Annotated in this window: 42 protein-coding genes and 1 pseudogene; 5 read left to right on the top strand and 38 right to left on the bottom strand. The window is 48.3% G+C overall.

What is annotated here, in order from left to right:
- Positions 1–67: 67 nt before the first annotated feature.
- The 8 genes from WMO65_RS03815 to WMO65_RS03780 all read right to left on the bottom strand — a co-directional run bounded on the left by WMO65_RS03815 (position 68) and on the right by WMO65_RS03780 (position 10,273).
- Entirely contained in the window at positions 68–2,089 is a 2,022-nt protein-coding gene (locus WMO65_RS03815) for an FtsX-like permease family protein (protein WP_148392655.1), read from the bottom strand.
- Positions 2,079–2,846 carry an ABC transporter ATP-binding protein gene (locus WMO65_RS03810; protein WP_033142333.1) on the bottom strand — a complete coding sequence of 256 codons (768 nt, stop codon included), beginning with the start codon at positions 2,844–2,846 and terminating at the stop codon, positions 2,079–2,081. Before WMO65_RS03810 ends, WMO65_RS03815 begins: the two co-directional genes overlap by 11 nt.
- A 139-nt stretch (positions 2,847–2,985) precedes the next feature.
- Positions 2,986–4,002: a sensor histidine kinase gene (locus tag WMO65_RS03805; RefSeq protein ID WP_148392656.1), complete on the bottom strand. Its 1,017-nt coding sequence runs from the start codon at positions 4,000–4,002 to the stop codon at positions 2,986–2,988.
- Positions 3,999–4,664, bottom strand: a complete 666-nt coding sequence (locus tag WMO65_RS03800) for a response regulator transcription factor (protein ID WP_033142331.1) — start codon at positions 4,662–4,664, stop codon at positions 3,999–4,001. Before WMO65_RS03800 ends, WMO65_RS03805 begins: the two co-directional genes overlap by 4 nt.
- A 66-nt stretch (positions 4,665–4,730) precedes the next feature.
- Entirely contained in the window at positions 4,731–5,660 is a 930-nt protein-coding gene (locus tag WMO65_RS03795) for a hypothetical protein (protein ID WP_148392657.1), read from the bottom strand.
- 251 nt (positions 5,661–5,911) lie between these two features.
- Complete coding sequence (locus WMO65_RS03790) at positions 5,912–6,865, bottom strand: calcium/sodium antiporter (protein ID WP_033142330.1); 954 nt, start codon at positions 6,863–6,865, stop codon at positions 5,912–5,914.
- Positions 6,866–6,953: 88 nt separating this feature from the next.
- Positions 6,954–9,179: a thiamine pyrophosphate-dependent enzyme gene (locus WMO65_RS03785; RefSeq protein WP_207708209.1), complete on the bottom strand. Its 2,226-nt coding sequence runs from the start codon at positions 9,177–9,179 to the stop codon at positions 6,954–6,956.
- On the bottom strand, positions 9,179–10,273 hold the full coding sequence (locus WMO65_RS03780) for a 2-oxoacid:acceptor oxidoreductase family protein (protein ID WP_103731693.1): 1,095 nt from the start codon (positions 10,271–10,273) through the stop codon (positions 9,179–9,181). The genes WMO65_RS03785 and WMO65_RS03780 overlap by 1 nt, the downstream gene beginning before the upstream one ends.
- Positions 10,274–10,490: 217 nt before the next feature.
- On the opposite strand from WMO65_RS03780, the gene WMO65_RS03775 reads away from it, so the two are divergent.
- On the top strand, positions 10,491–10,880 hold the full coding sequence (locus WMO65_RS03775) for a desulfoferrodoxin family protein (RefSeq protein ID WP_033142327.1): 390 nt from the start codon (positions 10,491–10,493) through the stop codon (positions 10,878–10,880).
- Positions 10,881–10,990: 110 nt separating this feature from the next.
- Here the strand turns inward: WMO65_RS03775 and WMO65_RS03770 are convergent, their stop codons facing one another.
- From WMO65_RS03770 to rhaB, 7 genes are all read right to left on the bottom strand, one after another.
- The gene (locus WMO65_RS03770; RefSeq protein WP_148392659.1) at positions 10,991–12,046 is read right to left on the bottom strand and encodes a GNAT family N-acetyltransferase; all 1,056 of its coding nucleotides are present in this window, start codon (positions 12,044–12,046) and stop codon (positions 10,991–10,993) included.
- A gap of 8 nt (positions 12,047–12,054) precedes the next feature.
- Positions 12,055–12,984 (bottom strand): DUF2156 domain-containing protein, encoded by a 930-nt coding sequence (locus tag WMO65_RS03765; protein WP_033142325.1) that lies wholly within the window; start codon positions 12,982–12,984, stop codon positions 12,055–12,057.
- Positions 12,985–13,124: 140 nt separating this feature from the next.
- A complete protein-coding gene (locus WMO65_RS03760) occupies positions 13,125–14,159 on the bottom strand; it encodes a Gfo/Idh/MocA family protein (protein ID WP_033142324.1) in 1,035 nt (344 codons plus the stop codon).
- 31 nt (positions 14,160–14,190) lie between these two features.
- Positions 14,191–17,469, bottom strand: a complete 3,279-nt coding sequence (locus WMO65_RS03755) for a response regulator (RefSeq protein WP_148392660.1) — start codon at positions 17,467–17,469, stop codon at positions 14,191–14,193.
- A 252-nt stretch (positions 17,470–17,721) separates the two neighbouring features.
- Positions 17,722–18,549 carry a rhamnulose-1-phosphate aldolase gene (gene rhaD, locus WMO65_RS03750; RefSeq protein WP_033142391.1) on the bottom strand — a complete coding sequence of 276 codons (828 nt, stop codon included), beginning with the start codon at positions 18,547–18,549 and terminating at the stop codon, positions 17,722–17,724.
- A 79-nt stretch (positions 18,550–18,628) separates the two neighbouring features.
- Entirely contained in the window at positions 18,629–19,882 is a 1,254-nt protein-coding gene (locus WMO65_RS03745) for an L-rhamnose isomerase (protein WP_033142322.1), read from the bottom strand.
- 44 nt (positions 19,883–19,926) lie between these two features.
- A complete protein-coding gene (rhaB, locus tag WMO65_RS03740; protein ID WP_148392661.1) occupies positions 19,927–21,327 on the bottom strand; it encodes a rhamnulokinase in 1,401 nt (466 codons plus the stop codon).
- Between the two features lie 162 nt (positions 21,328–21,489).
- On the opposite strand from rhaB, the gene WMO65_RS03735 reads away from it, so the two are divergent.
- Positions 21,490–22,464 carry an AraC family transcriptional regulator gene (locus tag WMO65_RS03735; protein WP_103732494.1) on the top strand — a complete coding sequence of 325 codons (975 nt, stop codon included), beginning with the start codon at positions 21,490–21,492 and terminating at the stop codon, positions 22,462–22,464.
- A 78-nt stretch (positions 22,465–22,542) separates the two neighbouring features.
- Here WMO65_RS03735 and WMO65_RS03730 read toward each other — a convergent pair whose 3' ends face one another.
- The 9 genes from WMO65_RS03730 to WMO65_RS03690 form a co-directional block, all read right to left on the bottom strand.
- Positions 22,543–23,595, bottom strand: coding sequence for an HD-GYP domain-containing protein (locus tag WMO65_RS03730; RefSeq protein WP_349063681.1), 1,053 nt, complete (start codon positions 23,593–23,595; stop codon positions 22,543–22,545).
- A gap of 233 nt (positions 23,596–23,828) precedes the next feature.
- Positions 23,829–24,698 carry a DegV family protein gene (locus WMO65_RS03725; protein ID WP_148392662.1) on the bottom strand — a complete coding sequence of 290 codons (870 nt, stop codon included), beginning with the start codon at positions 24,696–24,698 and terminating at the stop codon, positions 23,829–23,831.
- Positions 24,699–24,768: 70 nt separating this feature from the next.
- Positions 24,769–25,950 (bottom strand): S41 family peptidase, encoded by a 1,182-nt coding sequence (locus tag WMO65_RS03720; RefSeq protein ID WP_148392663.1) that lies wholly within the window; start codon positions 25,948–25,950, stop codon positions 24,769–24,771.
- 118 nt (positions 25,951–26,068) lie between these two features.
- The gene (ftsX, locus tag WMO65_RS03715; protein ID WP_033142317.1) at positions 26,069–26,980 is read right to left on the bottom strand and encodes a permease-like cell division protein FtsX; all 912 of its coding nucleotides are present in this window, start codon (positions 26,978–26,980) and stop codon (positions 26,069–26,071) included.
- Positions 26,970–27,656 carry a cell division ATP-binding protein FtsE gene (gene ftsE / locus WMO65_RS03710; RefSeq protein ID WP_033142316.1) on the bottom strand — a complete coding sequence of 229 codons (687 nt, stop codon included), beginning with the start codon at positions 27,654–27,656 and terminating at the stop codon, positions 26,970–26,972. The genes ftsX and ftsE overlap by 11 nt, the downstream gene beginning before the upstream one ends.
- Positions 27,657–27,696: 40 nt before the next feature.
- Positions 27,697–28,785, bottom strand: coding sequence for a PucR family transcriptional regulator (locus WMO65_RS03705; protein WP_103732495.1), 1,089 nt, complete (start codon positions 28,783–28,785; stop codon positions 27,697–27,699).
- 193 nt (positions 28,786–28,978) lie between these two features.
- The gene (locus tag WMO65_RS03700) at positions 28,979–29,851 is read right to left on the bottom strand and encodes a YitT family protein (protein ID WP_103731770.1); all 873 of its coding nucleotides are present in this window, start codon (positions 29,849–29,851) and stop codon (positions 28,979–28,981) included.
- 1 nt (position 29,852) lies between these two features.
- On the bottom strand, positions 29,853–30,554 hold the full coding sequence (locus tag WMO65_RS03695) for a WecB/TagA/CpsF family glycosyltransferase (RefSeq protein WP_033142388.1): 702 nt from the start codon (positions 30,552–30,554) through the stop codon (positions 29,853–29,855).
- A 141-nt stretch (positions 30,555–30,695) separates the two neighbouring features.
- Positions 30,696–31,688: an alpha/beta hydrolase gene (locus WMO65_RS03690; protein ID WP_103731769.1), complete on the bottom strand. Its 993-nt coding sequence runs from the start codon at positions 31,686–31,688 to the stop codon at positions 30,696–30,698.
- A 160-nt stretch (positions 31,689–31,848) separates the two neighbouring features.
- Between WMO65_RS03690 and WMO65_RS03685 the strand changes: the two genes are divergently transcribed.
- From WMO65_RS03685 to WMO65_RS03675, 3 genes are read left to right on the top strand one after another with little or no spacing between them, the layout of a single operon-like run.
- Positions 31,849–32,787: an AAA family ATPase gene (locus WMO65_RS03685; RefSeq protein ID WP_054351909.1), complete on the top strand. Its 939-nt coding sequence runs from the start codon at positions 31,849–31,851 to the stop codon at positions 32,785–32,787.
- The gene (locus tag WMO65_RS03680) at positions 32,784–33,872 is read left to right on the top strand and encodes a DUF58 domain-containing protein (protein ID WP_033142313.1); all 1,089 of its coding nucleotides are present in this window, start codon (positions 32,784–32,786) and stop codon (positions 33,870–33,872) included. The genes WMO65_RS03685 and WMO65_RS03680 overlap by 4 nt, the downstream gene beginning before the upstream one ends.
- A complete protein-coding gene (locus tag WMO65_RS03675; RefSeq protein WP_349063676.1) occupies positions 33,869–36,070 on the top strand; it encodes a DUF4129 domain-containing transglutaminase family protein in 2,202 nt (733 codons plus the stop codon). The genes WMO65_RS03680 and WMO65_RS03675 overlap by 4 nt, the downstream gene beginning before the upstream one ends.
- Positions 36,071–36,088: 18 nt before the next feature.
- Here WMO65_RS03675 and WMO65_RS03670 read toward each other — a convergent pair whose 3' ends face one another.
- From WMO65_RS03670 to WMO65_RS03605, 14 genes and pseudogenes are all read right to left on the bottom strand, one after another.
- Complete coding sequence (locus tag WMO65_RS03670) at positions 36,089–38,590, bottom strand: HD domain-containing phosphohydrolase (protein ID WP_148393943.1); 2,502 nt, start codon at positions 38,588–38,590, stop codon at positions 36,089–36,091.
- Between the two features lie 123 nt (positions 38,591–38,713).
- Complete coding sequence (locus WMO65_RS03665; RefSeq protein ID WP_033142310.1) at positions 38,714–39,349, bottom strand: endonuclease III domain-containing protein; 636 nt, start codon at positions 39,347–39,349, stop codon at positions 38,714–38,716.
- A 27-nt stretch (positions 39,350–39,376) separates the two neighbouring features.
- Positions 39,377–42,196 carry an ATP-binding protein gene (locus WMO65_RS03660; RefSeq protein WP_148393942.1) on the bottom strand — a complete coding sequence of 940 codons (2,820 nt, stop codon included), beginning with the start codon at positions 42,194–42,196 and terminating at the stop codon, positions 39,377–39,379.
- Between the two features lie 29 nt (positions 42,197–42,225).
- Positions 42,226–43,368 (bottom strand): aldo/keto reductase, encoded by a 1,143-nt coding sequence (locus WMO65_RS03655; protein ID WP_033142309.1) that lies wholly within the window; start codon positions 43,366–43,368, stop codon positions 42,226–42,228.
- 32 nt (positions 43,369–43,400) lie between these two features.
- Entirely contained in the window at positions 43,401–44,645 is a 1,245-nt protein-coding gene (locus WMO65_RS03650) for a GGDEF domain-containing protein (RefSeq protein ID WP_103731764.1), read from the bottom strand.
- 12 nt (positions 44,646–44,657) lie between these two features.
- Positions 44,658–45,194 (bottom strand): V4R domain-containing protein, encoded by a 537-nt coding sequence (locus WMO65_RS03645; protein ID WP_148393941.1) that lies wholly within the window; start codon positions 45,192–45,194, stop codon positions 44,658–44,660.
- A 100-nt stretch (positions 45,195–45,294) separates the two neighbouring features.
- On the bottom strand, positions 45,295–46,173 hold the full coding sequence (locus WMO65_RS03640; RefSeq protein WP_103732837.1) for an AraC family transcriptional regulator: 879 nt from the start codon (positions 46,171–46,173) through the stop codon (positions 45,295–45,297).
- A gap of 121 nt (positions 46,174–46,294) precedes the next feature.
- Positions 46,295–48,706 (bottom strand): ATP-binding protein, encoded by a 2,412-nt coding sequence (locus tag WMO65_RS03635; protein ID WP_349063670.1) that lies wholly within the window; start codon positions 48,704–48,706, stop codon positions 46,295–46,297.
- A 122-nt stretch (positions 48,707–48,828) separates the two neighbouring features.
- Positions 48,829–50,853, bottom strand: coding sequence for a methyl-accepting chemotaxis protein (locus WMO65_RS03630; protein ID WP_148393939.1), 2,025 nt, complete (start codon positions 50,851–50,853; stop codon positions 48,829–48,831).
- Positions 50,854–51,139: 286 nt separating this feature from the next.
- Positions 51,140–51,930 (bottom strand): annotated as a pseudogene (locus tag WMO65_RS03625) (HAD family hydrolase).
- 417 nt (positions 51,931–52,347) lie between these two features.
- Positions 52,348–53,397 (bottom strand): virulence RhuM family protein, encoded by a 1,050-nt coding sequence (locus WMO65_RS03620; RefSeq protein ID WP_148393938.1) that lies wholly within the window; start codon positions 53,395–53,397, stop codon positions 52,348–52,350.
- Positions 53,398–54,576: 1,179 nt separating this feature from the next.
- A complete protein-coding gene (locus WMO65_RS03615; protein ID WP_148393937.1) occupies positions 54,577–55,422 on the bottom strand; it encodes a hypothetical protein in 846 nt (281 codons plus the stop codon).
- Positions 55,423–55,644: 222 nt separating this feature from the next.
- A complete protein-coding gene (rlmD, locus tag WMO65_RS03610; RefSeq protein ID WP_148393935.1) occupies positions 55,645–56,805 on the bottom strand; it encodes a 23S rRNA (uracil(1939)-C(5))-methyltransferase RlmD in 1,161 nt (386 codons plus the stop codon).
- A gap of 229 nt (positions 56,806–57,034) precedes the next feature.
- On the bottom strand, positions 57,035–57,671 hold a 637-nt coding region (locus tag WMO65_RS03605; RefSeq protein WP_349063667.1), incomplete at its 5' end, for an IS3 family transposase.

Below are 57,671 nucleotides of genomic sequence, written 5' to 3'. Positions count from 1 at the left end.
TATTCGGTTCTTTTATTTATTATAGCATGGCAGCAGATATTTGAACACCGTTTTCGGCCCCCCTTCTTTATAATTTTAAAATCCGTTTGCTGCCTGAATACGTTGTCATGAAATAAACCGCATATATGACAATCGAAAGTCCTGCTGCAAAAAAGATATTCTGAAATACTTCTCCTTTTGTCAGATATGGAATATTTCTATATGCTCCTGCCATAGTAAATGCCGCGTTGAGGGCCGCCAGGCTAAAGGGCAGACCAAAGTACACTTTCATCTGGGTCATAAGGGATTTTCTCATCAGCTTCTCTCCTGCGCCCATTTTAGACAGAAGAGCATAACGCTTTTCATTTTCCGCTGACTGGGTAAGCTGCTGCAGCGCCAGCACGGCTCCGGCGGTCACCAGAAATATAATACCCAGATAAATTCCCACATAGGAAGAGGTCAACTGGTCTGACATGATCTCCACATTGATGTCTTTCTGACTTATATAGATAAAGTTCTTCGCCTTATTCAGGTCCGCGGTTGCCTCCTCATATGCGATATCCGCATTTCCCTTAAACATGCCATTATTTACTTTCAAATACGGTGTACCTGTTTCAGCCGTCTTCTGCGGCACCACCAGAGTCCCTATATCGCCGAAGATATTACTGTTGTACAGTGTTGTTTCATATATGCCGCCTTCCTTCAGGGTAAGCTCTTTGCCTCCTATCTCAAGCGGCTCCTTCTGCTTCCCGGCATATTCTGACAGGAGGTCTTTCGCATCCGGTTCATTGTAGGTAAATGCATATTCATTTTCTCCTAAAGTGATCGGCTCCAGCTTAAGCAGTTCTCTTACCTTATTGTAATCATCAGCACCTAGCAGCAAAACAGGAGGATCCTCAAAATTTCTTCTTACTTTTGTATTCTCTGTACAGATGGCAAACAGGCTGCTTTCTGTCAGGTTTTCCTGTTCATACATGGTCAGATCCGCAGAACTTTCCAGATACTGCGGAAGTGCTGCCCCCTGCTGCTCCAGCTTCTCCAAAACAGACATCCCGTTCATCTCATCATCCGTGGAATCCCCAAAGTAATAGTACTCAACACTGATGTCATAAGGCGCTGTCTTATCCTTTTTGATGATGGCACTCTGCCCCAGCCCCATGCCTATCCCCATAACGGAAACAGACAAATACATAAGGATACTGACAACTGCAATGGATATCCCGGCTGTTTTTATACGGCTTCCAAGCTGGTTCACGTCAAAGATATGCAGCTTTCTGTAGTAAAACCCCTTTCTCTTCTTCATGATATCTGCGGCAATGCCGGCTGCTGATATAAAAAACAGGACTGTGCCGGCTGCCGCCAGGGCAGCACCTGCTGTCAGGGCTTCCAGAAATTTTGTTTCTGACAGGCAGAATATGAGCAGAAAGGCCGAGACAAAAAGCAGAATGGAGAGGATTCCCAAAAGCACATCTCTTTTCTTTGACTCCGGCACTTCCTCATTCTTTCTGTCCGCATAGAGCAGATCGATCAGCTCCATCTTCTTTAATTCCCGAACATTGAAAAAATGGACGAACGCAAAGGTAAGGCCAAAGAAAATGACAGCAGCCACAGCCGCACCGAAAGAAAATATAAAACTGTAACTGCCTAGCCCCGCCCCTGAGATTCTGGCAGTAATCATGGACAGCACCTGAGATGTGCCGATTCCCAGCAGAAGTCCGGATAGAAGAGCCGCACTGCCAATCTTCATGGTCTCTTTCATCAATAGCCTGCCCACATCTCTTCTGTCCATTCCCAAAGTAAAGTAGACACCAAACTCCTTTTTCCTTCGCTTCATCAAAAAACGGTTGGCATAGGAAACCAGAAATCCAATGATCATACAGGACACAACGGAAACCGCTGCGATCGCCCCCTGGGATGCTGCCAGATAATTGAAAGTGTCCGGGATTCCCAGAATCTCAAACTGGTCTTTGATGGAGTTAAAGGTGTAAAAAAGACATACGGCAAAGGTAAGGGTAAAGAAATAGATAAAGTAATCCTTTGCACTTTTCTTCACATTTTTAGCTGCCAGCTCTTTAAATACTTTTTTTGATATTCTTTTCTTAGAACGCATGACCCTTGTCACCTCCCAGCAGGGAAACTACCTGCATGATCTTGTCAAAAAACTCTCTCCTGGAATCAGCCCCCCGGACCAGCTCATTGAATATCCTGCCGTCCTTCATAAAGAGAATGCGTTTGCAGTGGCTTGCTGTAAAAGCATCATGGGTGACCATCAGGATCGTGGCATGTCTTTCTTCATTTAAAAGTCCCAGGCTGTCCAGAAACATGCCTGCGGATCTGGAATCCAGTGCGCCTGTGGGTTCATCTGCCAGGATCAAGGAGGGGTTGGTAACAATGGCTCTGGCACAGGCAACTCTCTGCTGCTGCCCTCCCGACATCTCATAGGGATACTTCTCCAGGATCTCTCCGATCCCCAGTTCCTGGGCAATTTTGTTGATCTTACCGTCTATTTTCTTCGGATGTTCTCCCAGGATTGCCAGGGCAAGCGCAATATTGTCACGGCCTGTCAGTGTGTCCAGCAGATTAAAGCTCTGGAAAATAAATCCCAGCTCCTCTCTGCGGAATCTGGCAAGGGCGGTTTCCTTCATATCCGTGACGTCCTTTCCATTTACATAAATATGGCCTGCTGTTGCATGGTCAACGGTTGATATACAGTTTAATAGAGTGGTTTTGCCGCTGCCGGAGGCACCCATGATTCCCAGGTATTCTCCTTCCTGTACCTCAAAGCTGATATGATTCACTGCCTTTGTAAGACTGCCTTTATTTTTATAAAATTTTTCAAGATTATCTACTTTTAAAATTGTTTTCATTTCTTCCTGTCTCCTTTCCTGTTCCCTTCTTTATGCACACAGTGTACCATTATTTTTCTGCCGGTAAAACGTGTTTTCATAACATTAAAATTACATTTTTGTAATATAAGAGCACAGTCAAAAAAGCTTCCCAATTCCCTTACTCAGGTATTGAGAAGCTTTTTTTTAATTGAAAGATTAGTTTTGTCCCTTCCCCCTGCTTTGACCGGATCGCCAGAGGAATGTCCATCTTGTCACAGAGTTTTTTACAGAGATACAGCCCCATTCCGGTGGACTTTTGGACCACCCTTCCATTTTCTCCGGTGAATCCTTTTTGAAATACACGGGACAGATCACATGCCGGGATGCCGATTCCGTTGTCTTCCACGGTAAATTCCACCATATCCCCCGCTGTCTCTTCGGCTCTGAAAAAAATGCAGGATTTTTTGCTGCTGTCACTGTATTTTACCGCGTTTGTGACGATCTGGCCCAGAATGAAGACCATCCATTTTGTATCGGTGAGGATTTCGTGATCCAGATTCTCCAGTCTGGGGAGTATCCCTGCCGCCACCATCATTTTCGTGTTCTTTCGGATCACTTCCATCACCATATGTTTCAGACTGACAGGCTGAATGATGTAATCAGACTCCAGACTGCCGCTTTTTGTATAGTATAGCATCTGCTCCACATAGGACTCTATTTTTTCCACCTCTTCCTCCAGGCTAGACGTCAGAGGCCCTCTGTGGTTGTCTATGATCAGGTGTTCCACCGCGATCGGCGTTTTTATTTCATGTGCCCAGGTCTGCACATAGTTTTTGTATTCCATCATCTCAAGCTGCTGGTCCGCGATCACATCGTTTAAGTATTTGCCGTTCCTCTTAATGATCCTGTATAAAAGTCTGCCGTCATAAAAATCAGGCTCCTCTATGATCTCAGACAGATAGGATTTCTCCTCCAGTTCCTGCCAGGTACTTTCCAGATGGTCATAATACTGCTTCTTGCGGAAACAGTCATAACAGGCTGTACAGAAAAGGCCAAGAAAATACAGAACTGCCACAACAGCGATCACCAATTTATCCGTACCCATGATCCAGAGAAACTGGGCCGCTAAAAAGCAGGTTAGAAATCCTGTGCTGATGGCAAACCATTTATCCCTGACATACTCTGAAAATTTCATACCATATACCCCTGTCCCCGTTTTGTGACCAGGTAATGATCCAGGCCCAAATCAGCCAGTTTCTTTCTGAGGCGGTTGATATTAACATTCAGGGTGCTGTCCTCCACAAATTCTTCCATTGCCCACAGACTGCAGATCAAATCTGTGCGGGAAATAATACTCCCTGCATGTTCCATCAGCATTTTCAAAATGCCCATCTCATTTTTTGTCAGATCCGCCTCTCTGCCCTGGAAAGAGATTCTGCTTTTCATAAGGTCAAGGGACAGGCCGTTGTGGGTCAGGACCATGGATGGTTTCCTTCCGTAAGCCCTGTGCAGCACGGTAGCGATATGGGCCAGAAGCACATGCATATTGTAGGGTTTGGTGACAAAATCATCAGCCCCCGCGTGGAGACTCATAAGCTCATCCATATCACTGTCTGAGCTGGTGACAACGATCACAGGCACATCTGTCTGTTTTCTTACCTCCTGGCAGATATAAAATCCGTCCTGTACCGGCAGATTCAAATCCAGCAGCACCAGGTCAGGTGCTTCCCGGAGTATCTGTCCTGCCACATCTTCGAACTGCTCAAGCAGAATACAGGCATACCCCTTTTTCTCCAGGGCACTGCAAAGCTCTTCCCTTATTTTCCTGTCATCCTCCACAATCAGTATTTTTTCCATTTTGTGCCTCCCATGCATGGCCTGCCGGTCTCCGGCTGCAGAATAGGACCTATGTTCTATCGCTTCTTATAAGCCATATTCCTTTAACAGTTCTTCCTGATACGCCGAGTCCTGAACTGCCCTCAGCATATCCTCTTTCTTGTCATCCAGAAGCAGCCGGCGGTTCAGTTCGTTGATACGGTTAATACCTTCACACCGTCCTTCTTCTCGACCTTCTTCTCGACCTTCTTCCCGACCTTCCTCCCGCAGGGTTCTGTTATGCTGTTTTCTATTATAGGTTGTCAGCAACACATTCATCACCTCCGCCCGATTCTGACTCAGGATATCTGCCAGAATATCCTGTTCGATACAAAACTGTACTGCCTGGTCAACGGCAATTTCCAAAGAGAATCCCTGATTCAGCTTATCACGCACTGCCTGAATAAAATATGCATAATCTGACAAACGTTTGCATTTATCCATAATTTCCTGATTATGTCCTTTATTGATATTCAGCACCACAGCCCTGCACTCCAGTGCGGGAGCCTCACCGGTCGTATCGTCAAAAGCATCAGACAGCAAAAGCTCTGATCTATCCGGCACATCCCGGGTTCCGTTATAAAAGATAATATACCTTGGAACAGGAAGGCTTATACGGGTGGAAGAATAGATATCCAGATCCTGCTTTTCAATATATCCCCGAAGCATATCCGCAAAGTATAACAACCCCCTCAAAGGCATATTCGGATTCCAGGTGCTCTGATGTTCATACAGGTTCAAATCACATCCGATCAAAAAAGCCACATCGTTTTTCATTCCCAGATAAATCACATCTTTCAGTGTCATAACAATCAATGCATTGGCGTCTGTATATTCCGTTCCATTCACCGCATTATACAGTGAAAGCAGCTCTTCCCTGTCATGAAAAATCATGCGGAAAAGCCGGTCCTTATATTGCCGGTAAACATGGATCCTGCGGAAAACCGTCTGTATCCCACGTACTAATTTTAATTTCATTTATCCTCCTTCATTGTAACATACACCTGCCAAATGGTACAAGAAAGATTTCAGCCCATAGGCATCACCTGCTTCTTTTCAATTATTTTTCAAGTGGAACTTTTGCAGAACTGCAAAGAACTTTCATTGGCATAGACTGCCATCAGAATAAAAACAGTATAACACAAAGCCTCTCTTATGTCTACACATAAAACAGCAGCAGAACCATTTTCATGACTCCGCTGCTGCCGACTCAAACGAATCCCTTTTTATCACCGCATGATGATATAAGCCGTATATCCCCCATAGAGCACCAGAAGCAGTACTGCTTCTTTTCTGCTGATCTCTTCTCCCTTTTTTGCCAGGAAAAAAAGAAGGATGCTCATAACCAGCAGCACGGCTCCGTCATAGATGGACTCCATACTTATAGTCATCGGGGAGATTGCTGCTGACGCACCAAGGATCAGCAGAATATTAAATATATTGGACCCTATGACATTGCCCATAGCCAGATCATTCTCCCCCTTTGTGGAGGCAACCACAGAAGTTACAAGCTCCGGAAGGGAGGTACCGATCGCCACGATGGTCAGACCAATGAGTGTCTGGCTCATGCCGAAGGCTGCGGCAATCTCACTTGCACTGTCAACCACCAGCTCTCCGCCTATGATGATCATGGCAATACCCAGAACCGCATATACAACACTCCTTACAGGACTGAGCTTTTTGCCGATATTCTCCTCCTCAGGCCGGATGGTGCGGGTCTTCAGTGCTGACTTGATCTGCATATACAGAAATCCCGCGAACAACAGAAGCAGAACCAGCCCCTCCAGGCGTCCGATCTGCAGAACTCCCTTTCCTCCGCCAATGGAAAACATGCAGAATAAAAGCAGCAATCCTGTGACCAGAATAGAAAAGGGCATCTCCTTTTTCAGCAGGCCGCCCTGTATTTTCATGGGGAGGACCACACCGCACACGCCGATCACGGCCAGGCTGTTGAACAGGTTGGAACCAATGACATTACTGATGGCAATATCATTATTTCCTGACAGGGATGCCATGATACTGACCGATGCTTCCGGCGCGCTGGTGCCGAATGCTACAATCGTCAGACCGATGATAATGGACGGAACCCGCAGCGTCTTCGCTATGGAAGAACAGCCGTCCACAAATAAATCCGCTCCCTTTACCAGAAAGACAAAGCCGAGCAGCAGCCAAAGATACATCATATTATTTCCCTCTCTTTTTAAGTTGTAAAATTATGACACAAATTTCCATCATTTCCTATAATATGATGAATACCGCCTCCAGTCAAGTCTAAAGAAGGGGATGTTCCGCCCTGGCCTTCAGGCGTTCCCAGCGTCTGTCCACCTCTGTCTGGATTTCTTCTGCTACCCGGCTGTAGGATTCCTCCGCCAGATGACGTGTCCTGCCCATAAGCTGCAGCCAGTCTGTGACCGGAATCTTCTTCTTCCGTTTCTCCGGATCGTAGTTCAGTGTGGTAATGCCGTTCTCTATCTCATAGAGGGGGAAATAACAGCAGTTCACAGCAGCTTCAATGACCCTTCTCTCCGTGTTCGGTTTATCTCCCCAGTTCAGAGGACAGGCGGACAGTGTCTTTATATATGCTGTGCCGAAACGGGACGCATACTCCCTGGCCTTTGCCGCTTTTTTGATAAAGTCTGCCGGATTGGATTCTGCTGCCGTAGCTGCGTAAGGCAGATTGGCGGCAGCCATGATCATGGGCATATCCTTGTGGAAAAATGTCTTTCCGTACTGCTCTTTTCCAATATGGGACGTGGAACTTTTTGCGCCTTTGGGTGTTGAATAGGACAATTGGTATCCGGTATTCATATACCCCCCGTTGTCATACTCGAAAATGATCAGATGATCATTTCTGAGAGCAGTTCCAAGTGCTGACCCCATGCCGATATCCATACCGCCGTCACCGCTGACCATAACAAAGGTGATCTCCTCATCCGGCAGTTCTCCCCGCTTCCGCCTCTGCCGGAAAGCCTCCACAACTCCTGCCAGCGTGGCGGCGCCGTTCTGGAACAGATTGTGGATATAGGGAACACGGAAAGCGGTCTTTGGATAAGAGGTTGTGACTACCATACCGCAGCCTGTCTGAAACAAAAGCACCACATTTCCCTCAATGCCCTTTAAGAGCAGATTTACATTGACCGGAATGCCGCAGCCGGGGCAGGCGCCGTGTCCGGGAGCCAGACGTTTCGGCATGGCTGTGCTCTCGTTTACTCTTCCTCCCGTCACTTTTATGGTTCCATTCTCCTCCATCCGGCTGGATATATATCCCGGTGATGCATCCTCTTTGCTGATCGGGGCAAAATACTGCTGCACCTGCAGATCTTCCTCTCCGGGATAGACCCCCAGGTAATCAAAAGCTGCTGCCTGTCCGTCCAGACACTGCCGGAAGAGCTCCAGGGCGTCCTGCACATAGAAATCCCTTCCGCCCAGCCCGTAAACGCGGCTTAAAACCCTGGCTTTACTGTTGTGGTCCTTCAGAGCTGCCTTCAGCTCCAGTGTCATGTTGCCTCCTCCGGCACCGTAGCTGTCCTGCCGGTCTGCTGCCAGCACAGTCACTGCGCTTCTGCACAGCTCATACAGTTCCTTCGCAGGGAAAGGCCGCAGGGCGTGAAGGGTCACAACACCCGCCCGTATCCCCTCTTCCCGCATTCGGTCAGCCGCTGTTTTTGCTGTATGATAAGAAGAACCCAGCAGAAATAAGATCACCTCCGCATCCTCATTCCTGTAGCCCTCCGCCAGCGGGTACTTTCTCCCTGACAGGGCTTCATAATCCTCCAGCACCTGGGGGATCACCCTGCGGGCCTGTTCCATAGCAAGATGGAGCTGGTATTTATTGTTGAGCGTATCCGGTTCATTCATATAGGAGCCAATGGACACCGGATGTTCCAAATCCAGCACGGAGTATTCGGCATCGTAAGCGCCGATAAAATCCCCCACGGTTTTGTCATCCTCAAACACGTAGCATTTTTTCTTCTGGTGGCTGGTAAAGAATCCGTCAAAGGCCACGATCACCGGCAGCCTGACCGACTCGGCAATTTTAAGGGCACACAGATTCATATCATAAACCGCCTGTGGAGTATCTGCAAATAAAATGATCCAGCCTGTGTTCAGCGTATACATAATATCACTGTGGTCCCCTTTGATGGACAAGGGGCCTGAGACTGTCCTGCAGGCCACATTGAGTACCATGGGAAAACGGGTACCCGACTGTACCGGAAGCTGTTCCAGCGCGTACAGCAGCCCATTGGCACTGGTGGCATTAAAAACCCTTGCCCCTGCTGCTGACGCGCCGTAGCAGATACCTGCTGCACTGTGCTCTCCCTCCGCTGCGATCAGGGAAATATCATGTTCTCCTTCTGCCTTCATCAAATCCAGGAATTCCGCGATCTGCGTGGACGGGGTGATGGGATAATAGCCCATTACATGGTAATTGATCTGTTTTGCCGCATAAGCCGCCAGTTCATTTCCGCTTTCAAATAATATTTTCTGTCTCTCCATCAAACCAGCCCTCCATCCATTCTCCGCTCTTCCAGATAAGAATCGCTCGTCACCCAGGAATTTGCCCCTGCATCCTCAAATTCCAGATGATCCACGATCAGATCCTTGTTTCTGACAAACCATTTTTTATCCGGGTGTTCTCTCTCAATCCCCTGCACCAGAGCGTTGACAGGGCATACATCCACACACCGCAGGCATCCCTTGCAGTGATGATAGTCAAGACCTTTGTTGACCATTGCCTCTCTGCCCTTGTATTCCCCCTTCACGAACTGAAAGACCATATCAGGGCATGTGGAATCGCACAGGCCGCAGTTGATACATCTGTCCTGGATGAACAGGGGAATGTATCCTTCCCTGGACGCGGAGAGATCATTGGATACCGTACTCCCATAGCGGGTGTTTACGCCTCCGTACGGAGCATTTTTATAGCCCCACCGGTTCTGTACCTCTGTGTAGGGAACCTTTTCATATCTGCCGTCAGGAGAAAAATGTACCTCCTCCGCCGACTCATATCCCCGTTTCACACCCTCCAGATTCCGCTCCAGAAGTGCGGGATACTTCTTTCCCACCGTGTCTCTTACCAGATCATACACCCGTTCCGGCGGTATGAATCCGGCGGCTTTTACAATGGCTCCAAGCATCACCATGTTTACCCGGCTTTTGCTCTCCATGGCGATTTTCAGGGCATCCACTGCATAGACACTGCCTGCGTAAAGCTTCAGATCATCCCTGAGCGTTTCCGGTGACTCCGGGGAATTGATCACAACTTTCGTCTCCTCCAGAACACCTGCTGTGACCGGCAGTTTCCCCGCGAGGGCTTCGTGAAAGAGGCCCAGGATATGGGGCTTTTCCACTGGACTGCTGATGCGGATTTCCCTGTCCGGCGCACACCAGCGGATGAATGCCTTTACCGGTGACCCTCTCTTCTCAGAACCATAGCTGGAAAAACTGGATGCATTGAGCCCCAGATACGATGCCCCCAATTCTCCCAAAAGCTTTCCGCACAGGTTTGCACCGAGGCCGCCTATACTCTCCAGGCGAATCTCATAGCATCCCTCTTCGTTGACAATGGGCAGATTTATTTTTTCATCCATTTGCATTCTCTCCTTCTTCTCAGTTACCACTTATTATCCATAAAATCACAAAAGTTATACCAAAAGAATGCACGGACCATGTCAAAGGAAACACATAAACATCACGTTCTGTGGGAATGACTATAAGGCATCCGGTCCATCGCGGAGCGATTTTTAATGGCCGGATGCGTAACAGTTCGGCTTGTCCGAACTATTACAGACAAGGAGGTAATAAATCATGAATGAACCGCATTTTTACAGCAGAGAAGGATGCAGCACACTGATCGAAGTCATCTGTGCAGATCCAAAAGCCAGCTTTTCCTGCTGCGGAGAAGAGCTGACGGAATTAACGGCCAACACATCCGAAGGAGCCTCTGAAAAGCATCTTCCGGTTGTGGAGCAGAACGGAAATACGGTCACCGTAAATGTCGGAAGTATTGCCCATCCCATGACAGAGGAACACAGCATCGGCTTTATCTGTCTGGAAACGGAAAAGGGCCTGCAGAGAGTCCGTTTAAAGTCAGACGGCGATCCCAAAGCCTGCTTTGCCCTCACAGAGGGGGACAAACCCGTGGCAGCCTACGCATACTGTAATCTGCACGGATTTTGGAAAACAGAGATCCATTAGAGCGCATCTTAAAAAAGCTCCGGTCCAAAGGGTGTAAAACCTTTTGAACCGGAGCTTTTTTGAAAAATGTTTTCAACAGGCCGTGCATCACTGTCTGCAGGAGTTGCGGCTTAAACCACTTCATCTAAAAACACACCCCGGATAGGACGGATAAACACGGCTTCTGCCGGAATCTTCCCGGGCACACGGTATCCGAAAAGCCAGGCCGTCAGATCCCGGATGTGGATTTTTATGATTCCGGAGGTGTCTTTTCCGTCTTCTGCCGCAGACATACGTTCAAGAAAAGATGCAGTCCGGTCAAGGGTCCAGCGAAACACTCCCTGATTCTCCGCTAACAGCTCATCCGTTATTTCCAGACAGAAGACCAGACGTTCTGCAGGCGCTTCCTCCGCCAGGCGGATCACCTTCACAAAATCAGGCAGGCTCACGATCCTTGCCATAACAGCGGGTCTGGCCCTGCCCTTTTCCCGTAACAGGGGAGGTTCTGCCAGCAGAAGGCGCTGCTCCTGCCCGTCAAGGCCCCATGTCCCCAAAAAACCGGCGGTTTTCCCCTTCTCCTGAATCTCCTCCAAAGTTCCGTTCTCACTTTCCATCTCTTTTACAAGACGCCTCATATATTCCGCATCACGTCTGGTGAAAACTTCATACCTCTTTCCAAGCCACCGTTCCATCCATCTGCCTGCGCTCTCCATAAGTTCCTCTGATGCACCACCGGTGATCTGACGCACTGCCAGTGTGCTGTCCTGAATCCGCATTGCCGGCAGTTCCCATTCAGGCTGGTCAAAAATAAAAGTAAAACCAAAAGGAAGATAAATCTCTTTTGCCGCGGGCATAAGAAAAGAAAAGGGCATCCCCTCTGCTCTCATATCCGCCAGCGCCCGCTCCATAAGCCTGCGCATATATCCTCTTCGCCGCCCAGCCTCTGCTGTGGCAACGCCTACGATATAATCGCATTTCCACAGCCTGTCCCCTGCATAGACCTCATAGGGATTTCTGTGGAGCATGGAGAGGATTCTGCCGTTTTCCTCAAGAACCAGAATCCGGTTGTCCTTTGTCTTTTCTTCCATATAATAATCCACAAAAGATGCCGAATCCTCCGGGAATGCCTCCTCCCAGAGACTCCTGCACCTTTTTTTCTCAGAACTGTCCAGATACCGCACTTCCATGCCGCACCTCACACTTCTGCCTTGAAATCAATCTGTCTGACTTCATATTTTCTGGCAAATCCCACGGGATTGTAAGACATCTTCGCCTTTCTCAGCCCTTCGATGCCCAGGTCATCCTCGCGGTTTATAAGCTCTGCCTCCGGAAATTCAGCCAGAAGAAACTGCTGGTTAATGAACTGGTACAGTCCGCGTATCTCAGGGTTGGCCTTCTCTATATGAATCACTGCCATATTCTCCAGCGGATTATAGCTGCCAATGGTGAACGCTTCCAATTTGCCGTCAATATAGACACCGCCCATGCGGACCTGGAGATTGGAGCAGTTCTTCAGGATCTCATGTATGCCTTCCACCTCGTAGTCCAGGTGTTCTTCCACTTCCTCCCCCTTCTGCTCTCTCCAGTGGTCCAGGAATTTCCACACATCCCCTCTGTCGGAACAGCAGAGACGGCGGTATTCATACCTGCCCTCATATGCCCTCTTAAATCCGTTGAGATGATTTTTTTTCTTATGCAGCTTCTTTCCGGACAATCTCCTCATAGCATCCCCGTCATACAGATAATCCTTCAAATCCTCCTGCTCTGTCACAAGAAATCTGTCTTTCTGCTCCATAAGCCCAAGAGCCATCACTGCCTCCTCATCGGCAAGATGGATGTATAAAGGTTTCTTCAGCACTGTATTAAAATACTCCACAATCTCACCAAAGTAATGTTCCAGATCTTCCTGACTGCAGATCGGCATAGCTGTCCCTGTAATGCCGTCGTTCTCCATCAGCCACTGAATCGCCCTGCCGTCACTGACTGCAAAACGGACACCGTAAAGTTTGCTCCAGATGAAGCTGTCCAGAAACACGCTGTCACACGTTTTATTCGGCCGCCTGCAAAAAAGAGGGGTGAGTCTGTCTATATCTTCTGCTTCTACCGGTTTAAAATGTAAATCCATTCTGTCCTCCATATCTGAAAATCATAGTATCTGTCCAACAGGCCTGCGCACTTACTGCGCTGACCGTATATGTTTATCTATAACATTTTTTTCAGATTATATACTATATTCAGAAATATGAAAAGGGACTTCGTCACATTTTAATCGTAATGCACCTCCACCGGCATGCCTTTTTCTGCTGATTCCATAATAGCCAAAATGGCGATGGCGGTTCTTCTGGCATCCTCCATGGAGACACGGAACTCTCTGCCGTCCACCAGGCGATCAATAAAATCGCGGATACTTTCATAGGAAAGTCCCTTGCAGCGGTCAAAGACCCGGTTGGATACCAGGATATCCGGCGTGCTGGCTTTCTCCTCCGTCACCTCCTGGATCAGGTTATGACTGGACAGATCCATATTGATCATGCCTTTTGTGCAGAGAACGCTGAATTTGTAATCATTCACATTGGTATTTCCATTGGGGGTGATCCATCCGTTTTCCATATGGGCGATGCCGCCGTGCTCAAACTCTATGGTGGTCAGGTAGATATCATCGGTATCCACGCCCATTTCCTCCAGGATTCCTTTCCGCTTCACAGCGTAGACACGTTTTACCTCATCCTGAAAGATCCAGCGCAGAGTGTCAAGGCTGTGGCTGCCCAGAAACCAGAGGATTGAGGACCTGGAAGCCCAGGAAAGCATATCGGTCGCCACCCATTTTACATCGCTGTGGCGGATATAGCCTGTGTAAGGTGTTCCCAGTTTTCCCGACTCCACCTCCTGCTTGGCTGTGTTGAAGGGAGGATTCCACCGGTTGTGCAGGTCCACCATGCAGCGCACATGGTTCTCCCGCACGGCCTTGCAGATTCTCTCAATGTCCTCCCTGGTGGTTGCCAGTGGTTTTTCGATCAAAATATCCTTGCCCGCATTTGCCATTGCCACCGCAATGTCCGCATGGGCAAAGTCCGGCGTCACAATGGCTACCGCGTCCACATCCGGGTCTGCTGCCAGACTGTGATAGTCTGTGTACACCTTCCCGATCCCGTATTTATCTGCGATCTCTCTGGCGCGCTCCTCCCTGCTGTCACAGATAGCTACGGGATCAGCGCAGATATGCTCCGCATAGATAGATGCGTGTGTCTGTCCCCAGGTGCCTGCCCCCACAATACCCATTCTGATTTTCTTCAACTCCATAAAAATTCCCTCCTGTAAAAACGATTCTCTCTTACTGCCAGATTGTCTGCAGCTCCTCCAAAAGTGCCTTTACCTCCAGCGGCTTCACCAGATATCCCGTCATTCCCGCCTCATAGGCCTGCGCCTTGTCCTCATCAAACGCATTTGCCGTCATGGCCAAAATCGGGACCATTCCCCCTTTGTGTTTTTCCAGATCCCGTATTCTTCTGCAAGCCTCCAGACCGTTCATGACCGGCATACGGATATCCATCAGTACCGCTGAATAATACCCTTTCGGTGCCTTTTCAAATGCCGCTACAGCCTCAGCACCGTTTTCGGCTGTATCTGTCTGTATTCCGTGCATCTCCAGAAGAGACTGGGCGATCTCCCGGTTCAGGTCATTGTCTTCCACCAGAAGAACGCGGCGGTCCCCAAAATCCTGTTTTTCCATCTCCGCTTCCCTGCTCACCCCGCACGCTGTCCCCAGCCTGGAGAACGTATCAAAAATAGTGGAACGGAAAAGTGGCTTTGCGATAAAGAAATTGGCCCCTGCCTGTCTGGCCTCCTCCTCTATGCTGCTCCAGTCGTATGCAGATATGATGATGATCATGGTCTCTGTCCCGGTCAGTGCCCGGATGCGGCGTGTTGTCTCAACACCGTCCATATCCGGCATCCTCCAGTCAATCATGGCCACATCTATGGTCCTTCCCTCTGAAACGGCATCACTGACCTGCTTTACAGCCTCACGGCCGGAAGTCACCCAGATGGAGTGGGCGCCTATCTCCTCCAGAATGGCGGATGTCTGCTCACACACCAGCTCATCGTCATCCACCACCAGAACCTCCACATCTTTCATAAGCTCTCTGGTCTTCCGTCTGCACTCTTCCTCCTCATCGTCATCCACCAGACCGAGAGGAAGGCATACCGTAAATCTGCTTCCCTCGCCCTTACGGCTCTCCGCCCGGATACTGCCGCCCATAAGCTGGACCAGATTATAGACAATGGAAAGCCCAAGGCCGCTGCCCACATTGTTTCTGGCGCTCTCTGAACTCTCCTGCTCAAAGGGCTGGAAAATGCGCTTCATAAATTCCTCCGACATACCAATGCCGTTATCCTCAACCATAAGGCATACATAGGCATGTCCATTGGTACGTTTTTCCTCCCGGGTACACACAAGGATCTTTCCTCCTGCCGGTGTGAACTTCAGGGCATTGGACAGCAGGTTCATAAGTATCTGTTTGATCCTCAGGGCATCCCCCACATAGTAATGTTCAATGGGTTCAATCTGCCGGGCCTCAAAATCTATCATTGCCTCCACAGCCTGGGGATAGATAATGGAGGAGATTTCTTCGTACAGCTCAGCGAAATTAAATTTTCTGCTGTTGATCTCCATTTTTCCGGTCTCTATCCTGGACATATCCAGAATATCGTTGATCAGGGACAGCAGATATCTGGATGAAGCGTCAATTTTCCGGAAACAGTCCTGGACTCTGGGTGTTTCCTCAATTTTCATCTGTCCGATGGTGCTCATGCCGATAATGGCGTTCATGGGAGTTCTGATATCATGGCTCATTCTGGACAGGAAGTCCGATTTGGCGCTATTTGCCGCTTTGGCTGCTGCCAGTGCATCACGTAAGAGCTGCTCCTGTCTGGCCTGCTCTGCTCTCTGGCTGTCAAGCACCTTCACCAGCTCTATGGCCAGTACATCTGTCCCTACAGGATTTTCCACGCAGATAAGCTGTATGGATATCCAGTGGTATTTTCCGTCGTGGCCCTTTTCCTGCATTTCCATGTAAAGCTCCCGCTCGCCGTTTTTAAACCGTTTCAGAACGGATTCCCTTCCGGAAAATTTCTCAAAATCTTCTCTGTAAGAGGGATAGATATCCTCCAGCGTCCGTTTCTGCATCTCTTCATAATTCCCGGTCCTGGCAAACGGGCAGTACTGTTCCTCAATAAAACAGTTGTAAGTATTCTTGGTCAGGTTAACACTCATGATCAGAGGATATGCCGTGCAGGTAGCTGCCCGCAGGGACTGGTTTTCAATTCTCTGCTCCAGCTCCTGCGCTGCCTGCAGTAGATGCATCCGCGTAATATCCGTAAAGATAGCCTGCACAACATCCACGCCGTCCGCATTGACCAGACGTTCCATGATCACACTGATCCACATAGGCGCCCCGTCTTTTCTTCTTGCCTGTCTTGTGTAGGTCACAGTACCGCCGCCCACACGCAGGCTGAGTATCTTCTTTTCTATTTTTTTCCTCTCGTCTTCCAGAACCATCAGAAGCGGACTATAGTATTTTTCTCTGTACTCCTCCTCAGATTCATAGCCGTAAGATTCCCAGACTCTCCGGTTGACATTGACGATGCGGTACGGCGGCTCCGGTTCAAACTGCAGAATACCGCAGGGTATGGAATCATAAAGCTGCATGAGAAAACGTGTCTGCCGGGCAGCTTCTCTTCCCGCCAGTTCAGCCTGGAGTTCTCTCTCCTTCTTCTCTGATATATCCGCGATGAAGCAGTAGATCACTTCCTCCCCGTCCTCATCCCACACACGTTTCCCCATGTCCGATGCCCAGAACCAGCTTCCGTCCTTTTTCATGACACGATATTCCACATAATAGAGATCACTCTTTGCCAGACTTTCTTCTGCCAGCCTCCTCATACCGCTGTAATCTTCCGGCAGTATAAAGCCCCTGCAGCAGTTTTTAGTACACTCGCTGAATTCCTCAGGCCCCACATAGCCCATGAGACTGCACAAATTATCACTGATCCACTTGGCAGAATACACCTCATCCCTGCGGCAGATCATCATTCCGCCGGGAAGCTGAGACAGCATCAGCTCTATCTGTCTGTCCTTATCCGCCAGCTTTTCTTCCAGCTTTCTGTAAGCATCCCTGCCCGCCTGAACCGGAAACAGCTCTCCCTCCTGGATATCCGAAAAATCCACGGAATTATGGATATGAACCGTCTTCAGCTCATCCCCCACTAACCGAAAGATAAATGTAATCCTCTGATGCGTCTTAAAATACAGCCCGGTATCCTCTCCCGGCTGAATCCAACTGTCCCCCTCACAGAGAAAGCAATCCCCGGAAAGCGCCCTTGTCACATACCGCTCCCCGTACATATGACAGCGCGCCAGATCTTCCCTGCCCTCCAGAAAACAGGCTGCCACAGCCTCCTTCCCCTCTGCCCGCTGCTGCGGCCCGGCCCCCAGCCAGACAATATCGTCATCAAACGTAGATATCAGAAACTCCACATCCGACTCACAAAAATATCTTCTCAAAATCAGCGAGGCAAACCCCTCTACTCTCTCCTGCATCTCATCATACATACGATTATCTCCTTACAAACCGTCACCCCGGCCGTTCCAATTTCCCTAATGATACTATTGTATCATTTAATCCGGCAGGATTCCATAAAAAATCCCTCCCATCCTCCATATTTAAGAAACTCAAAAAATCCCTCCTCTTCTCATCTCACTTACCGCCCTATAAAACCAGGTGAAAGGGGTACGGCAGAAGGCGGCTGGCAGAGGGGCCCAAAAAAGAGGCCCCTCCGGTCCCCCAGAGTAAGCCTCTTCCCTCTATTTTTCAAACAAAAATCTCTCCGGCAGCTCCACCTTAAAATCCACCGCCAAATCCCTGAAATTCTCCGCAGTGATCGTCTGCAGCTTATCCGGCCTCATAGACAGCATCTTCACCAGAATCTCCGCCGACTTTTCAACTGTATGCATCAGCCCAAAAGTCAGATCAAAATCCTCCCCTGAGCAAAACATCCCATGATGCGCCCAAACAGCCACATCATACTTTTTCATCAGTTCACTGGTAGCAACCGCAATCTCTCTTCCGCCCGGTACCATCCAGCCCACAACGCCGATTCCATCCGGGAATACCACAGGACACTCGGTTGCCATTTCCCACAGCTCCCTGGTAAACACTTCATCCTTCAACGGCAGAACAAATGTAAGTGCGATCACATTTGTAGTATGCGCATGGTAGATCACCCTGTGCTTCCCGCCGGTCGCCTGCATCTTTACCTCATGATTCATCAGATGGGACGGCAGTTCACTGGTAGGTCTTCCCCCGTTCACCAGCCCCCAGCAGATGCGGTAATTTTCACCCTTGTCATCCAGCTCGATCACGGCAATAGAATCCTCCGGGTCGCTCATAACATTGCGGAAGTACTTCCCGCTCCCTGTCACCAGAAAATACTCCCCGGCCAGTGCGGGAACCGCTGTCCCGATCTCCTTCCACTCTCCATCCTCTGACAGCTCTTCCCTTATGGACTCTGCTTCCTCTTTTTTCATACGGTAAGTCAGATTTCCGCCGTTTCTCTCATGCCATCCCTGGTTCCAGCCGTCATCTGCCATTCTCATAAAGCCCTGTACAAATTTTGCTTCTAATACTCTCATTTTTCCTGTTCCTTTCTTTCACCTCTATGGATAACCATGCCTTTTGCCGGACATGTTTCCCTGCAGCCGCTGCGGTCTGCTATGCGCGTTTGCTGAGCACCTCATTTTCATACTGCTGCACTTCTTTAAACCAGTCCTCTTTTTCCGGAACGCTGCACTGTCCGCAGAAATAATTCCAGACATCCCCAAACGGATACAGCTTCAGCTCTTCCTGGAGCATCATAAGCTCTGTGAATTCACCGTTATTCTGCAGTTCTTTCAGCTTATCATTGGGCTGGAGCAGTGCAAACAGAAACGCTTTCTGCATATTCCGCATTCCCACTACCCATGCACTGATACGGTTGATACTGGCGTCAAAGAAATCCAGTCCTAAAAATACGCGGTCAAGCGCATCATTCCTCACGATCTCTTTTGCGATCTCTTTTGTCTCATCGTCAAACAGCACTACATGGTCAGAATCCCAGCGCACCGGCCTTGTCACATGAAGGGCAAGCTTCTCATTAAATAAAAGCATGGCCGGAATCTTATCGGAAACCACTTCTGTGGGATGATAATGCCCGTTGTCCATCAGACTTAAGATCCCATTGTTGGCTGCATAATTGATGCAGAACTCACTGGACCCCACCGTATAGGATTCCATACCGATGCCGAACACCTTGGATTCCAGGCATACATAGACCTTTGACCTGTCATAGTCAATGGATAAGATCTGGTCCAGAGAATCCTTAAATCTGGCCCTGGGAGACAGACGGTCAGCCGGTACGTCCTTATAGCCGTCCGGAATCCAGATATTCATCACGCAGGGCTGGCCCAGTTCCTCTGCAAAATACTGGGAAATGCGGATGCAGGCCTGTCCGTGGCGGATCCAGAACTGGCGGATCTCCTCATCCGGGCTTGAAAGTGTAAAGCTCTCTGCCTTCTCATGGGAGAAAAATGTGGGATTGAAATCAAGTCCCATGCCTCTTTCTTTTGCAAACTCCACCCATTTCCGAAAATGTTTTGGCTCCAGGGCATCCCTGTCCACGAACTCCCCATCCTCAAAGACAGCGTAATTGGCATGCAGATTCAGCTTGTGCTTTCCCGGGATCAGGCTCAGCGCCTTGTCAATGTCATCCATAAGTTCCTGGGGTGTAGCTGCCTTTCCCGGGTAGTTGCCTGTTGTCTGGATACCGCCGGATAATGGCCCTTCATGGTCAAATCCCTGCACATCATCCCCCTGCCAGCAATGCATGGAAATGTGGATGTTCTTCAGTGTCTCCACTGCCCTGTCTGTATCAACTCCTATATTTTTATAAATCTCTCTGGCGGATTCATATCTCTGTTCTGTCGTCATATTGTTTTCCTCCTGACTTTCCTGTTATTTTTAAAATACTGTTTTCACGGCTCATATATTTTCATCTCAAAAGAATCATAGACACACTGTCTGGCTGCTTTTAAATCTGCCAGAACTCCCTTTGCCATCATCTGCACCATCAGGTTGCCGATAGCAGTTGCCTCCGTAGGACCTGCCAGTACCGTTTTTCCGGTGCTGGCTGCAGTGAGCCGGTTCAGATACCCGGCATTGGCACCGCCGCCTACCACGTGGAGCTTCTTATAATGCATCCCTGTCATTTCCTCTATCTCCCTCACGGTTTTTCCGTAACACTGCGCAAGGCTTCTGTAAATGACACACGCAAGCTGTCCCGGTGTCTTCGGAATCTGCTGTCCCGTCTCCTCACAGTATTCCTGTACGGCCTTGATCATAGATTCCGGTGCCAGAAAACGGCTGTCGTTGCAGTCCACCAGGGAGGAAATCGTCTCCCCGGATGCCATTTCGCACAGCCCGGCAAAGGAATAGGCGTCCTGCAGTTCTTTTTTGAGAGACTGGATCATCCACAGCCCCATGATATTTTTCAGATAACGGAACCTGTAATCATAGCCGCCCTCATTGGTAAAATTCAGCCCTCGGCTTTTCTCCGAACAGTCCGCTTCCTTTCGCTCCACTCCCATCAAGGACCAGGTGCCTGAGCTTATGTACAAAGTTTTATCCTCATTGGAAGGCACAGCCAGAACTGCGGACCCCGTATCATGGGTAGCGGGCAGAATGACCTGACAGTCAAATCCCACTTCTCTTTGTATCTCCTCCGTAAAATTCCCCAGTACCGTGCCCGGCTTTACCACAGGCTGAAAAATCCGCCGGGGATATCCCAGCATTTCAATCAGCTCAAAATCCCAGTCCTTTGTCTTTGGACTCACAAGCTGGGTTGTGGTGGCATTGGTGTACTCAGACGCCTTTCTGCCTGTGAGCAGAAACTGGAAATAGTCGGGCACCAGGAGCATGGCAGATGCCTTTTCCAGACATTCCGGATGTTTTTTCTTCACAGCCATGAGCTGATAGATCGTGTTAAAGATCTGTTTCTGGATCCCTGTCCTTCCATACAGCTCCTGCTCTGGAAGTACCTCATAGACAAGCCAGTCCGTGCCCTCTGTCCTTTTATCCCGGTATCCCACTGCGTTTCCCAGAACCTTGTCCGTATCATCTAAAAGCACAAAGTCCACAGCCCAAGTGTCGATTCCCATACTCACAGGTATCTTCCCGGCCTCCCTGCATTTTTTAAGTCCTGTCTTGATTTCCTCAAATAACTGTTCCAGGTCCCAGCAGGCTTCCCCGTCCTTCACGGTGAGCCCGTTATAGAAACGGTGCATTTCCTCCATCACCATACGTCCCTGCTCCATATGGCCCAGAATGTGGCGTCCGCTGGACGCCCCGATGTCCACCGCCAGATAATATTCTGTCATCCTTTCCGACCTCCTTATGCTCCCATTTTATCGGAAATAACACAAAAGAAAAAGTACACGGTTTGCATAATTTTATAACCTTATTTGCAGTCTGCGGATTGCATTTTTTTCTCCTGCATATTACTATAGATACAGAAGGATTCCATAGGAGGGAGGAAGGCCATGAACCAGGAATTGTTAAAAGAACTGAAAAAGATAACACCGGAGGAGCAGGCACTGCTCAACGGGCAGAAGGGAATCAATCCCTCCCTCTACAATCTTGAGCATTCCATGACCATTGACAACAAAAAGCTGCTGGAGCACGGGAAACTGTTGCAGATCCGCCCTCATACCCGCTTTGTCCATTTCCCGAAACATAACCACAATTACGTGGAGATGATCTATATGTGTTCCGGCAGCACCCGCCACCTGATAAACGGCTCGGAGGTTCTTCTCGGCACCGGGGAACTGCTCTTTTTAAGTCAGACTGCCACCCAGGAAATATTTCCTGCAGGATATGACGACATTGCCGTCAATTTTATCATACTGCCTGAGTTCTTCGGCCAGCCTCTTGATATGATCGGTACGGAGGATAATATGCTGCGGACATTCATCATCGAATGCCTGAAAAACGGCAGCCAGAATGTCCATTATCTCCACTTTAAGGTGGCAGATATTCTGCCTATCCAGAACCTTGTGGAAAATCTTATCTGGACCCTGCACAACAAGCAGCCCAACAAAAGAAGCTCCAACCAGGTCACCATGGGTCTGCTCTTTCTGCAGCTCATGAACTATATCGACAAAGCGGAGATTGGACGGGAGAATTATGAACAGGAACTGCTGCTCACTGTCTTTCAGTATATCGAGGAACATTACAGCGATGGGGAATTGTCTGAGCTTGCACAGGAACTGGGCTATGACCTCTACTGGCTCAGCCGTATCATCAAGCGCCATACAGGAAAAAATTACAAGGACCTGCTCCAGGAAAAGCGGCTGAACCAGGCAGCCTATCTGCTCCAGAACACATCCCTGTCCGTGACGGATATCGGTCTGAATGTGGGATACCACAACTTCAGCTATTTCTATAAGATATTTAAGGCCCGCTTCGGCATGTCTCCCCGCTGCTACCGTCTTTCCAGGGAACCGGAATCCCGCTGAATTTCCGGCACCGGGCAGCGAAGGCAAAAAAGGCGCATCTCCCGGCGTCCGTTCAAACGCCGGTGCAGATGCACCTTTCTACTTCACTCTCTTATAGAGCGCTTTCATCTTATCTTTTGCCCTGCTCAGTCCCTCCATCAGAAGGGGGCTGAAGCAGCCGCATTCCCCGTTGCGTATCATCTCATATGCGGTCTCATGGGAATATGCCTTTTTGTATACACGGTCGCTGACTAAAGCGTCATAGACATCCGCTACAGATACTACCTGCGCCTGGATGGATATCTCATTTTCTTTCAGCCCGTCCGGATATCCCCGTCCGTCCCACCTCTCATGGTGATGCCGGCAGATATCATACGCGTATTTGTACACAGGGTTCTCACGGAACCGTGGTACACTGTCCAGAAGCTCGCATCCCCGTATGGTATGCGTCTTCATGATCTCAAATTCTTCTGCTGTAAGCCTGCCCGGTTTATTGAGAATTCCGTCGGGAATGGCTATTTTGCCCACATCGTGCATGACTGCAGCATCTGCTATCATCGGCAGGTCATTCTCCTCAATACTGCAGGAGGGGTCCAGATCCTTGATAACATGCAGGAGAATCAGTGTCAGATCCCGGATTCTTGTAACATGCTCGCCGGATTCACAGTCCCGGAACTCAATCGCTATGGAAAGTGTCTCGATGATAGAGCTGTTCAGTTCCCGAATCTCCTGGGCCTGTTCCCGGAGCAGGGCTTCCTGCTCATTCACAATGTTATTGAGCCGTATCACATTGCCGATCCTTCGGCGGATAAAGAAGGGAATGATTGGTTTTCCGATAATATCCACAACGCCCAGCTCATACCCTCTTTTCAATACTTCCTGAGAGTTCTCTGCAGTTATCAGAAAGACAGGGATCTTATGCGTAAGCTCCAGCTTCTGCATCTCTTCCAGCACTTCAAATCCATCCATAACAGGCATAATTACGTCAAGCAGTATGGCGGCAAGCCTGTCCTGCTGCTCCATGATAAGCTCCATGGCCTGCTTTCCGTTCTCAGCTTCTAAGATTCTGTAGTCTTCCGAAAAGGTGGCATCCAAAATCGCACGGTTCATTTCCACATCATCTACGATCAGAATTGTCTGTCTGCTGTTCATAAACGCCCCAATGCCTCCTCCCGAAAACCTTCAGAAGAACTCCCACATCTATTGTCCATCGTGCATTTATCCTTTCATACACTTTTTCCTTGGTAAATCCTTCACTTCTATCAGTTTAACTTCTCTTGCTGAAAACTGTCAAGCGCTATATCCTATAATATAAAAAATTCAGTATGTTATCCGATTACTGTGCAAACGCGAAACGCACTGCCGGATACAGCGGACAGCAGCCGTTATCTGTAATCACCAAGGAAAAACAGAGCTACGGTACCGGGGCCGGCATGGGCACCGATGGTAGCGCCTATGGGATTCATCATAACATGGGTTATGCCGAATTTCTCTTCCACAAGCTTTGCCACATACGCGGCGTCTTCCTCACAGTCCCCGTGACTGATCATGATCATCTCATTCTTGCTTTGGTAAGCGCCGACCCGCTCCTCCATCATGGAGACCAGCGTTGCCAGGGATTTCTTCCGTCCTCTCACCTTTCCCACAGGTATCAGCTTGCCCTCATTATCCACGTGGAGCATGGGCTTGATATTTGCCAGTGTCCCCAGAACTGCTGTGGCTTTGGAGACACGTCCGCCCCGGTAGAGATGATTCAGGTCATCCACAGTGAAGACGTGGCAGGTATGAAGGATGTTCTCCCTGACCCACTGTACTACTTCCTCCATGGACCTGCCCTCTGCCTTCATCTTCGCGGCATACCATACAAGCAGGCCTTCCCCCATGGACGCAGCCAGGGTGTCGATCACCTCTATCCTCCTGTCCGGATAAGACTCCCTGAGCTCCTCCGCGGCAACACGACAGCTGTTGTATGTTCCGCTGAGGCCGGATGAGAACGCCAGATATAAAACATCCTTCCCCTCTTTGAGCACCGACTCAAAAATCTCCTCCGCCGCTGTGGGGTTTACCTGGGATGTGGTGGGCATGGAACCTGCTCTCATGCGCCTGTAAAATTCTTTATCGTCAATGACATGTTCCTTATCATATATTTCCCCATCCATGTTGCAGGACAGGCAGAGATAATCCACCTGGTTTTCCTGAAACCATGACAAGGGCATATCCACTGTATTATCTGTCATAATTACATATTCACTCATACGCTGTCTCCCTCTCTTTCCGTTTTAAACAGTTTACCACGGATTGCCCGTCTCTTCAACTGCATTTCCCCTACATTCCCCTGACCACCTCTATGGCTTTCTGAAGCTGGTTATCCTCAGACTTCTCTATGGTAACCTGCTGGCGGAGACTGTCATCCAGCTCTGCCTCCACATCCGGCTCAATCCCCGTTCCGTGGATGTTCCGCCCGTTTGGGGTGTAGTATTTGGCGATGGTGAGTTTTACCGCGCTTCCGTCTGTAAGGGGAATGGGCATCTGTACGATTCCCTTTCCGTAAGTGGTGGTTCCCACCAGCTTGCCGATCCCATAATCCTGCACTGCACCTGAGAAAATTTCTGACGCACTGGCACTGTTTTCATTCACGAGAACCGCCAGGGGGATCTGCAGTTCATTTTCCCCGTCGCAGGTGTATTCTTTTTTGTTCCCGTTCTTATCTTCCGTATACACGATCAGGCCCTTGGGCAGGATCTGCTCCAGAATATCACACACGGAGAGCAAAAGTCCGCCGGGATTATCGCGCAGATCCACGATCAGGCGTTCCATACCCTGGCTCTGCAGGTCCTGAAAAGCAGACTCATACTGGGCAGTTGTCACCTCCGCAAATTCGTAGATCTGGATATATCCGATATGGTCCTCCAGCATCTCATGCTCCACCATGGGAACCTCCACATGCTCCAAGGGAATATCCAGGCTCAGATAATCATTCTCCCCCTCCCTGGCGATCTCCAGGTGGGCTGTTTTATCCTCTGACCCCTTGATGATCTTCACCACCTCTGTCAGTTCCTTGTCCATGACAGCCTCCCCGTTTACCTTATAGATCACATCCCCGGGCAGAAGCCCCGCCTTAGCTCCCGGCGCGCCCTCATAGCATCTGGTGATAGTTACGATTCCCGTTCTCGCATCCTGCTGCAGCACCACGCCCACACCCAGGTACTCACCGTCTGTGCTCTCATTCAGCTTGGCGTACTCCTCTGAGGTGTAATATCCGGAATAAGGGTCCCCGAGACCTGCCACCAGACCTTTGTACAGATAATCCTCCAGTTCCTCCTCGTCTATATCCTCCAGATAATATTCATCTATGATCCCCTCGATCACCTTTGCCTTCTTCACTGTGGAGGCATTCAGCACACCCTTCTGATCCTGCTGCCACAGGTATCCCAGTACACCGCCTCCCATCAAAGCCGTGCAGAGAACACCCAGCAGAAACCCTTTGATATATTTCTTTCTGTCCACTTTTCCAGTTCCTTTCCTGTAATCTATTATAAAATAAAAAAGAAGACACTGCCAAACAGCCCTCCCGCACGGCGGGAGGCAGCATCCATTTGGCAGCATCTCTTCTGTACTTTATCATTTATACCCTTAAATGTTTCCTTACGGATATCATACTTCCAATGAAACCGATACCGATACCAAGACCCACACCTACCGGAAGCAGAATGCGGAATACATGGGATACATCCAAAAACTGCAGGAATCCTGACAAAAGATGGAATTTTGTCATAACGAATTCGATCACCTTATTGTAGAGCACATAAAGGATTCCCATAGGAATGGCCGCGCCCACAATACCCAGCAGGATACCTTCGATGACGAACGGTGCCCTTACAAAGAAGTCCGTGGCTCCGATCAGCTTCATGATCCCAATCTCTTCCTGCCGCACGGAAATACCCATGGTGATGGTATTGCTGATCAGGAAGAACGCAACTGCCAGCAGTATGAATACAATGGCCAGGGACACGTATCCGATCAATTTATTAAATGTGGACAGTGTCTTCTCCGCTGACTGTGACTGGCTGACACTGCGCACACCGTCCAGAGACTGGATATACTCTACAAGCTGGCTCTGTTCCTCAACGTTTTTCAGATACACCTGATAGTTCGCTGAGTTGGCAAGAGGATTATCCTGATTTCTGAATCCCTCTGCCAGCGCCTCGTCACCGCCCAGATAGTCATCACGGAACTCTTCCCACGCCTGGTCGGCAGAGATGTATTTTACTTCCGCAACCTCTTCCCGGGCCTGTATCTTCTGGCCGATCTCATCGATCTGCTCCTGTTTTGTTCCCTCGTTAAAATATACAACAACCGCTACGCCTTCCTCCGCTGTGTGGACGATATATCTGAAGTTCATAACCAGTGCAAGAAACAGTCCAAACAGGAATATACATGCGGACATGGTGGCAATAGAAGCAAGGGAGAATCTTAAATTTCTCCAGATGTTCTTCACACCCTGTTTTAATATGTATGCTATTGTACTAATTCTCATACTGATATCCACCTTCTTGTTCGTCGCTTACAATGACGCCTTTCTTCATGGTAATCACTCGCTTCTTGAATGCGTTTACGATTTCCCTGTTGTGTGTAACGACAAGAACGGTTGTACCGCGCTCGTTGATCTCTTCCAGCAGTTTCATGATCTCAAAAGAGTTCTTAGGGTCCAGGTTACCTGTCGGCTCATCCGCAAGCAGGATGCTTGGACGATTTACCAGTGCCCTTGCCAGGGCAACCCTCTGCTGCTCACCGCCGGATAACTGGTCCGGACGTGATTTGTATTTTTCAGCCAGGCCCACTAAGGTGAGGACCTCAGGCACGCGCTTTTTGATGACACGTGTGGGACGCTCAATGACCCGCTGTGCAAATGCTACATTTTCATAAACATTCCTGTCACGAAGCAGACGGAAATCCTGGAATACAACACCGACTCCCCTGCGGTATTTCGCCACTTTTCTCCGTCTTAACTTGTCCAGGCGCTGTCCGTTTACCGTAATGGTTCCGCTTGTGGGGTCCAGTTCCTTCAACAGCAGCTTTATCAGAGTGGATTTACCTGAGCCGCTGTTGCCCACGATAAAAACAAATTCACCCTTCTCTACGTGAAGCGACACATTGTTAAGCGCCGGCTGGCCCTTACTGTATGCTTTACTCACGCCCTTTAAATCAATCATAAATATCCTCCTGTGTTCCTGATGCCCGCTTCCCCGGATATCAGTAATCAAGTGTCTCCATATACTTCATATATTTCACCACCATCAGGGCTATCTTAAATGTTATGGCATCTTCAAACACACGCAGGTCAAGGCCGGTACTCTTCTGGAGCTTATCCAGACGGTATACCAGGGTATTCCTGTGTATGTACAGCTGTCTTGATGTCTCTGAGACATTCAGGCTGTTTTCAAAGAATTTATTGATGGTGGTCAGTGTCTCCTCATCAAAATCATCCGGAGATTTCCCATCGAAAATTTCCCGGATAAACATTTTGCAGAGAGGAATCGGCAGCTGGTAGATCAATCGGCCGATGCCCAGGGAACTGTAAGCGATCACTTCTCTGTCTCCAAAGAAAATCTTACCAACGTCCAGAGCCATGCGGGCCTCCTTGTAGGAGCGCGATACTTCCTTTAACTCCTTCACAATGGTGCCGTACGCAATGTGCGTCCTGCCATCCTTCTCAATCCCCAGTGTGGTCAGAATCATATTTGCGATCTTATCCACCTGCGGATAATTATCCGTGACAGTCAGCTCTTTTACAATGATAATGCTCTTCTCATCCACAGCAGTGACAAAATCCCCTGTTTTGCCGCCCAATAGATTTTTAATATTTTCCAGAGAGCCGTAATCCTTATCCTGGTTGGTTTCCAGAATAAATACAACTCTGCGCACATCCACTTCGATGTGCAGCTTTTTGGCCCGGTTATGGATATCCACTAAAAGCAGATTGTCCAAAAGCAGGTTCTTAATAAAGTTGTCCTTATTAAACCGCTCTTTGTATGCGGTCAGCAGTCCCTGAATCTGGAAAACCACAAGCTTTCCCAGTGTATAGACATCGTCTCCGGCGCTATTGATAACCAGCACATACTCAAGCTGATGGTCATCGTAAATCTTAAAGAACTGATACCCTTTGATCACCTGACTGTCCGCCTGGGAATTTGCAAAAGCTAGGACTTCCTCCTGTGCACAGACGTTCTCAGAAAAAGTAGATGCCATCACTTTCCCTTCCATGTCCGTGATGTAGAAGTCTGTTCTGGATATGCTTTTCAGCCCGTCCAGAGTGTTTTGTAGTACCTGGTTTGATATCATTCTCTTTCCTTCTTTCATTATATAGTATACTTCCTTGTTTCCATCCCATAAAAACAAAAAACCCTACACTATATACTAATACATAATCGAAAAAAAATAAAGAGAAAATGTTAAATATTACATCTTTTTTTCAAAATGTAACATTTTGTTCACATTTTCCCTTTTCTTTTTACGATTCAGACAGAGGAAAAAATCACATTTCCTCGCCGCTGTGGAAACCTTCTCCAATGACCTCACGGGCATCTGTCACGATCACAAATGCCTTGGGATCGGTCCTGGTCACCAGCTCTTTTAACCGCACGATCTGCTTCTTTCCAACCACACAGAAGAGCATGGTCTTCTCCTCACCGGAATACATACCCCTGGCGGAGATCCCGGTCAGCCCTCTCTCCAGCTCCTCCATAAGACTCTTTGCCAGCTCGTCGTGCAGGTCTGTAATGATGAAGGCGATCTTGGCAAACTTCATACCTTCCAGGAACCCGTCCGTCACTTTTGTGGTGACAAAGATAGCGATCACCGCATAGAGCGCCCTCTGCAGCCCGAAGGTAAAGACGCCTAAAATGACAATGGCCCCATCCACCACCTGCAGGATCTGGGCAATAGAATAATGGCGCATCTTATGCTGAATCAAGGCGGACACCATATCCGTTCCGCCTGTAGTTCCCTGTCCCATGAAGATAAAGCCAATGCCCACCCCCATGATCACACCGCCGAACAGGGCTGCCAGCAGCATATCGTCCGGTATGATGGGAAGCTCCGGTATGAGAAAGAGCCAGAGCGACAGGGCAAGGGCACCGAAGATGGACTTCTTGGTAAATCCCCATCCCTTGATGCTCACCCCGAGGAAGAACAGCGGAATATTTAAGACCGCATTGGTCAGCCACAGGGGGATTCCGCCGGGCATCAGATTCTCTGTCAGGGATTTGATAATGATGGCCAGACCGGAAAATCCTCCGGTCACCATCTGCATATGGTCGTAAATGGAAGTGATTGAGACGGCCATGACAGCCGTCCCGATCAGTATATACACATATGCCCGCCAATTTCCTTTTTTCTCAGCAAGCATGCTATTCTTCTCCTTTTCCCGTATCCTCATTCTCCTCATTATACTGTGATACCAGTTTTTTGAATGTACTCTTTTCCAGAAGTTTTCCCAGCCAGCCCTTTTTTAATCCTGTTTCCTGCTGAATTTCCTGACGCTCCCCCAGGCAGAACAGGATCTTTGTGTTCATCATTTTCCTGTTATCCGCCACAAAGCGCTCAATCCCCATATTCCTGGAGCATGTGAGCACTGCCTGGGGACTGAAAGAGTTGATCTCATTGATGACCCTGTCGATCTGGTCAGCATGAGCCTCCTGCAGGCTGTCTTTTCCCACGATCACAATATCCGGATACTTTTCCTCCACAAAATGACAGAAGGCCTCCGTATCCTCCTCTGTCTCGCCGAGGAGAAACACCTGGTTCTTATAATGGGATAAAAACCAGAACAGCGTGGAAAAGAAACCGTGCCTTGAAGCCTCCTCCTCAAGTCTTTTGTCCTCCACCCCTGCCGCTTTTAGAACCTCCGGTTCATCCACCACGGCCTTGTCCAGAATGCTGATATATTTCTTGAGCTTCTCGTCCTCCTGGGCAGCCATCAGCAGTTTCATGTTGATCACTCCATAGGTGGACAGCGCTTCTTTAAACCAGTTCTCATTGACGCACTCCATCACGTCCTCTACATAGCATTTCTCCACGGAAATGCCAAGTACCTCTATTTTTTCATGCATAATATTTCTCCAGTAATCCCGTACCGCACCCTGTTCAGCACCGCACATACGCTTTATCTTCCTACTATAGCAGACAGACAGAGATTTTTCAAGCCGCACATCCAAGGATTCTTTTCTGCTTTGTTCCTACACTTTGTATTTTCAGCCAAAAACGCCCATTCCATGCGTCTCCAAAAAAGAAAATACCGTATTGTAATACACTCCCGGCGCCTTGTCCGGTGCCTGTGCATGTCCGGCGCCCTCCACAATCAGAATTTCCTTTTCACAGTCTGCCGCATCGTACAGCTCATAAGCCATCTCCACCGGCACAAACGCATCTTCCTGCCCATGAATGATCAGAACAGGGCGCGTGCTTTTCTTCACTGCCTCCAGAGCAGAGGCTTTTTTCAGACTGTATCCCCCGCGCATCTGCAGCATCAGGCCTGCCCCGTCCACCAGGGGAAAGCCCGGAAGATGAAACCAGTCCCTGAGCTGTTTTTTGAAAATACTGTATGCATCCGTGTACGCGCTGTCCGATACCACTGCCTTAACACAGTTCGGAAGTTCTTCCCCTGTCATCATCAGGGCACAGGCGCCTCCCATGGACTGTCCGTGAATGACGATCTGTGCATCCGCGTCCTTTTCCAGTATGGTCTGCAGCCACAGCAGATTGTCCTTCCTGTCTGTCCAGCCCATGCCGATAAAGTCGCCTTCACTGTCCCCGCTGCAGCGCATATCCGGCACCAGGACCTGATATCCTCTTCTCGCATACTCATACGCAATCGGGTACATCTCCTCTTTCCATCCTGTATAGCCGTGCAGAAGCAGAACCCAGTTGTGACTCTCACTCTCCTGGTAAAAGGCCATTCCCTTCAGCAGATAACCATCCGCAGTTGTCACAGACAACGCTTCGCTGTCAGCAGTCTCAGCCCACCTGTTTGTCTTCTCCAGACTGGACATTCTGTTCTGCTCAATATCATCTGTCTGGACCAAGGCTTCATAGCTGTCCTCCGTGATATCTTCAAACGCCTGGGTCTGTTCCATCTTCTCCGGGACCAGTGCCAGGTCCACCACGATATTGGATGCCAGTACGAACAGAATGAGGAGTACCACCAGTGCCGCAGCCAGTCTTTTTAACCATTTTTTCTTCCGCATAAATTTACTGTCACCTTGTAGTTTTTTGTCATATTTTATACATTATACCTGCTTTTCTTCCACTGCGCAATAATTGGCAGATAAAAGCCTTTTTGAACATTTACACTGCTGTCCTGCTTTGTTATTATAATACTATATGAAATAGTAAGGGGGGTCTTATATGCCTCAGTCGGAAACACTGAACATGATCATCGAAAATATGGAGTCCGTGATCGTAGGGAAACGAAAGGCCATCGAGCTGGCACTCATCACCCTGCTCTCTGACGGACACCTTCTCCTGGAGGACGTGCCGGGGGTCGGCAAGACAACGCTTGGGAAAGCCCTTGCCCAGTCTATCCAGTGCAGCTTTGCAAGAATCCAGTTTACCCCTGATACCCTTCCCGGGGATGTGATCGGCATGTCCATGTACCAGATGCAGACCGGAGAATTTTCCTACATTCCCGGCGCTGTGATGAATGATATTCTCCTGGCAGATGAGATCAACCGTACCTCACCCAAGACCCAGGCAAGCCTTCTGGAAGCCATGGAGGAACAGCAGGTCACGGTGGACGGCACCACCTATGCCCTTCCAGGGCTTTTCATGGTCATTGCCACCCAGAACCCTGTGGAGCAGCTGGGCACCTATCGTCTGCCGGAGGCACAGCTGGACCGTTTTCTGATGAAGATATCCATGGGATATCCCGAGACACCAGGGGACGAGGCAGACATTGTCCGCCGTATGGTCAACGGGGAACCCCTGAAAAAACTGGGTCCGGTCACCACCAGGGAGGACATCCTGAAGATAAAGGAAGAGATCAAAACTGTGGCTGTGCATGATGATGTGATGGCCTACGCAGTTGAGATCGCCAGAAATACCAGAAAAAGCAGATATTTATCCCTGGGCGCAAGCCCCAGAGCCGCCATTGCCCTGGTGCGCGCCGCCAAAAGCCGCGCCTATCTGGAGGGCCGCATGTACACCACACCGGAAGATATTGCCGCTCTGGCTCCTCCGGTGCTGCTGCACAGGCTTATTTTGTCCTCCGAAGCACGGCTGGAGGGAAAAAAAGAAAAGGAAATGCTGCAGGAAGCCATGCGGGCAGCTCATGTCCCTGTCTTATGAAAAAAGCCGTCTGTCTGCTCTTCCTCATAGGCAGCACTGTGCTGGTCAGCTTTCAGGGCAAGGCGGTTTCTTATCTGCTCTTCTACTTTGCCCTGCTGCTGCCCCTGCTGGCTCTGCTCTACTCCCTGTACGTTTATTTTCGTTTTAAGATCGTACAGAATGTCTCGCACCTTGTAGTGAAAGGGCAGAAAGTCCCCTATCAGCTCATTCTGGGCAATGAAGACTTTCTGCCCTTTACGGATATTACCCTGCACTTTTATACCGATATGGTCAGCATGCAGCATGACAGCGCAGACCGGGAACTGCAGCATCTCTGTCTCCTTCCCCATGCCCAGAAGCAAGTGGAGACAAAAATGTACTGCAGACACAGAGGCACTTACCCCGTCGGCGTGAAAAGCGTCACAGTCACAGACTTTCTGGGGCTTTTTACCATCACCTACCCCATGATGTCCCAGGTCCGCCTCACAGCCAAGCCCCGCATCCTTCCGCTGGAACGTCTCAGCCTGGCACTGCAGAAAAAGGACCCCAAAAACACACTGTTTCCCACTTCACGTCTCCAGAATCTGCCCGATTACGAAGTCCGGCGTTATCAGAGCGGAGACCCCAAGAAATATATTCACTGGAAAAATTCTGCCAGGACCGGGGAACTTCTCGTGCGCAGACAGATGCCGGAGGAGCTTTTTGAGACCATCCTCATGCTGGATCTAAGTCCTGTACAGGGAGATACGGAAAAACGGCTGCAGACAGAGGACAATATCCTGGAAGCAGCCCTCTCCTATCTGCAGGACTGTTATCTGAAAAAAATCCCTGTGCGGGTAGTCTATATGGATTCGGAAATCCGGGAGATCCTCATAGATGTATGTACCGGGTTTGAAGCTTTTTATGAAAAATGTGCAGATATCTCCTTTGAATCCGCGCTTCCTCTTGAGAAGGTATGGCGCCGGTACACCAGCCGTCTGGCAGGCACCAGAGCCTATATCCTCATTACCTCCTCCCAGACCCCTGCGCTTACAGAGACCATAGAGGAGAGCCGGCTTCTCGGAAATGAAGTGCTGTGCATCTATGCAGGAGAGTTGAATTTATGAAAAAATACCGGGAATTTATTGGCAAATATTATGAGAGCATCCACGGGGCCTGTCTCTGCACAGGCCTTCTTCTGCTGGCTGACTCTTTCTGGGTGCTGCACTGGCCTGCCCTGCTTTTAAGTGCCGGTGCCGTGCTCTTTTCCCTGCTTCTCCACTATGCGGTCCAGAAAAACATTGTCATTCCCGCAGGCTGTATTCTGCTGATCCTGCATGTGATACTTCTCATTTTCTTTTTCATGACCGGCAGGGATCTGTATACTATCCTTCCCTACATACAGATGGAAGCTGCCTGTATCGGAGGGTCTGTGCTGTGCCTCTTTGCGGTCCGGCATCTGTTCCTGACCTTTCCCATCCTGCTTGCGGAGATCACCTGCCTTTTTTATTACGGGGCAGTGGGGGTTCCCCTGTCCAAATGGAATATCTGCCTGATATTCTTCTGCTGCCTGCTGTTTCTGGCAGAGGCTGCAGGAAAGAAAAGAGGCATCGGAAAACAGGAAGTCTTTTTTCTGTCCCCCCTGTTTCTCGCATGCCTTATTCTCATCTGTCTGCTCCCTGTCAAAAGCACGCCCATCCGCTGGGAAACCGTTCGGAAAGCCGCAGGGGCTGTACAGGAAAAAGCAAACGCACTGCTGGTAAATCTGGATTATCTCTTTTCCGGTGCTTCAAACATATACGCCCTGTCCGAAACGGGATACGGTTCAGAGGGCGCGCTGGGCGGAAGCCTGATCCGGTCAGATAAACCACAGATTTCCGTCACCGGAACCATGACCAAATCCCCTCTTTATCTGGCAGGGACCATCTATGACACCTATGACGGGACCTCCTGGAAACCGGAAGAACCCACCGGGCAGGAGCGGGGAAAAGAATATCAGGAGCAATACAGGACGATCAACGAAGCACTGTCCGTTTCCGGGCTGACGGACACGGAGATTCGTTCCCTGACACATGTGTGCTCCATAGAAATAAAATTTGAAGGCCTCAAAACACAAAGCCTGTTCCACGCCCCCAACACCTGGAAATTCCAGCTTCCTTCCTCTCTGAAGCCGGAGGCTCACGGCGGCAATCTTCTGCTTCCAGAACCCAAAGGCGTCGGCTTTGTCTACGGCCTGCAGTATGTGGAGCTTAACTATAAAAGTGAGAATTTCCAAAAACTTCTGTCTGTACGTGGTGATTTTGACAGGGACAATACCCGCCGCTCCCGCATTTTTGAGGACTGCACTTTACTGCCGGAAGATCTTCCCCCCAGGGTATATGAACTTGCCGATGAGATTACGCGAGACTGTGAGACGCCCTATGAGGAGCTGGAGGCGATTCGTACCTATCTGCTGGGTTACAGCTATTCCACCACAACTGAGGTTTTGGAGGAAGGACGTGATTTTGCTGACTGTTTCCTTTTTGACACCAAATCCGGATACTGTACCTCCTTTGCCACTGCCATGGCGGTGCTGGGGCGCTGCCGGGGCATCCCCACCCGCTATGTGGAGGGATTTGCCACAGATCAAACATGCAGCGTGGAGGATACGGAAATCCATCTGGGCGGTTCCAGTGCGCACGCATGGGCGGAAGCCTATCTGGAACCTGTGGGCTGGATTCCCTTTGACTCCACCCCCGGATACTCTGCAAACACGGCATCCCCCTGGGAGGCGGAACCCCAAAAAGATTCTTCTCTCCCCGCGCCTGCAGGCCCCGAAAACAGCAGTCCCCATATGGAGACAGAGGATAACGGAAGCGCCGCCTCTGTCCGGGATACCGAGACAGAAGAGCCTTTTTATAAAAGCTTTCTGCTGATACTGCTGAAGCTTCTTCCTCTCCTCCTCCTTCTTACGGCTGCCTGCATTCTGGCCGGCGCTGTGCTCCTGTTCCGGAAATTCATGCAGCGAAGAGCCTATGCTGCCATGGACAGCTACGGGAAAATGCTCTTCCTCATGGATAAACTCTTCCTGCTCGGCCGGCTGTCAGGCATCCCCTTTGAGGATGGGGAAACTCTGCTTCAATACGAAGAAAAGGCTGCCGGCACACTGGATGTGCCCGGAACAGCCTTAACTGAAATCTTCCGTATGTTCCGGGAAATCCGCTACGGCGGCAGGGAATCCGGACCGGAAACCATACTATATTTAAACAACTATATCCACGCCCTGGAGATTCAGTATCTCCAAGGCTGCTCCCGCACAAAACGCCTGCTGTACCGCCTTAAATAAACGGCGGTCTGTCCGGCGTCAGCGGATTGCGATTCGGCCCTCCCTGATATTTCTGACAAATACAGGAACCAGTTTTGGGTCAAACTGCCTGCCCGCATCCTCTTCCAGATTGTGAAGGGCTTCCTCCACCTCTATGCTGGGCTTGTAGCTGCGGGCAGTTACCATGGCATCAAAGGAATCCGCCACACACAGGATTCTGGCCATCAGCGGGATTTCCTCCCCCCGGATGCCTCTGGGATATCCTTTTCCGTCATATCTCTCATGATGGCCGATCACGGCCGGGATCACATAGTCCAGGGAGGGAAGATGCCGGATAATGCCGATGGACAGCTCCACATGGGATTTCACGATCTCGTATTCCTCATCTGTGAGCTTTCCCGGCTTGTTCAGAATGTTCTCCTCAATCCCGATCTTACCGATATCGTGGAGAAGCCCCGCCTCATATATGATCTTCAGCCCCTCCTCATTCATACCGTACGCTCTTGCCAGCTCCCTTGCATAGTAAGCCACATTCTCCGAATGACTGAAGGTATAGTGGTCTTTCGCGTCAATGGCTGCCGTCAGCGCATAAATAGTAGGCGCATAATCGGAATACACCCCCGGCTGGTAGGACAGCTCAGAAGGGCGTTCCCCGCCATTTCCTTCCTTATAGATGACCGTCCTGTTTTTCCCGGCTTTCTTGGCATAGTAGACAGCCGTATCCGCATGTTCGATCAGTTCATGAAAATCATGGATGGGGCAGACACCCAGGGCGATACCGCAGCTTACGGTCAGCACCTTCATGGCATTTTCCCCGGACGCTTTATTCATCTCCCGCACCAGATCCGATATACGACCCGTCAGTGCCTCCGCTTCACTCTCCGTGACCCCCGGAAGAAGGATTGTAAAGACCTTGCCGGAATATCTGGCTACAATTCCCTTCTCACCCACCTCTCCCCGGATCATCTCAGCGATCCGCTTCAGTGCACCGTCACCTGCTTCTGTGCCGTAGAGCTGATTATACAGCTTGAAATCATCCACGTCGATCATCACAAGGGAACCAAAATCATAAGCCTCACTGTCACAGCACTGTTCCAGCACTTCATAGAAATACCTGCGGTTGGCTACACCGGTCAGATAATCTCTCCTTGCCTCCTCACAGGCCTTCTCATACAGCCTGGAGTTCTGTATGGCAATAAAGGCCACAGAACTGAGAGATTCAAAGAAGCTCAGATCCCCGGGTGTATATCTCTCCCCGTTCTTCTTTCCGGCCAGAAAGATAAGTCCCTGATACTGCTCATCGTCCCTGATCCCGGCTATGCACTCAATCTTATATTTTGGCAGTTGTATGCGCATATCGGCAATGAATTTCTTATATACCGGCACGCTTTTGTATTCCCTCGTAAAAATACACCCGCCGGATTCCCTCAGCAGGTCAAAAACCTTCTCGTCCTTTGATATGACACAGGACAGTCCCTCTGTCTTCCCGCTTCCCAGAGTCAGTCTATAGTCCCCGCTCTCATCCTTGAGAAAAATAAGGACAGCCTCAGCCGGAACTGCTTCCTCTATGGTCTGCATCATCTGTTCCAGAATTCCATCCACATTCGTCAGGTAGGAAACCCCGCTGCTGAATTCTCCGATACTTCTGGACTGCATGATCTCATCTTTTTCAAATACCGTATCAAGGGCTGCCTTGATGATCAGATAGATCACCACTGCCGCAAGCACCATGCTGAAGGAAACCGCCATGGTAAGCTGTGTCTCCTCAAAACCGAAATGCTTTTCCAGAAGGGCGTTATAGTCAGGGATAAAACTGTAAAACAGCAGCATGGAGATCAAAAATGCCGCCACATAGCAGTTGGCCTTTGAAACCAGAAGATTCAGACGGAACAGACGCTTCCGGTACAATGCGTAATATACACACACAGACATGACAATACCGGAACAGATATCAATGGGAAATCCGCTGAAGGCCGGAAATGCGATGCATATCTGTCCCAATGCCAGGGCACCGATGCCATACCACACAGGCCTGAGGCTTTTTCCCGCAAATTTATTTTCCCTGCGGTTCTCATAGACCATACGCCCGCAGGCAGACAGGGCGCCGCCCTCCACCAGAAACGGTATCACTGCCTGCCAGTGCATATGATAAACATAGGCATTGCCGCCGTTCTCCAATCGGAGGACCTGGGGTGCCTGCACAAAAATCTCGTATTTGTAATTCACCAGCAGCATAAGGACAATGGCTGCAGTCCAGAAATAAATACGGTATGTCTTCTCAACACACAGAAATTTCTGCAGAAAATGAAAAAATATAAGCGGAATCATAAAAAGCCCGGTGAGTGACACATGAAACCAGAACCCCACAGAGGGCCAATAGGCAAGTCTCATAAAGAGGGAACCGCTGGCCCATATGACCATGGTCAGCAGAAGTTCCATAAAAGCATAGATCGCCGCATCCTTTTTTGCCGCCAAAAAGGATACCAGCAAAAATATATAACAGATCAGTGCAATAATAGGCACAATTGTAAAGCTGCTCATCTTTCGTTATTTCCTGTCATTTTATTTACCTTTTTACAGATAGTACCTTTTTATAATAGTACAGATTTCCCTGTTGTTCAAGTTTTTACGGTAATCCATTCCTGTATGGGAGGAAGCTCCGGATCACACGCCGTTTTGGGGGCAGATATCCTGCAGGCAGCACTTGCCGCATCGGGGCTTTGTCCTGGCTGTGCACACATCCCTGCCATGAAATACCAGTCTGTGGCAGAAATCACTGCCCTCTTTTGGAGGAATCAGTTTCCACAGAGCCATCTCCACCTTTTTCGGTTCTTTTATACCGTCCACCAGACCTATGCGGTTGACCAGGCGGATGCAGTGCGTATCTGTCACAATGGCAGGTTCCCCGAACACGTCTCCCATGATCAGGTTGGCGCTTTTTCTTCCCACGCCAGGAAGCTTCAGTAAGGCGTTAAAATCATCGGGTACTCTGCCACCATACGCATCCCGCAGGATTTTCATACAGGCGCTGATATCCCTGGCCTTGCTCTTTCCAAGGCCGCATGGCCTGACGATCCGTTCTATATCCTCCACATCCGCGTCAGCCAAAGCGCTCACATCCGGATACTTTTCATACAGATCCTGTACCACAACATTGACTCTGGCATCCGTACACTGGGCCGCCAGCCGGACGCTTACAAGCAGCTTCCAGGCCTGGTCATAATCCAGGGTACAGCCCACATCCGGATATTCTTTTTTCAATCTGTCCACCACTTCCAGGGCCAGTTCTTCTTTTGTCATAATCTATTTCCTTTCGCAATTCTCTATTCAAAGGGAATCTTTATTTGACGCTGCCGCTTTCTGCAGGACCTGATACAGATATTCCGCATCCACCGGTTTTGTCACAAAACCATCCATGCCTGCCGCTGCCGCCGCATCCACATCCTCCTTAAAGGAGTTGGCTGTCATGGCGATAATGGGAATGGACACTGCGTCCTCCCTTCCCAGTTTTCTTATGGCACGGGCCGCCTCAAGCCCGTTCATAACCGGCATCTGGATATCCATGAGAACTGCCCGAATCTCTTTTGGCCTGCTTTTTTCAAACATTTCCACTGCTTCTTTTCCGTTTCTGGCGCGCTGTATAACGGCGCCCTGCATCTTCAGCAGTTCCTGGGCTATCTCCGCATTCAGGTCATTGTCCTCAGCCAGAAGAATGTGATAATCCAAAAGGCACGGACCTTCTCTTTCCTCAGAGGTTTCCTCCTGTATATCCTCCGCATTTCCCACAGGCATTTCTATGGTAAAATAAAACTCACTGCCCTGTCCCGGCTCGCTTTTCAGCTTCAGTTCTCCCCCCATAAGCTTTACAATAGTCCTGCTGATAGCAAGCCCCAGCCCGGTTCCCTGACTCTTGGCAGAACTGGTCCCCGCCTGTTCAAAGGCTTCAAAAATGCGCTGCTGGTTCTCCTTTGATATCCCTGTTCCGTTATCAGCCACACGGAACTCATATACTGCCTTTCCATCCCTGTTTCCGGTCTGCTCTGCGTAGAGCTGTACAAGACCTCCGGCCGGAGTAAATTTAAAGGCATTGGAGATCAGATTCATGAGTACCTGCTTCAAACGCACGGCATCCCCTGCCAGGATATCGTCTTTGATCTTTTTGTGTATCTCAAATTCCAGATCGTATTTGCGGGCCTCTGATGCCATGATATTCTGTACTTCATCCACAAGCCGCACAGCAGAAAACGGTTCGGAAGTAATTGTCATCATTCCGCTGTCAATTCTGCTCATATCCAGTATATCACTGATCAGCCTCAGCAGATAATGGGAGGATTCCCTTATCTTTATCAGATTGCTGCTCACATCCTCCGGCACATCCTTCAGCATACAGGTCAGGTCACTCAGTCCCACAATAGCATTCATAGGCGTACGGATCTCATGGCTCATTCTGGAGAGAAATTCACCTTTTGCCTTGTTTTCCGCCTCCGCCTTCTCCAGGCTGGCCTGCATCTTTGCAGAGCGCACACGGGAACGGGCGGCCATAAGGACAAGAAATACGACCAGCAGAAATACACCCGCGATCACAGTGATAAACAGGATCGGATTGGCATACAGCAGATCCACTACGGTCAGTGAACTCATCCCCACAGATATCATATTCTGATTCACCAGGGTATCCTTCTCCTCACTGCTCATACTGTTGATGGCCTTATTCATAACCGTCAGCAGATCAGTCTCTGCAGGGCTCTTCATGGCAAACACGATATCATTTGCATTGTTGACCAGGGTGTTCGGCACCACCTTCGTATAATGATGCCTCTGGATCTCCTCCTCCATGTTGGCTGACAGGCCATAGAAAAAATCTGCCTCCCCGCGGTTTACAGCGGACAGAGCATCCGCCGCGTTGGGGTAATAAAGCACCTCTTCCGTCTTTATACCTGCGGGCATCTGCAGCCCCTCCACCACGGCGCCCACCAGTCCCTCAGAGGGAAAGCTGACGGATTTGTTCCTGGCTATAATATCATTCAGGGTACCGTAGGTCTGCGTCAGGGCCAGATTCATCTCTGCCCCCTGCTCCTCGTTTCCCAAAAAAGCCCCCATCATGTCGGCTTTTCCCTCCTGCACCAGCTTCAGGGCATCCGCATAGGACTCGGCATATACATAGGTAAATTCTAGACCGGTAAACTTCTTAACCTCCTCAAGTACATCCGGGATCAGACCGTTGTGCAGTCCCTCCGCATATTCAATGCAGAAAAGAGGATGCCAGTTCTCCACTACCGCGATGGAGACCGTTTTCTTCTGCTCAATATAGGCTCTCTCCTCATCATTGATATATATACTGGCTGTACCGCTGTCAGGAAAGTTTGCCTGGTAACACTCCTCCGCAAAATTCGGATTGGAGTCCGCTATTTTTTCCAGCGCCATATTCAATCCTTCCAGCACATCCTGATTGTCCGGTGTGGTCACAATGTAATGGGGCTGGGAGTCAAACGTGGCGACCGGACGGAAAACCTCCGTATCATCCGCAATATTGCCCAGCAGCATATCAATCTCCCCGCTCTCCAGATAGGGATACAGATTTCCGTTAAAGAGCTGGTCCTTGTTATAATATTTGATGGTACAGTCAATGGCATTGCTCTCTATGAACTGTTTCAGCCTGCGGATATTTTCCCTGGCATTTTCATATACGCCGATGGTCTTGCCGTTCATGCTCTTCCAGTCATATGTTCTGATGCTGCTGTCATTCCTGCGTGCCAGGATCAGAGACTTACCGTAACCGGCATTATAATCCGGATAGGAAAAGTACTCCTCCATCCCTTCCAGATAGTAGGTGCCCCCCATCAGATCATATTCACCGGCCATGAAATTATCTATCATTTCTTCGCCGGTCACATTGATATATTCATATTTCCATCCGGTATATTTTGCAATTTCATTCAGATAGTCTACCACAATTCCGTGGCGTACTCCATCCGTATCTGTCTCGGTGAATCCATCCACCTCCGGAAATGCCACCTTCAGAACCCTCTTCTCCGTATCTTCCCCCGCCCAAACCGTATCGCATGGCAGAAGAAACACCAAAAATAACAGAGCCAGCATTACCGGCACACTGACGCCTTTACCCGGCACCTGTGATCTTTCTCTCATATCAGAAACTCCTTTTACCCCGGCAGACTTTATCTGAAAAGTATCTCCGCCTTTTTCATTTTTTCCGTAATGACTACGCCAAAGGGACAGTTAGCTTCACAGCTTTTACATTCCACGCAGTCCCCACCGTTTGCGGACAGCCCGTCATAGTGGGCTTTTAAAGATGCCGGTACCTCAGGCTGCATCACTGCCAGGTCATACAGTTTATTGACCATTGCAATGTCAATCCCTGAGGGACATGGCGCACAATGTCCGCAGTAGGTACACTGCCCGTAATAGGCATGGGCCGGGGCATTGGCGAGAACCGTGGCATAGTCTTTCTCCTCCTCGGAGGCAGTTTCATAGGCCACAGCCTGATCCACATGTTCCGGTGTGTCATATCCTGCCAGCACACTGGCAACTGCAGGACGCGTCAGGGCATAGTGCAGACACTGTACCGGCGTCAGCGCAGTTTTGAATGGGGAAGTCTCAGCAGAAAACAACCGTCCCCCGGCATATCCCTTCATAACCGTGATTCCCACACCGTTTTTCTCACAGATTTTGTACAGCTCTGCCCGTTCAGGCGCAATACCTCCCAGCTCTTCCTCATAGTCTTCCTTAAAATATTCCGTTATATCCTCACTGGCAGGAAGCATGTCAAAGGCAGGATTAATGCTGAACAGAATCATCTCGATCCTTCCGCTCTCAGCTGCCATCTTTGCAACCGCAGGATTGTGGGTGCTCATTCCGATGTGCCGGATCGTTCCCTTCTCCTTCAATTCCCCGGCATACGCATAGAATTCCCCCTCCATGATGCGGTGGAATTCCTCCTCCTCATCCACAAAATGAATCATGCCCAAATCTATGTAATCCGTTCCCAGACGCTTCAGCAGATCATCAAAGGCGGCGGCTGCCTGTTCTATGTCACGTGTTTTTACATACTGTCCGCCCTGCCAGGTGGACCCCAGATGTCCCTGGATGATCCAACGCTCTCTTCTGCCTTTGATGGCTGCCCCGATATTTGACCTTACATTCGGCTCTGACATCCAGCAGTCCAGAATATTGATTCCCGCTTCCTCACAGTGTAAAATCACCTCACTAACCTCCCGGGCGCTGTGGCGCTCCAGCCACTCTGCCCCCAGTCCGATCTCGCTGACCTTCAGCCCTGTCTTTCCAAGCGCTCTGTATCTCATCTTTTCTACACCTTTCCATATCTGTCGGAACCTTATATGTTCCTGTGATATTGTTCTTTATTTATTTTCTTGCATTCATACATTCTGGCATCTGCCATGGTGACAATCTCTTTTAGGCCAAGGCTGTTTTTCTTCCCCTCTATCTCCACCACACCGTAGCTGAAGCTCACGGGATATGGTCTGGTATTCGTCTTGACAAAATCCTTAAGCAGATCAGCCAGCCTTTTTTCCGCCGCCCTTTTCTCGCCTTCTGACATGACGATACAGAACTCATCCCCACCGATCCGTACAAAGACATCCATACTTCTGAAAGATTTCTGGACTGCTTCCACAAAACTGTGGATATAGGCGTCCCCCTCGCTGTGGCCAAATCTATCATTGACATATTTCAGTCCGTCCAGATCCATATAGCACAGGACAATATCCCGCTTTTCCTCCAGCACCTTTTCCATATATTCCACAAAAAACAGCCGGTTCTGTATTCCCGTTCCCGGATCACAGTAGGCCTTGCTCGTCAGCTTGTCGGCTGCCTTCTTGTCATCCGTGATATCCACCACAATGTGGGCATAGGCATTTCTTCCCTGCCACTCTATGAGAAATGTAGTGATGCGGTAGAAACCCTGCTCCTCATCTCCCATCTCCCAGACCTTGTACTGACCGCTTTCCTGCCAGTTCAGGATCTTATTCCTGAAGGACAGCCTGTGCTGGCAGATATGGCAGAATTCCGGATCTATCTTCTTTTCATCTTTTCTCTTATTGCAGTATACAATATCCCTGCTGTTTGCGTCCACCACCAGTATCCACTCATTCCTTTTTGTGGTCAGTTCCACCAGCAGTTCATTGTACCCCTCTATGACTTCCGCGCGCTTCTGCACTCTGGCAGTCTCTTCCTTCAACAGCGCCTCCCGTTCCTTCAGCTGGGCAGTCATGGTATTGAAGGCTTCTGAGAACTCTCCCAGGTAGGAGACATGCTGGGAATAATCACCCGCCGCCACCTCCTTTGCCTGCCATGTCAGATGGTTAAGATTGGCATGCAGATTCTTCAGATTGGCACACAGAAAATTATCCCTGGCCGGGAATTCCCCTGACAGGTTTCCCTGGGACAGGTCTTTTGTATATGCCTGCATCTCCTCCACGGCCTTCTGCAGATACTGAAGCCCAAGTCCCAGTTTTCGGTACGGGGCATCCAGCTCCTCCACATGCAGAGGCCGGATGGGTGAATCGTAAAGTATGCTTTTCAAATATTCAAAAAGCATTTCACAGTTATCCTTTTCCATGCCCGCACCTCATCATTCTTCTGGACCGGCACTGAACCTGCACACTCTGTCCCCGGTAGCCCAGCAGTCAATCTCCACAGCCGAATACTCTTTTCCCATATAGGCAGACAGGATTCCTGAGATAAATCCCTCATCATAATTGCACACGGTCTCCCCCAGAAGCGGCAGCCCGGAGCAATCCGCGTCCTCTGAGACTGTGAGCACGATCTTTCCTGTCTCCTTATCCAGCTTCTCCACACGAAGCACCCCTATTTTCAATTCTTCCATGCGTCTTTGAAGCCCTGCTATAAACTCATTCAAAGACAGAGAAATGTCCAGCATATTTTCTGCAAAATACACCCCGGCACGGTACCCTGCTTTTCTGAATATCTGTATCTGCTCCTCCCTGCCAAGCTGCTCCATCAGCTGCTCGCGGAGTGAAAATTCCATCAGCCGGTATACAGCCAGCGGTATGTCATCGCCCAGATTCCCCCGGCCCTGTACATTAAAGTTCATATAATCGGATAACTCCGGTTTTTTACTGTTTTTCAGAAAAATATTATCTCCCATTTTCCATCCTCTTCCGGTATCAGTCATTATTCCTTTTATTATAACACAAAATAATGCAGTCATCCCATAATTCCGAAAAATCATGTAATGACTGCATTATTTATTTTTTCCTGACCGGTATCCAGATTGCGCTTTCATAATCCTGGGAACTGCAGTCTCCCATGGAATACCATTCCAGATTGATTCCCGCCGCGATCTCATAATCCGGGTTGCCGGGAAGCCATTCGTGGAATATTTTTGTATTGATCGTCTGCAGTGCTCCCGGGAGAGGACCGGTACAGCAGAACTTTGCCCACTCCATAGCAGGGATCTCCAGCACTTTCATCCCCTCCGGGATTTCCCCGCCGTCATATCTGCCGGCTATCAGATACTTAAATTCGCTGCCCTTGTCCTCTGTCTCCATGCAGATACCGAATTCCCCGATGCCGCATCGCTCTACTGTCCGGCTGGCTGCACTTTCTTCTCTGCCGGATGAGCAGTAATCCCTGCTGAATATATCCCACAGCTTCGGAATTTCCTGATAGGAACTGTCATAACGCACTGCGCACTCCAGGCCGATGACCTGCATGCGTTCCATCTTTTCAACCGTGTAATCCATGTTGTCTCCTCCTTGTATGGTCACTGTGATTTTCAGAGGAAGAAACACCTTCATTTTCCCGGCACTGCCCTTGAGCTGCATAGGCGGCACTCCGTGAAATCTGCTGAATGCTTTGGTAAAGCTCTCCGGCGTACTGTAGCCGTATTTGTATGCCAGATCTATCACCTTTTCCTGTCCGGCCAGCACATCCAGCGCTGCCAGATACAGGCGTCTCTGCCGGATATATTCACCGACTGAATAGCCTGTCATAATGCTGAACCCCTTCTGGAAATAAAAAGGGGACATATATACAGCAGCTGCCACATCCTTAACCTCTATCTCCTCAAGCAGATGGGCTTCTATAAACTTTACTGCCCCTTTCAGACATTCCGTCCATTCCATGCTTCCACCTCCTGTCTATACTCTAATACATCCAGGAGATTCCGTCCTGTCATTTTATGCTTTCTGCTGTCCGGACCGCCGTGTCTTTCGTATACTTGTTGTTGAAAACCTTGTTTCCGGATCAATTGGTTTCCTCCGTATCTCCCCACTGATTCTTCTTTTTCCATATAAAACAGTTTGCCAGAGCTTTCTTTAACTGTTCCATGGAAATCGGTTTTGCCAGATGGCCATTCATGCCTGCCAGCCGTGCGCTTTTGATATCTTCCGCAAAGGCATCCGCTGTCATGGCGAGAATGGGAAGCTCGTTAATCCGTTCCATGCCGGAATCCCGGATCTCCCGGGCAGCCTCATATCCGTTTTTCACCGGCATCTGTATATCCATGAAGACAATATCATAGTAAAGAAGGGGATGGCTGCAGACAGCTTCCACTGCCTGCTGTCCGTCCTTTGCAGCCTCCACCTGTACACCCAGAAGTTCCAGCATCTCCACAGCGATCTGGCGGTTTAGCTCATTGTCCTCCACAAGCAGTGCCCGCAGAGCAGAAAACCCGGATATATCCTCCATCTGTCCCTCCACAGGAACCGTGACGGTGCCGTAACATTTTGTCATACACAGTGTGACCAGGAATCTGGAATCTTTTCCATATACACTCTCCACATCAATGGTCCCATCCATCATGGAAACCAGGTTCTTCACGATCGTCATGCCCAGTCCGGTACCCGTAACCTTGCTGGTCCGGCTGTCCTCCGCTCTGCTGAAAGGCTCGAAGATATGTTCCAGATACTCAGGCTTCATACCGATGCCATTATCCTCAATCAGGAACTGGTATGTTCCGGCTCCCTGTTCCTCCTTCTGTGTCTCCCGGACAAGAAGAGAGATCTGTCCTCCCCGGTCCGTATATTTTGATGCATTTTCCAGAATATTCACCAGCACCTGTTTCAGCCTTCTGGCATCACCCAGCACCTGGGTATGTGTGCCTTCCTCCACCGAAGCTGAGAATATCTGCTTCTTCTTTTCAAGGGACATGCGCACCATCTCTGAAACCTCTTTTACCAGACTGTCCAGGTCAAATTCCCTCTCCTCGATCTCAACCGTGCCGCTCTCTATCTTGCTGACATCCAGGATCTCATTGATCAATCCGAGCAGATGGGCGCCGGAGCTTTGAATCTTCGTGAAATAATCCTTTAATTTTTCTGTTTCTTCCAAATGAAGCTGCGCCAGTTCTGTCATTCCCACAATAGCGTTCAGCGGCGTACGGATATCATGGCTCATTCTGGACAAAAAATCACTTTTTGCCTGGCTGGCTTTCTCCGCTTTTCGCAGTGCATCCTCCAAAAGCTGCTTTGCGCGCCTCTCCTTCTCCAGCGTTTCCTGCTGCGCCCTGCGCTCTCCGTCAATATTTCGGGAAAGCGTGATCTCGATCAGATCATCGGAGTAGGGGCTGTCCACACGCACTACCTGTGTAAAATACCAGTGATATTTTCCGTCTTCCCCCTGATGGGGCACCTCCATGGAGACTATCCGCTCTCCTCTGGAAAACGCATGGACCAGGGAAAAATAGGAAAACTTCTCACGAAATTCCTCCCGGTGATCCGGGTGGACAGTGGCAAGCTCGGCTTCAATCAAGTCATCAAAATTCCCCTCCATCCCGGGGCGGACAACAGGATAGCGCTCATATTCCAGCATGTGATAAGTCTTCTTCGTCAGGTTAATGGATATGAGCATCTGATATGCAAACCCTGCCGCTGTGGCAAGCTGTGTGATTTCCAGATTGCGCTGCTGTTCCTGCAGAAATTCGTCCTGTATATCACGGAATACCAGAATACACCAGCACTCCTTTTCCCCCAGTTCATCCACCCTGGCTGCCGTAAATTCCACCATATGATAAGTGCCGTCCGCGGTAAGACGGCGCATACGCCTGGAGATCTGCTTTTTCCCTTCACCGAACAGACGGAGCATGGCCTCCCTGGAAAAGTTCTCATTGAAAAGCTCCAGGTCATCCGGGTGCAGTACCTTTTGGGAATACTTCTGATTTTCCGCTTCGAAATTGCCCTGCTCCGGTATATCCGTCCACATGGCATCTTTCTGACAATTCATATAATAATCCCCGGTCAGATTCGCTATGATACATTCATCGAAAATGGTCACCAGGCTCTGGGCGTACATCTGCTCAATATTCTGGATCCACTGCTTTTCCTCAAAGCTCGGGCGGTGAGGGGAGGATGTGACCACCACAGCCGGAATACGGCCATCCCAGTTTATCCGGTCCGCCGTCACATCAACTGTGGTCTTCAGCAGCGGATCATAACACACCGTATGGCTGGAACCGCTGTCTCCCATAGCTTCCACAGGACAATTAGCACATAACTCAGGCCAGATCTCATGGCATTTTGCCCCCTGCACAGCCCTGCCGCGGCCTGTCTCCCTGCACCGCCGGTTAACATATAAAAGCCGGTGACTCTTCTCCTCTATGACATAAATGCTTGTTTCACGCAAAGAATCCAGCAGATTCATCAAATTATCCATGGACATGCATTTCCCTCCTCCTTCCGATTATGTAACACATGATTAGCCGCCTACCTGCTGCAATAAGAAAAAAGAGAGGCATTTACGAACCTGGTAAGTATCGTAATGCCTCCCGGCTCCGTTTTTATTTATCTGTTTTTCAACCGAAATTTTCCAATCAGCTCTTTTAAAAGCTGTGCCTGTGCGGAAAGCTCCTCACTGGCAGCTGCGCTTTCCTCCGCTGTGCCGGAATTCACCTGAACCACACTGGAAATCTGCTCAATTCCCTGCGCCACCTGCTCTGCAGAGCGGGCCTGTTCATCCGATGCCTCGGAAATCCTGTTGATGGTCTCAGCCACCCCGCTGACCCCTTCCGTCACACGTCTTAATGTCTTCGCCGTTTCCTCCGCAAGCGCAGCGCCATTTTCCACTGCCCTGAGTGAGCTCTCAATCAGTGCTGTAGTGTTTCTGGATGCCTCCGCGCTCTTGGTTGCAAGGTTTCTCACCTCACCTGCGACCACGGCAAACCCTCTGCCGCTCTCCCCGGCCCTGGCTGCCTCCACGGCAGCGTTTAATGCCAGTATGTTCGTCTGGAACGCGATATCCTCAATGGTCTTCACTATATTGCCTATTTCGCGCGAACTCTCTCTGAGTTCCTGCATTGCGGCCAGCATTTCCTGCATACGGCTGTCACTCCTGGCCGCCTCCCTGCCCACTTCGGCTACTCTGCTGTTGGCATCAGCGGCGCTGTCCGCGTTTGCCGCCACCTGTCCGGATATCTCTCCAATACTCTCCGCCAGCTCCTCCACAGCTCCGGCCTGCTCCGATGCCCCCTGGGCAAGGGACTGCGCACCCTCTGATACCTGTTCGGAACCGCAGGATACCTGTTCCGCGGAAACATTGATCTGGCCCAGAGTCAAATTCAGTGACTCTATGATCTGTTCCAGTGCCTCCCGGATGAACCGGAAATCACCGATATAATTATCTTTCACCGTCAGGTCCAGATTCCCCTTTGAGATCTCACTCAAAATATAGGAAATATCATGTATCATCTCTTTCAAAGTGCTGACTGAAGAGCGAATACTGGCTCCCAGACGCCCGATCTCATCATTTCCATACTCCTTGATGTTCACTTCCAGATTGCCTCTGGAAAATTCCTGCATACCACTGCTGATTTCCGCAAGTGGTTTCATTATCCTGCGGGTGATCACCATGACGATCGCAGTGAGAAGTCCAAGTACAACAACTGACAGAACAGCGAGTACCGCGATCAGATGATTGCGTGTGGCATTCACTTCTGACAGGGGCAGCGTGGCAATTGCCAGCCATCCGGTTGTCTCACAGTTTTTAAACATGGAGGTATAGGCAGTATCTCTGTAGTCAAAATTGAAGACACCGCTGTAATTGTCTTCCACTTTTTCTTTATATTCATTTGTTATGTCCAGTTCCCTGACATTTTTCCCCATTGCCGTGGAATCATCACTGTATATGTAATCTGAGCTGTTGGACAACACCTCCAGATATCCGTGTTCACCCACTTTTATCTCCGAGAGAAGCTTTGATAGGCTGCTTACATAAAGGTCAAACCCGAAAAATCCCAAAACGTCTGTATTGTCCTCAGAAAAAACAGGGGACACCACGGAAACTATGGATTCTCCTGTGGCCGGGTCCAGGTAGGGCTCAGACACCACGGTCTTCTTCCCTTCAAGCACCGGCTGGCGCCAGACCACATCTGCCAGATTCGCATCCACCACATTCCCGTCAGCCAGCAGATAGCTGTCTGTCTTTTCATCTGCGATCCATACCTGCAGAACCATTTCCCCGGCCATCCGTTCCAACGCGCCGGACAGTTCTTTTAAGACCACATCCTTTTCCTTATAACTGTCAATATCCTCAGCTCTATGCACAGCTTTAAAATAAGACTGGAGGTCATCACTCTCCTCAAACATACTGACTGCTGTCACCTTACTGCTGAAAAAATCATCTACAATGGAAACTGCGTAATCCGTCTGTACCTCCAGAAGATCATCATTCAGATCTGAAATGGTGCTTGCCGCCATGATACAGGAAATGACGATCAATATGACCAGTGACGGAACCAGGACGATCAGCAGACTCCCGGTTATTCTTGTGGATATGGACTTTTTTCTTTCCCTGTTCAAAATCTTTGACATTCTTTACCCCCGCTGTCATGGCATTGGCCTGTCCAGACAGACAGCAGCCCAATTCCACTCAAATTTTTTATCTTACATAAAAAATATTATACCATATGCCGGAGAAAAGGAAAAGAAAATCATACCCCTGTTGTCTGCAGAACAGGGGTGTTTTTCTCCATGGTTTACCGGTATGCGGCGGGTAAAATTATCATTTGCTGCAAGCTCAAACAATTGCCTTCCGCTACCCTGTATCTGATGCACTGCATTTGCAAAAAATAATGCAATGTGGCTGTCAGTGCAGTTTTTAGATAGGTAGTTCATTTTTTTCCAGTATATATTTTTCCAGATATTTGGCTGCTCCGTCGTTATCGTTGCTGTCCGTTATGGCATCGGCGGCCTGTTTTACTTCCTCAATGGCATTGCCCATGGCAACTCCCCTGCCGCATATTTGAAGCATTCCCATATCTGCGTAGTCATCTCCAAAAGATATGATTTCATCCAGTGTGAGGTGCCGCATCCCGGAAACCTTACGCAGTGCATTCGCCTTGGTGGCGCTGGCCTTTGTGAACTTATACCAGTCACCGTCTGAAAATCTGGCGAAATCACAATCTCCGATACTCTCGACAATTTTCTCGGCTGTTTTTCGGTCAGTGGTTTCCACACAAATTTTAAGGGCCTCTCCGTGAAAATCTTTATAATCCGTGTAGATCACTTCCCCCCAGTCAGGATATATCTCGTGTGGGTCTGTTTTATAATTCCAGTAGTGGCCGGTTCTCGTATCAACGGTAATTTCACTCTGTCCGTTTGTAAGAATTCCGACAGTGTCTATGATCCTTTTTGTCTCCTCAGGAGAAAAGGCCGCCGCGTAAACGAACTTCCCTCTGCAGCTGATCAAAGCTCCGCCGCTGGAAATAATGATGTCGGGATTTACTCTTGAAATAAAATTCTTCGCGTTCGTCTCCCCACGGGCAGTAGCGATGCCGATCAGGATACCCCGGGCTTTGCATTTTCCAGGATATGAAGGGTGTATGGGGAGATGGATTTGTCCGTATGGAGAAGGGTGCCGTCCAAGTCCAGAATGATTAATTTGTACATAGTGTTTGCTCCTTAATAGATATTTGCTGCTACACAGAAAAATCCATATCCAACGCTGGTTTCAGGATCTGTTCATGTTTTTTGGTAATATACTGCTTATTAAAAATCCTATTCCATAATGCTTCACGGTGTAAATTTAAAATTGAAACACTGCTACATTCACAGAATCTTCATTTTCAGTGTTTGCTTCCTAGAACCCTCATCTATCTATGGATGTAGGCAGCCTTTATATTAATAAGCTTTTGGCGTGAGAAGGCAAACAGTTTCCACATGGCTCGACAGGACAGGAAGAATGTCAAGTCGTAGCGTCCGTATTAGGGAATTTGTCAATCGGATTTTACGTTAATGGGAATTGGTCAATGCTGTTTTTGAGTGCTTCTTAAACATTCTCCGTTTAGGGGAACATATCGACACAGATTACGACTCCTTTGACTGTTCTTCCATCTCAAGCAGAAATCTGTCATAGTCCGACATGAACATTCTATCCTGTACAATTCGATATTTTTCAAATTCCGTCTCTGCATGAAGTTTTGCCTGCTCTGCGCTGATTTTTCCTGCACCTGTAAGGATTTCGTTTCCATTGAATTCCAAGAAACCATCCAGGCGTTTCGCCCAATCTTCCATGCTCATAGGAATTTGACGTTCTGCCTGCAATTCTGCGTAATCCAAATACAAGGATACAATTCGCTCCATGTAGGACATTTCCTTATCGCTCAGATAATTCTTCGCAATCGAAACATCTGATTTCACAATTTTTCCATCCGGTGCTGCATCCCATGTAGTTAGGCCCATGTGTTCCTTATCCGCATCAGCACGCTCTACAATCAGTTCTGCTGCCGTATGCCTGTGCACTGCAAAATGCATCTTGTTTTGAACAGTTTGAAAGAACTGTCTGGTGGTCTTCGCATCCTTGTCATAGTCAAAGGCTGTAGCATAAAGGTCTGTAATCTTCTGATAAAATTTTCGTTCAGAGAGACGAATTTCACGGATAGCCTGCAGTTGACGCTCAAAGTATTCATCTGTAAACATATGCCCTTTTTTCAAGCGTTCCTTGTCCATCGTCCAGCCCTGAATGGTGTAATCCTTCACAATTTGACCTGACCATTTACGAAAACGGACAGCACGGTCATTGTTCACCTTAAAACCAACAGCAATAATCATCTGAAGATTGTAGTGAATGACTTCGCGGTTAACCTGACGCGATCCTTCGGTTTGAACTATCCGGAATTTCCGGATAGTTGCTGTCTCCGTAAGCTCGCCATCAGAAATTATCTTTTTGATATGCTCATTTATTGTGCGGACATCCACATCATAAAGCTGTGCCATCATCTTCTGTGTCAGCCATATATTTTCTTCTTCATAGCGTATTTCCATGCTGTCAGCATTGTCACCGACAGCTGCAACATAGGTCAAATATTCTGCTGCCGAACTGTGAATGGTTATTTCATCTTTTTTCTTATTGGCCATATTCGTTCCTCCAATCTATCATCATAAACTCACTTTCTATTCCAAGCACAATACTGACTGGTTGTTGCAAAATTTACAATAAGCACTTTTCGCATTCTCTTATTCATCGGTATCTTTCTTATCGTCTGGGTCAACTCCAAGCAGTTCCTGTAAAGCTGCAAAGTCGTATGGGTACGCATTGCTGCCATCAGTCTTAAATGACTTATGCCGTCGGAGAACTCAATTGTTAGCTCCCACTGCGTACCGTCAAGAACGCAGGGATTCATATAGCTTGTCCGCCATTCACCGATATGAAACTCACGAACCCCATCAAGGAACTCCTCTTTATCACATAGTAGTCCAGTCCGTCAGGGAGATTTGATGGTTACAGGATAGCCTCCTTCCTTATAATAGACCTTGTAAATTTCGCGAATATAATAACCTACTTAATACCAGTCCATATTTGCTCTTATCTCTGAGTCATACTCAGCTTTCATCTCATTTTGATAATCAACAATTGCATCAAGCATAGAATCGCATCCATCAAGGAAATTTATCATTGCCTTAAGATATTCATAGACATTTTTTATATCAATATTTTTTTGTCAAAGCGATATTCTAAACTATATGATGTCGGATACCGAAAATCATCTCCATTTTTATCCAAATCGCTTATTTCTCCAATTAATCTTTCAACGATAGTTATAACCTCTGCCTTAAATAGCAATTACCAATTCCATGCGACGCAAAGATAAAGAATTCCGGTTAAAGAGTATTATCAAACTTGTTCTCATCAAGAGCTATCCCTTCCTGAATACATTTTTTGACCAAAGCGAATGCCTGTAATAAACTATTAGCAACATCTACGTTATCCAGAAATTTATCTCGATATTTTGAAAGAAATCCATCTTCAAAAGGAAATCTAAACATATCTGATTTGCTATCAACCTCTTCCAGTTCCTGAAATCAGGCCTTTCCACACTTTACTTACTTGACTTTTGTCATCCGTACTACCGTCTCCACGTGCGGTGAAAATTGATTCTTATACTACACGGCAGAAGTATTTTCATAATATGCTGGTAGGTAAATTTTTTCGTTATTTTTACCCCTCTTACCCCTTTATGAATAAATTTACCCCTCCCACAAAAATTACACTTTATTTTACTAAATCTTATAGACAAAGAAATGTATTTTTATTCCTTAAAATATATCTTTAGCAAATTCGCTTTTCTTAAATTCCAAGTAGTTACTAATATAATCTATTTTCATTAAATCTTTTATACGGATTCTTTCTGGTTGTGTTACTATCTTACTCAATTGTCTCCTTAATAATAAATAGTCATTTATTATATTTGCTACATATATAATCGCTGTCTCCACAGATATAATGCTCAGCATTGAAGAATCAATATAACTCGAAAAAACCAAAGATTTTTCAACAGAATTATTACTTAATCCAATATAAAAGCTATGTATACTATTTGACAATATATTAAAAATAGCTGATTCTAAGTCCTGACTAAAAATTTTAACTCTTTTCCTGTTATAAAACTGTTTTCCGGAAAGAATTATACTCTTTTCTTTATTGTTAGCTGTTAAATATATACTACTATTTTTGATTTCTTCTATTACAAAACTCATATCATCCAGTTTCATTCTGAAACAATCCATTGGAAAATTTAATTTGTTATAAATGTCTTTAATATTTTTATTATAATTTAGAAGTTGTAGATTGTATCTGAAGTTCGACTCTTCAGCAGAAATTCCTCTTTCTGAGATATAAAAATATACATTAGCGGCATCCATTATATTTCTAGTCGCTGAAGCAATTAAAGCTATATCTAATTCTGAATATTCATTTTGGCCAACATTAAATAATTTGATAATACTATTACAATGCAACAATACCTTTTCTACTACCTTTTCAGCTTGCGCAGATTTTATAGTTGTTGCCCTTTTACTTCCGGAAACTAAACTTACCTTTTTTCCAATATTGTAAAGTTCATTTAATTCTTTTAACCTTATTTTATATTGATTTGTCTCCATATTACTTTTCTCTCCATCTATTAACATAGGTTATTGCTATATGACTTGACCATTGAAAAAAAGTGCGTGGTTTGCCCCATGGTTCCTTTTCACGAGATAAAACTGCTTTTGTATACTCACATGATGTTACCCCTTCCCCACCCAGACGGAAACTTATCCATCTCTATTATTTAAAAAACGCAACTACATTTCCGTCAAATATTCCCGCAAAACCGCATAAAATCAAGGTTTCTTGGACAGCAAACAGACCGTCTCCACATGCTCCGTCCAAGCAAACATATCATACGGTACCGCCCTCAACGCTTCATACCCTTTCTTAACCAAATATCTCAGGTCCCTTGCCAGCGTCTCCGGATTGCAGGAAATGTATACTACCTTTTTCGGTCCCAGCTTCACGACGGATGAGAGGAAAGCCTCATCACTGCCTGCCCTTGGAGGGTCCATGAAAACTACATCTGCCTGTTCTCCCGCTTCGGCCATCTGCTCCATGAATGCGCCGGCGTCCCCCTGAAATGCCCGGAAATTTTTGCTGCCGTTTCTCTTTGCATTGATGCCCGCGTCGCGCACTGCGTCCTTATTTAACTCCACGCCGATCACTTCTTTTGCGTGTTTCGACGCAATGAGGCCAATGGTTCCGATGCCGCAGTATGCGTCGATCACGCGCTCTTTCCCTGTAAGCCCGGCAAATTCCACGGCTTTTCCATATAATTTTTCCGTCTGCACAGGGTTTACCTGGTAAAAGGAGGAAGGGGAAATGCGGAAAATACACCCGCACAGCTCGTCCTCAATATAGCCCTTCCCGTAAATGGTAATATTCCGCTCCCCAAGGACCATGCTGGTCCTCTTGTCATTTACATTGAGGATCACGGTCGTGATCTCGGGATGGAGCTTTCTAAGGGCCTTCACAAAATTATTCTTTGATGGGAAAATAGGAGAAACCAATACCAGAACCACCATGATCTCCCCGCTTCTGAATCCCCTGCGCACCATGACATGCCGCAGAAGCCCGAATCCGCTGTCCTCATTATAAATCTTGATCTTAAAAGATTTTAAAAGTCCCCTGATATCTCTCACAATGGCATCTGCCTTTTCATCCTCAATCAGGCAGTCATCCACAGGCACCACTCTGTGCGTCCCCTCCGCATACTTTCCGGAAACTATACTGCCGTCCCGGAGGCGGGCAAAGGAGGCATGTATCTTGTTCCTGTAATGATAGGGATTCTCCATGCCTATGATCGGCTCTACTTTACAGATTCCCTTTAAAAGCTTCCTCACCTTCTTTTCCTTGATATCGGTCTCTTCTTTATAGGAAATGCCTCTGCAGCCGCACCCTCCGCATTTTTTTACCACAGGACATTTTTTTGATTCCAGTTTGTTTTCCATATATAACAACCTTTCTTTTTCGCTCTTTTTTAACCCGGCAGCTCTCTTCCCCGCTGCTTTTCATCTATTATATCCGTTAAACCCGCCCGCGTCCATAAGAAAGAAAAGATAATAAAACAACGGCAGATTCCTCCGTATCACCGATGATATGCCCCCTGTCAAGTAGACAGGTTAAATATCTAAAATGAAATGCAGATGAACGATCACACAGATTTGTGTGGTCGTTTTTCTATGCACACCATTTCTCTTTATATTTCTCAATTCTCTTATTCGTAGGAATTGGATATTCCTGAATTATCTCTGACTGTAGCGCTTCATTTCTTACTTCCAAAGGTGTTTTACAATGATATCTATCTTGTGGTCGTTTTGTTGAATAAAATCGTATGTAATCATTTATTGCATGCCTTAAAGAAGCTTCCTCTGTGATTTCATACATTTGATACATTTCAGCTTTTATAATGCCCCAAAACCCCTCTGTAGGTCCGTTATCAATACAATGTCCAACTCTTGACATAGATTGTTCCATTTCCTGTTCTATAAGTTTTCTTTTAAACACTTTACTGGTATATTGAAACCCTCTGTCTGAGTGAAAAAGTGGCTTAGCATCTGGATTGGCTTCGATTGCTTTTTCAAATGTTTTAAATACCAGATGATTATCATTTCTGCAACTTATGACATGTGAAACTGGATATCTGTCGTACAAATCCAGAATGGCACTTAAATAGAGTTTCTTCTGTGTACCTGGTACTTTGAATTCTGTTACATCTGTTGTCCATTTCTTATTAGGTGCATTTGCATAAAAATCTCTTCCAAGTTTATTTTCAGCCGTTTCATCAGGTGTAGAAGATCTATATGTTTTCTTTTTC

The organism is Blautia caccae (assembly GCF_040095955.1).
In the GTDB taxonomy this organism is placed as follows: Bacteria; Bacillota; Clostridia; order Lachnospirales; family Lachnospiraceae; genus Blautia; species Blautia celeris.
This window is presented reverse-complemented; position numbering and strand designations above follow the sequence as displayed.

What these genes read in the sequence shown, in the direction of transcription:
- WMO65_RS03815 (WP_148392655.1), bottom strand. Translation starts at nt 2,089, where the DNA reads ATGCGTTCTAAGAAAAGAATATCAAAAAAAGTATTTAAAGAGCTGGCA.
- WMO65_RS03810 (WP_033142333.1), bottom strand. Translation starts at nt 2,846, where the DNA reads ATGAAAACAATTTTAAAAGTAGATAATCTTGAAAAATTTTATAAAAAT.
- WMO65_RS03805 (WP_148392656.1), bottom strand. Translation starts at nt 4,002, where the DNA reads ATGAAATTTTCAGAGTATGTCAGGGATAAATGGTTTGCCATCAGCACA.
- WMO65_RS03800 (WP_033142331.1), bottom strand. Translation starts at nt 4,664, where the DNA reads ATGGAAAAAATACTGATTGTGGAGGATGACAGGAAAATAAGGGAAGAG.
- WMO65_RS03795 (WP_148392657.1), bottom strand. Translation starts at nt 5,660, where the DNA reads ATGAAATTAAAATTAGTACGTGGGATACAGACGGTTTTCCGCAGGATC.
- WMO65_RS03790 (WP_033142330.1), bottom strand. Translation starts at nt 6,865, where the DNA reads ATGATGTATCTTTGGCTGCTGCTCGGCTTTGTCTTTCTGGTAAAGGGA.
- WMO65_RS03785 (WP_207708209.1), bottom strand. Translation starts at nt 9,179, where the DNA reads ATGGAGAGACAGAAAATATTATTTGAAAGCGGAAATGAACTGGCGGCT.
- WMO65_RS03780 (WP_103731693.1), bottom strand. Translation starts at nt 10,273, where the DNA reads ATGGATGAAAAAATAAATCTGCCCATTGTCAACGAAGAGGGATGCTAT.
- WMO65_RS03775 (WP_033142327.1), top strand. Translation starts at nt 10,491, where the DNA reads ATGAATGAACCGCATTTTTACAGCAGAGAAGGATGCAGCACACTGATC.
- WMO65_RS03770 (WP_148392659.1), bottom strand. Translation starts at nt 12,046, where the DNA reads ATGGAAGTGCGGTATCTGGACAGTTCTGAGAAAAAAAGGTGCAGGAGT.
- WMO65_RS03765 (WP_033142325.1), bottom strand. Translation starts at nt 12,984, where the DNA reads ATGGATTTACATTTTAAACCGGTAGAAGCAGAAGATATAGACAGACTC.
- WMO65_RS03760 (WP_033142324.1), bottom strand. Translation starts at nt 14,159, where the DNA reads ATGGAGTTGAAGAAAATCAGAATGGGTATTGTGGGGGCAGGCACCTGG.
- WMO65_RS03755 (WP_148392660.1), bottom strand. Translation starts at nt 17,469, where the DNA reads ATGTATGATGAGATGCAGGAGAGAGTAGAGGGGTTTGCCTCGCTGATT.
- rhaD (WP_033142391.1), bottom strand. Translation starts at nt 18,549, where the DNA reads ATGAGAGTATTAGAAGCAAAATTTGTACAGGGCTTTATGAGAATGGCA.
- WMO65_RS03745 (WP_033142322.1), bottom strand. Translation starts at nt 19,882, where the DNA reads ATGACGACAGAACAGAGATATGAATCCGCCAGAGAGATTTATAAAAAT.
- rhaB (WP_148392661.1), bottom strand. Translation starts at nt 21,327, where the DNA reads ATGACAGAATATTATCTGGCGGTGGACATCGGGGCGTCCAGCGGACGC.
- WMO65_RS03735 (WP_103732494.1), top strand. Translation starts at nt 21,490, where the DNA reads ATGAACCAGGAATTGTTAAAAGAACTGAAAAAGATAACACCGGAGGAG.
- WMO65_RS03730 (WP_349063681.1), bottom strand. Translation starts at nt 23,595, where the DNA reads ATGAACAGCAGACAGACAATTCTGATCGTAGATGATGTGGAAATGAAC.
- WMO65_RS03725 (WP_148392662.1), bottom strand. Translation starts at nt 24,698, where the DNA reads ATGAGTGAATATGTAATTATGACAGATAATACAGTGGATATGCCCTTG.
- ftsX (WP_033142317.1), bottom strand. Translation starts at nt 26,980, where the DNA reads ATGAGAATTAGTACAATAGCATACATATTAAAACAGGGTGTGAAGAAC.
- ftsE (WP_033142316.1), bottom strand. Translation starts at nt 27,656, where the DNA reads ATGATTGATTTAAAGGGCGTGAGTAAAGCATACAGTAAGGGCCAGCCG.
- WMO65_RS03705 (WP_103732495.1), bottom strand. Translation starts at nt 28,785, where the DNA reads ATGATATCAAACCAGGTACTACAAAACACTCTGGACGGGCTGAAAAGC.
- WMO65_RS03700 (WP_103731770.1), bottom strand. Translation starts at nt 29,851, where the DNA reads ATGCTTGCTGAGAAAAAAGGAAATTGGCGGGCATATGTGTATATACTG.
- WMO65_RS03695 (WP_033142388.1), bottom strand. Translation starts at nt 30,554, where the DNA reads ATGCATGAAAAAATAGAGGTACTTGGCATTTCCGTGGAGAAATGCTAT.
- WMO65_RS03690 (WP_103731769.1), bottom strand. Translation starts at nt 31,688, where the DNA reads ATGCGGAAGAAAAAATGGTTAAAAAGACTGGCTGCGGCACTGGTGGTA.
- WMO65_RS03685 (WP_054351909.1), top strand. Translation starts at nt 31,849, where the DNA reads ATGCCTCAGTCGGAAACACTGAACATGATCATCGAAAATATGGAGTCC.
- WMO65_RS03680 (WP_033142313.1), top strand. Translation starts at nt 32,784, where the DNA reads ATGAAAAAAGCCGTCTGTCTGCTCTTCCTCATAGGCAGCACTGTGCTG.
- WMO65_RS03675 (WP_349063676.1), top strand. Translation starts at nt 33,869, where the DNA reads ATGAAAAAATACCGGGAATTTATTGGCAAATATTATGAGAGCATCCAC.
- WMO65_RS03670 (WP_148393943.1), bottom strand. Translation starts at nt 38,590, where the DNA reads ATGAGCAGCTTTACAATTGTGCCTATTATTGCACTGATCTGTTATATA.
- WMO65_RS03665 (WP_033142310.1), bottom strand. Translation starts at nt 39,349, where the DNA reads ATGACAAAAGAAGAACTGGCCCTGGAAGTGGTGGACAGATTGAAAAAA.
- WMO65_RS03660 (WP_148393942.1), bottom strand. Translation starts at nt 42,196, where the DNA reads ATGAGAGAAAGATCACAGGTGCCGGGTAAAGGCGTCAGTGTGCCGGTA.
- WMO65_RS03655 (WP_033142309.1), bottom strand. Translation starts at nt 43,368, where the DNA reads ATGAGATACAGAGCGCTTGGAAAGACAGGGCTGAAGGTCAGCGAGATC.
- WMO65_RS03650 (WP_103731764.1), bottom strand. Translation starts at nt 44,645, where the DNA reads ATGGAAAAGGATAACTGTGAAATGCTTTTTGAATATTTGAAAAGCATA.
- WMO65_RS03645 (WP_148393941.1), bottom strand. Translation starts at nt 45,194, where the DNA reads ATGGGAGATAATATTTTTCTGAAAAACAGTAAAAAACCGGAGTTATCC.
- WMO65_RS03640 (WP_103732837.1), bottom strand. Translation starts at nt 46,173, where the DNA reads ATGGAATGGACGGAATGTCTGAAAGGGGCAGTAAAGTTTATAGAAGCC.
- WMO65_RS03635 (WP_349063670.1), bottom strand. Translation starts at nt 48,706, where the DNA reads ATGTCCATGGATAATTTGATGAATCTGCTGGATTCTTTGCGTGAAACA.
- WMO65_RS03630 (WP_148393939.1), bottom strand. Translation starts at nt 50,853, where the DNA reads ATGTCAAAGATTTTGAACAGGGAAAGAAAAAAGTCCATATCCACAAGA.
- WMO65_RS03620 (WP_148393938.1), bottom strand. Translation starts at nt 53,397, where the DNA reads ATGGCCAATAAGAAAAAAGATGAAATAACCATTCACAGTTCGGCAGCA.
- WMO65_RS03615 (WP_148393937.1), bottom strand. Translation starts at nt 55,422, where the DNA reads ATGGAGACAAATCAATATAAAATAAGGTTAAAAGAATTAAATGAACTT.
- rlmD (WP_148393935.1), bottom strand. Translation starts at nt 56,805, where the DNA reads ATGGAAAACAAACTGGAATCAAAAAAATGTCCTGTGGTAAAAAAATGC.